Genomic DNA, 55,372 nt, shown 5'->3' with positions numbered 1-55,372 from the left:
AAGGGGATCATCCAATCAGCCATCCAGTCAGGCCACGTTCCCGTCGCCGGCTGCCGCCACGCCGCCTCCATCATCTCGTAGGTCACCCGGCCGAAGAGAAGGGCATCGGCTCGTTCCAGGTTGGCGGCCCAATAGCGATCCGACTCCTCGTCCGCGGGGATCACCCGGTGATCGCAGCAGCCGTCGAGGACAGGGCAACCGTTGCCTGACGCGGCACCAGCCGGCGTCGAGGCGTGGCTATGACGTTCCCCGGAGACTGTCCCGGAGGAGATCGAGGTGACCTGCGTGGCGGGCGGTCTCGTCGATCATGTGGACGAGGATCCAGCGCACGTTGACCGATCCGATCCCGAACGACGGCACCGCCGCGACCACGCTGAGCGAATCACACCGATCGAGCGCCGATCGGCTGCGTTCGCACGCCGACAGGTAGAGCCCGAGGATGCGCTCGACGGTGTCGTCGGCGGCCAGTCGCATGGCATGGTCGGGGTCGTCGGCGCCGGGCACGTTCCACGGAGCGGGCATCTCGACGCCGAGCAGTCGGCCTTGGAACCAGCGGTCCTCGGCCCATGCCAGGTGCTTGACGATGCCGGCGATCGTCAGATCCGTCGCCGGCAGCAAGCGTGTGGATGCGTCCTTCCAGGAAAGGTCAGCCAGCGCCGCTGCGACCGTCCCCCGGTACTGGTCGAGGCGCTGCACCAGCGCGGTGCGCTCATCCTCAGGCCGAAGATCAGGATGCACGAACCCGGCCCACGTCACCAACCCATCCTGCCGCCGAACACCCCAGATGGCCCCGGTGGTCTGTTCTCCACTCCCACGCGCACACACGTCGCGGTTACCGGCGGGGCGTGTTCGGAAGTGACCGGGCGATCGGTGGCATCGGCTTCCTGCTGGCCGACCCCGGGACACCTTCTTCAGCCGGATCTCCGCCGACTACCTCGCCGGGGCCCACCAGCGCGTCGTCGACGCCTGTCACCGGGTTGGCTGGCCGACCGACGCGATCGAAGCCGGTGAGCTGAACGAGTGGCTCTGCACCCTGGCCGAGGAGGCCGATCCGGATCACCCGGCGGCCGTGGGCGGCGACCTCCGCAACGTCCCCCCGCATCGTCATCCGACGGCGACACCTCGTCATGGTGGGTGCACACCGACCCCCGGCAAGCGTGCTGTCCCGAGCCCGGCGCCGAGGACCGGCCATGGTGGCGGGCACGACACGCCGCGGACCGCGCCCGAGCGGCAGTTCGGTCCTCGGCCCGTGAGGACGCTCGCACTCGCGAGGTGTCGTCGTCAAAGGGTTCGAAGGTCACCGACGGACAGCATCTGCCCGTGCAATCGCCCGTCCCGTCCAACGACATCGCCGTCCTGGTCAAGGACCTCGAGGCGGACGTGGATCTTCACGGCCCCGGCGCATCGTCGATCGCGTCGGCGGCTCGGACGCGATGAGTTCTGACGTCTCCATCGGTCGTAGACCTGTGGACATGACGAACACGAGGGGCTCGGTGGAGGAGCCCGAGCTGGTGGCTGCCGCCCGCGACGGGGACCAGGCTGCGTTCGAGCGGCTGGTGGAGGCCCACCGCCGCCCGTTGCACGCCCACTGCTACCGCATGCTGGGCTCTCTGCAGGATGCGGAGGATGCCCTGCAGGAGACGCTGCTCGCCGCGTGGCGGGGGCTGGGCGGCTTCGAGGGCCGCAGCTCGTTGCGGTCGTGGCTGTACCGGATCGCGACCCACGCCTGCCTCCGCCAGGCTGAGCGCCGACCGCCCCGCCAGCTGTCGGAGGAGCGCACGCAGGCCTGGACCGACGTCCACGACCTGGGCGACGTGGTCGAGGATCCCCTCTGGCTGGAGCCCTACCCCGATGCGAGCGACCCAGCCTCCCGGTACCAGGAGCAGGAGAACGTCGAGCTCGCGTTCGTGGCGGCGCTGCAGCATCTGCCGGCCAACCAGCGGGCGGTGCTGATCCTGCGGGAGGTGTTGCAGTTCTCCGCTGCGGAGGTCGGGGAGGCACTCGACACAACGATCCCGGCGGTCAACAGTGCGCTGCAGCGGGCGCGGAAGACGGTCGACGCGCGGATCGCCGGCAGCCAGCAGGCCGAGCTGCGTTCCCTGGGGAAGAAGGGTGTCGAGGACCTGGTCGCCAGATTCGTGGCGGCGTGGGAACGGGCCGATGTGCCAGCGCTCCTCGACATGCTCGCCGACGACGCCCGATTCGCGATGCCGCCGCTGCCGGCGTGGTTCGCGGGCAAGGCCGACATCGGCCGGTTCCTCACCGAGCGGACCTTCCAGAACCCGTGGAGGCTCCAGCCGATCACCGCCAGCGGCCAGGTCGCCTTCGCCTGCTACCGGCTCCATGCCGCCACCGGGCGGTTCGAGCTCGGCGCGCTCAACGTTCTCACACTGGGGGCAGGGCGCATCGTCGCGATGACCGGCTTCCTCGACCCCGAGCTGCACCGCCGGTTCCGGTTACCCGAGGTGCTGACCGAGATGTCTCCGCCGTAGCGATGAGTTCGGCGGTCGCCGCGTCTCTCAACAGGTGGACACTGATGAACGGAGATCGTGCAATGGACATACCCCCGATCGTGTCGCCGCAGGAGTGGGAGGCGGCGCGCCAGCAGCTGCTCGTGAAGGAGAAGGGGTTGACCCGCGCCCGTGATGCGCTGGCCGCCGAGCGTCGGCGGATGCCGTGGCAGGCCGTGGAGAAGGGCTACGAGTTCGACGGGCCGAAAGGCAAGGCGAGCCTCCTCGACCTGTTCGAGGGGCGCCGTCAGCTGATCGTCTACCGCGCGTTCTTCGAGCCCGGTGTGTACGGCTGGCCCGAGCACGCCTGCCGCGGCTGCTCCATGGTCGCCGACCAGGTCGCCCACGTCGCCCATCTGAACGCCCGCAACGCCACCCTCGCGTTCGCCTCGAGAGCGCCGCAGCCCGACATCGAGCGCGTGAAGGCGCGGATGGGCTGGGAGATGCCCTGGTACACGATGACCGACAGCTTCGACGCCGATTTCGGTGTCGACGAGTGGCACGGCACGAACGTCTACATCCGTGACGGTGACAGCGTGTTCCGCACCTACTTCGTCAACAACCGTGGCGACGAGGCGATGGGCGGCACCTGGAACTACCTCGACATCACCGCGCTCGGGCGCCAGGAGGGGTGGGAGGAGTCACCGGAGGGCTACCCCCAGACGCCGCCGTACGAGTGGTGGAACTGGCACGACGAATACGACGACGCCCCGGCGGCCGACGAGGAATGGCTCGGTCGCATCGAACGCTCAGGTCAATCCCGCCACCACGAAGCGGCTCAGGACGGCGACGCCACATGATCGCTCACGTCGCAGGCGCACCAGTCGAGGAGACCCTGCTGCCGTTGCTCGGTTTCGGCGGCGTGGGCGCGGGCCTGCTGCTGGCGCGCGCCTGGTTCGCGACCCACGTACGCCGCCCACGACGCCGAACACGTTCATGACCGACCTCGCACCCTTCACGGAACTGGTGTCCCTCGACCACGGCCTCTGTGTCGTCGTCGCTCTCCGCCCCGACCACACCCCGCACACCACCGTCGTCAACGCCGGTGTGGTTCCCCACCCGGCGACGGGTGCCGGCGCCGTCGCGTTCGTCTCCGCGGGTGGCACCCGCAAGCTCGCTCTTCTCCGCAGCAACCCGACGACCGCAGTCGTCGCCCGTGCAGGCTGGCGATGGGTCACCGTCGAAGGCCGCGCCCAGCTCATAGGACCCGACGACCCCCACCCGGAGGTGGACGACGAGCGGCTCCGACTCCTGCTGCGCGACATCTTCAGCGCAGCGGGCGGGACCCACGACGACTGGGCGACCTACGACCGCGTCATGCGCGACGAGCGCCGCACCGCTGTCCTCGTCTCTCCCACTCGCGTGTACACAAGCCCGGCATGACACCCCGTCAGCAGGGTCGTCCATAGCGTCGATCTGATGCACCCGCAGTCCCGCTGTTGGCGGGCGAGGCCGGGTCGGGTGTGCATCCCTCCATCGGCTCCGCTCCTCCAGGGGCACGGCGCCGCCGATCAACTGGGGCGGGCCGAGGTGACGCTGGTGGGCGAGGGGTCGGATGGGGCTGGGTCGGATGGTTCGGTTGGGCGGAGCGCCCGGAGGGCTCGCAGGGTGAAGGCGCCGACCAGGAACGAGGCGACGGCCCCCATCACCAGGGCCCATCGGGCGCCGAACTCCTCGGAGACGAAGCCGGCGATGGGGCTGCCGATCGGCGTCGACCCCAGGAAGACCACCGACATCAGCGCCAGCACCCGGCCCCGCATGGCCGGCGCCGACTTCAGCTGCAGCACGGCGTTCGATCCCGAGATGACCAGCACGCTCGTCACCCCGACGGGCAGCACCAGCAGGCAGGCCAGCAGCAGTCCCGGCGCCGCGGCGAGGCCCAGCATGGCTGCGCCCAGCGCCAGCGTCCCCAGGGCCAGGAACCGGGTGTTGGCTTCGGTGCGCCGGGCCACGGTGAGCGCCCCGAACACCGACCCGGCGCTCATGAGCGAGAAGAGCAGCGTGTAGGTGGTGGGGCTGCCGCCGAGGTCGCGGGTGGCGAACAGCGGTAGGACCACCGGGAAGTTGAAGGCCAGCGTGCTGACCGCGCACACCAGAAGGATGGGCAGCCGCAGCTCGGGGGCCGACCAGGCGTAGCGCAGGCCCTCCCGCAGCTGGCCCTTGGCCTTGGCCACCCGCCCCGACACCCGAAACCTCGAGCGGTCCATGCGGGCGAAGAGCCACAGCTGGGGGATGTACGACAGGGCGTTGACGGCGAAGCACCAGCCGATCCCCGGCCCGGCGATGAGAGCACCGGCCACGGCCGGCCCGAACACCCGCGACCCGGTCATGAGGGTGCTGTTGAGCCCCACCGCGTTGGGCACGTCGGGCTCGTCGACGATGTCGGTGACGAAGGCCCGCCGCGTGGGGTTCTCGATCGCGGTGACGACGCCCACGAGCAGGGTGAGCAGGTACACCGCCCACAGCGCGGTGGTGTCGGTGAGCACCAGCACGGCGAAGGCGACGGCCACGACCCCGCCGAACGCGTTGACCGCCATCAGCAGCCGCAGCCGTTCGCTGCGGTCGGCCAGCAACCCGGCCCAGGCCCCGAGGCCCAGGATGGGCACGAACTGCGCCGCGGTGACGAGGCCCACCGCCACGCCGCTGTCGGTCAGGTCGAGGACCAGCAGCCCGATGGCCACCATCTGCATCCACGTGCCGGTGTTGGAGATGAGCTGGCCGGCGGCGAAGAGGCGGAAGTTGGCATTGCGCAGCGACCGGAAGGTCACGGCCCCGAAGTCGCGCACCCCGCTCACGGCGTGGCCTCGATGTCCGGTTCCCGCACCCAGCCGCTACCTTTCGTATTTCGCAACTACATTGCGCACCATGGAATCCTAGGTCCATGAACGGGGAACCGCCATGAAGAGTGTGACCGAGCCCGCAACGCCCGCCGAGATGTCCGAGCGCGTCGTGGCCCTGCTCAGGAGCAAGGCGTTCGCCACCATCGCCACGCTCATGCCCGACGGCGCCCCCCACGCCACCGAGACCTGGATCGACACCGACGGAACGCACGTGCTGCTCAACACCGTCGTCGGATACCAGAAGCTGCGGAACATCGAGCGCGACGGCCGTGTGGCCCTCGTGGTGAGCAACCCCGACGACCCGGCCCGCCACGTGGCCATCCGTGGCCAGGTCACGTCCACGTCGGGGGAGGGGGCGAAGGAGCACATCGAGTCGCTGTCGGCGCGGTACTTCGGCACCCCCTACCCCTTCCACCACCTCGGGCAGCGCATCATCGTGCGCATCGCCCCCACACGGATCATCGACAGCTTGGAGCGGCGGTGAGGGGCACGGGCCTCGCGCCCCGCTGTCGGCCGGATAACTACTCTTGCGCCCAACGGAAGGGGATTGCGCTGGCCAATCACGAGGGTACCGAGGGCACGCACGACGGGCCCGCCGATCGGCCGGTCGGTCGCCGATGAGCGATGTCGAGACCCCGCCGGGCGAGCCCAAGCCGCGCGGCGAGACCCAGGCCAACCAGTCCGTCGCCAAGGCGTTCCGCATCCTCGACTACTTCCGGATCCACCCGGAGGGCCGGCTCTCCGACCTCGCCGAGTACGCGGGCCTCGGCGCATCCACCGCGCTGCGGCTCATCCTGTCGCTCGAGCGCGGCGGTGCGCTGGTGCGCGATCGCGAGACCCGCGAGTACTCCATCGGGCCCTGGCTCTTCGAGCTGGCCGCCACCACCGTGCGCCACCACCCCTACACGCGGTACGTCCACCAGATCCTCGTCGAGCTGCGCGAGACCACGGGCGAGACCGGCAGCTACTGGCTGGTCGACGGGCACGAGCGTCTGTGCATCGACCGCGTGCTCAGCCGCCACGCCCTGAGCAGCACCGTCGAGATCGGCGCCCGCCTGCCGCTGCACGTCGGGGCCGCGGGTCGGGCGCTCGTCGCCTTCCTCTCCGAGGAGAAGCGGGCCGAGGTGTTCGAGGCCCTGCGCGCCGAGTCGGTCGACGTCGAGGCCCTGGCGGCGTCGCTCGACAACGTGCGCAGCGACGGCTTCGCCTCCAGTTCGGAGGAGCGTGAGAAGGGCCTGGCCTCGGTGGCCGTGCCCGTGCTCGACCGCCGCGACGCCCTGGTCGGGGTCTTGTCGCTGTCCGCCCCGGTGTCGCGCCTCACGGCGAGCCGGCGCCGGGCCGCCGTCGACGTGCTCAAGGAAGCCGCCAACCGCCTCAGTGGCTACCGCGTCCTCGAGTCGTAGGCCCGCCGCTCTCGCGGCGGGTCACTCGCCGATGTAGCGGACGAGGTCGTCGCCGGGCGGGCACGGGCCCTTGATCTTCACGCCGGTCGAAGCTTCCTCGTAGGCGTGGGCCACGATGCCCGCACCCCGGCTGAGGCAGAACGCTCCCATGGCGAAGTCGGGTGGAAGGTCGAGCTCGCAGCAGACGATGGCCCACAGGCCGTCGATGTTGATCGTGACCGGGCGGCCGACGACCTCGTCGAGCGCCCGCTCGACAGCCATGGCCACCTCGACGTAGCGCCCGTCGATCGTGCCGTCGGCCGCCGCTGCCTCGCACAGCGCCAGCAGGGGAGCCCGGCGCGGGTCGAGGTCGTGGAGCTGGTGCCCGAACCCGGCCACCGCCTCCCCCCGGTCTCGGGAGTCCCGCACGTACGCCAGCGCGGCCGCGTCGAGGCCGGGCCCGGGCCCGCCGTCGCGGTCGGAGCGCTGGCCGTCGGCGCCGTCAGGACCGTCGCCGAGGGCCGACGACGCCCGCTCCTCGACCGCCAGCAGGGCGCGCATGGCGTTGCCCGCCGCGCCACCGTGGATCTCGCCGAGGAGGTTGATGCCCGTCGCCACCGACGAGTTGAAGCTGACCCCGCAGGTGGCCGCCATGCGGGCCGCGGCGATCGACGGCGCCCGGGGGCCGTGGTCGGCGCCGGCCACCATCACCGCCTCCAGCAGGGCGGCGGCCGGGGGCGAGATCATCCGCCCCGAGAAGAGCAGCACCAGGTGCTGCGCGAACGAGGTGGTGCCGATCAGGTCCTCGATGGGTCGACCCCGGGTCACGATCCGGCCGTTGGAGACGTCGGTGATGGCCGTCTCCCACCAGGCCCTGTCGCCCGATCGGTGGGCGGCGAGCGCGCTCCGTCCCGGAGCCGCGGGCTCCACCGGCCCGTCGCTCACGTGGGCGTCTCCTCGGCCCCGGTGAGCAGGTCGAGCTGGCCCTTGATCTCGTCGTTGTGGCGGCCGAGCTCGGGACCGGCCCAGCGGATCGAGCCCGGCGTCCGGTCGAGCCGGGGGACGATGCCCGGCATGAGGATGGTGCCCATCCTCTCGTCGGGCACTTCCACGATCATGTCCCGGGCCTGGTACTGGAGGTCGGACACGATGTCGGCGATGGAGTAGACGGGCCCTGCGGGCACGTCGACGCCGTCCAGCGCGGCCTTTGCCGACGCCAGCGGCAGGCCCCGCACCCAGGTGGCGATGAGCTCGTCCAGCTCGCGCACGTTGTCGCGCCGCGCCTGGTTGGAGCAGAACCGCACGTCGTCGGCCAGCTCGGGCCGCTCCATGGCGACGGCCAGCCGGCGGAAGATGCTGTCGCCGTTGGCCCCGATGGCCAGGTGGCCGTCGTCGGCGGTGATGTACACGTTCGACGGCGCCGCCCCGTTGAGGGTGTTGCCCGTGCGCTGCCGCGTGCGGCCGTCGAAGCCGTACTCGGGGAGGATGGCCTCGAGCAGCGAGAACACGCCCTCGGTGAGGGCCACGTCGACCACCTGGCCGAGGCCGCTGGCCCGCCGCTCGTGCAGGGCCATGAGCGTGCCGATGGTGCCGTAGAGGGCGGCGATGCTGTCGGCCAGGCTGAGCCCGATGCGCACCGGCGGCCGGTCGGGCCACCCGGTCACGAAGCGGATGCCGCCCATGGCCTCGGCGATGTTGCCGAACCCCGGCTTGTCCCGGGAGGGGCCGGTCTGCCCGAAGCCGGAGATGCGGACCATGATCAGCCCGGGGTTGGCCTCCTGGAGGTCGTCGTAGCCGAGTCCCCACTGCTCCATCCGGCCGGGCCGGAAGTTCTCGATGAGCACGTCGCAGTCGGCGGCCATGGCCTTGACCAGGGCCCGGCCCTCGTCGGTGCGCAGGTCGGCGGTGATCGACTGCTTGTTGCGGCTCTGCACCATCGACCACAGCGACCCGTGCTCGGTGACCAGGCTCCACGTGCGCAGCGCGTCGCCCTCGGGTGGCTCGATCTTGACGACGGTGGCGCCGAAGTCGGCGAGCAGTCGCCCGCAGAACGGCCCGGCGATCAGCGAGCCCAGCTCGAGCACCTTGAGGCCGGCGAGGGGCCCCGTCGCGGTCGCGTCCCCGGTGCCGCCCCTGCCCTCAGCGCCCCTGGTGTCCCCGTTGTCCGTCATGGCGTTGGCTCCCCGGCAGTCGGCGCGTCCTCGTCCGTCGGGCGCAGGGTCTCCTCCAGGCGCCGATGGCCCCAGACCTCGCGATCCCGGTAGCGGGGGACGAACCAGTCGTCCCCGACGAGCAGGCCGCCGTGGCCGCACTCGAAGCGGAAGCCCGAGGGCGTCCGTGCGTAGAACGAGAACATGCGGTCGTTGGTGTGGCGCCCGAGCGAGATGGCGATGGGGATGCCCCGGCTCAGGCAGAGGTCGTGGGCGGTGCCCACGTCGTCGACCTCGTCCATCTCCACCATGAAGTGGAGGAGGCGCTTGTCGGACACGACCTTGCCGGCCGGCCCGAAGGCGATCGAGTGGTGCCGCGGGTTGCAGCGCAGGAAGGTGAAGGGCCCGTTCCCGAAGTCGGTGAGCTCGAACCCGAGCGTGCGACGGTAGAAGGCGACGGTGGCGGCGACGTCGTCGACGGCCAGCACCACGTGCCCCACCCCGAGCGTCCCCGTCGTGAACCCGCTGATGGGGCGGCCGGGGACGAAGGGCTGCCCCGCGATCAGCTCCGGTCCCCAGTAGGCCTCGACGGCCAGGCCGGAGGGGTCGCGGAACCGCAGCACGCCACCGACGCGCCGCTCGGCGGCCAGGGGGCCGTCGCGCTGCTCGATCTCGATGCCGGCGTCGCCGAGGCGCTTCTCGAGCTCGTCGAGGTGCGCCGGCGTGGCCACCTGCCAGCCCACGGCGGCGACGTCGTCGTCACCGGTGGCCTCCAGCACGACGCGGTAGGCGTGGTCGTCCATCCGCAGCTCGACGGCACCGCTGTCCGACCGGCCGCCGACGGCCATGCCCAGAACCTCGGTGGCGAACGTGAGCCACTCGGCCTCGTCCGACACGCTGAGCACGAAGTAGCCCAGCTGGGTGACGAGGCGATCGGAGCCCAGGTCGTGGCGGTCGCGGTCGTGGTCGCGGCTGCTCACGGGAGTGCTTCCCCGTCGGGCCCGGCGGCGGTCCGAGCGACGACCGGGATCTCCATGACCCCGATCCGGTCGATCTCGGTGCGCATCACGTCGCCGGGAACGATCGGCCCGACGCCCGGAGGCGCTCCGGTGCAGAACACGTCGCCGGGCACCAGCGTCATGATCGACGAGGCGTAGGCGATGATCTCGCGCACCGACACGAGCATGTCCTTGGTGTCGACGTGCTGGCGGGTCTCGCCGCCGACGGACAGGTCGATGGTGAGGGCCTGGGGGTCGCCGATCTCGTCGCCGGTGACCAGATGGGGGCCGGTGGGACTGAAGGTGTCGTACGACTTGCGCCTCGACCGGTCGCCCGGGCCCCGCACGGTGATGTCGATCATCGTCGTGTAGCCGACCACGTGGTCGAGGGCATCGGCGGCGGCGATGTCGCGGCCGCCGGTGCCGACGACGAAGGCCAGCTCGCCCTCGTGGTGGATCTCGTTGTCGCCCACGTCGGGCAGCTCCACGGTGTCCTCGGGGCCGACGATCGAGCTGGGGGCCTTGAGGAACACGTCGAACTCCATCCGCCATCCGAGGTTCGAGCGGTCGGCGCGCCCCTCCATCTCGGCCCGGTGCGCCGCGTAGTTCATGGCGACGGCCACCACCTTGGAGGGGTTGAGCACGGGAGGGCCGAGTCGGACGGCCGTCAGCGGGATCTCCTCGCCGCGGCGCGCTTCGGCCTCCAGCTGGGCCTTCGCCGAGTCGAAGTCCCGGCAGAGGCGCACGAAGAAGTCCGACAGCGGGTCGTCACTCCACCCTGGTACAGCGGCCGTCACGTCGACGAGCCCGTGCTCGGACGTGACGACACCGACTCGGTGACCGTTGTAGAGACACAGCCTCATTTTCAGTATCCACAAGTCGATCTCATCTACTGCAAACTATCGGTGGCGGCGCGGAACCGTCAAGGTCCTGCCCTTGACGGCCGGCTCCGGCCACTCATACAGTTGCCAACAGCGCAATTCGATTTCACTATGTGGAGGCGCGGGGATGAGCGAGATGCCAGAGACGAAGAGGCGGTTCGACGTCGGTCTCTTCGACTGGATCGACGCCAGCGGAGCTGCCGACCTGAGCGAGGAGTACCGCCGCCGCTTCGAGCTGGTGGAGCTCGTCGAGGAGGCGGGCTTCTACGCCTACCAGGTGGCCGAGCACCACGGCACGCCACTCAGCGTGGCGCCTTCCGCCAACACGTTCCTGTCGGCCCTGACCCAGCGTACGAGCACGATCCGCCTGTGCCCTCTCGTCTACCTGTTGCCCATGCACGACCCGCTCCGCCTGGTCGAGGAGATCTGCATGCTCGACCACCTCAGCGGTGGTCGCCTGGAGGTCGGTGTCGGCCGCGGAGCGTCGCCCTACGAGCTGGGCGTCTTCGGCGTCGCCGCCGAGGACTCGCGGGCCGTGTTCGACGAGGCCCTCGACGTGCTGATCCAGGGCCTCACCACCGGCAAGGTCGACTTCCACGGGAAGTTCTTCTCCTACGACGACGTGCTGGTCCCCGTCCGGCCCCTCCAGAACCCCTACCCGCCGCTGTGGTACCCCACGATCAGCCCGAGCTCGGTGCCGTGGCTGGCCAAGGAGGGCTTCCACACCGTCTACGGGTTCGGCTTCCTCTCGCCGACCGTCGAGGACACCGCGGCCCAGAAGGTGGCGTTCGACGCCGCCCAGGCCGAGAACGCCGGTGTCGCCGGTCGCCTCAACGGCCACGTCGCCCGGCCCAAGTTCGGCCTCATGCGCCAGATCTTCGTGGCCGACACCGACGAGCTGGCCATGGACCAGGGGCGCGAGGCCTTCGCCGCCTTCTACAAGAGCTTCGACCACCTCTGGGCCAAGCACAACAACCAGCGCTTCCCCCGCACACCCGACTTCGACGCCTACGTGGCCGAGGGCCTCGTGTTCTGTGGCAGCCCAGGTACCGTCCGTGACGTGCTCGTGGGCAGCGTCGAGGCGACCGGTGCCGACTACTTCGCCGGGTCGTTCGCCTTCGGCGACATGCCCATGGAGCGCATCCGGCGGTCGCTGAGCCTCTTCGACGCAGAGATCCGCCCGGCGCTCGATGCCGTTGCCGCCAGCCGAGCGGTCGCCGGGTGAAGACCTACGACATGCTGATCGGTGGGGAGCTCGTGCCGAGCGCCTCGGGCCGGACGGTCGAGAGCACCAACCCCGCCACCGGTGAGGCGATCGCCGTCGTCCCCGACGGTGGCGCCGACGACGCCCGGCTGGCCGTGGACGCGGCCGAGGCCGCGTACGAGGGATGGCGGGCGATCGGCCCGATCGCCCGGGCCGAGAAGGTGCGGCAGTTGGCCACCGCCCTGCGCGGCGCCACCGACGAGCTGGCCAGGCTCGAGTCGGCCGACACCGGCAGCCCCATCACCCCGATGGCCAAGGACGTCGCCGCGGCGGCGAGGCGCCTCGACTTCTTCGCCGGCCTCGCCACCGAGATCAAGGGCACCACCGTGCCCGCCTCGGTCGAGGGCTTCCACTACACGGTGCGCGAGCCGTTCGGCGTGGTCGTGCGCATCGTGCCCTTCAACCACCCGATCATGTTCGCCGGGTCGCGCATCGCCGCCCCGCTGGTGGCCGGCAACACGGTGGTGCTCAAGGTGCCGCCCCAGGCGCCCGTCACCGGGCTGCGGCTCGGTGAGCTGGCCCGGGACATCTTCCCGCCCGGCGTGCTCAACATCGTCACCGGCGAGGGGGCGACCATGGGTCGCGCCCTGGTGCGGGACCGCCGGGTCAAGCGCATCGGCCTCACCGGCAGCCCGGAGACCGGCAAGTCGATCGTGCGCGACAGCGCCGAACAGCTGGCCGAGGTCTCCCTCGAGCTGGGCGGCAAGAACCCGCTGATCGTGTTCCCCGACGCCGACGTCGAGCAGAGCGCGGCCGGCGCGGTGAAGGCCATGAACTTCGGCTGGCAGGGCCAGTCGTGCGGCTCGGCCAGCCGGGTCTTCGTGCACGAGACGGTGTTCGACGAGTTCTGCGAGCGGGTGCAGGAGCAGATCGGCCGCATCCGCCAGGGCGACCCGTCGCAGCCCGACACGACGATGGGCGCCATGATCTCGCAGGCCCAGTACGAGCGGGTGCTGCGCTACATCGAGGTGGGCCGCAGCGAGGGCGGTCGGGTGATCGCCGGCGGCGGGCACCCCGAGGGCGAGGTCTTCGCCAAGGGGTTCTTCGTCGAGCCGACGGTGTTCGTCGACGTGAAGCCCGACATGCGCATCGCCCAGGAGGAGATCTTCGGGCCGGTCATGTCGATCATGACCTGGACCGACGAGGACGACGTCGTCGCCAAGGCCAACGACGTCGACTACGGCCTCACCGCCAACCTCTACACCAACGACCTGGCCCGGGCCATGCGCCTGATCCCCCGGCTCGAAGCCGGCTTCGTCTGGGTCAACGGCTCTGGCGAGCACTTCCAGGGGCTCCCGTTCGGTGGCTACAAGCAGAGCGGCCTCGGCCGCGAGGAGTCGCTCGAAGAGCTGCTCAGTTACACCCAGACCAAGAGCGTGAGCATCCTCCCGCCGAACCGCTGGCTGTGAAGGCCGAGGGGAACGAACCACCGATGACCATCCTCCGACCGTCCGACCTCCGCGGCGTCATCGCCATGATGCCGTCGTTCACCACCGACGACGGCGCCGACTTCGACGCCACCGAGACCGTCGACGTGGGCCGCCTGCGCGCCGGCGTCGACCGCATCATCGGCGACGGCGTCGACGCCATCGCCACCACCGGCAGCTTCGGCGAGGTCTACAACCTGCTGCCGTCCGAGGTGGCCACGCTCACCTCGGCCACCGTCGAGGCCGTCGCCGGCCGGGTGCCGCTGTTCGTCGGCTGCACCGAGGCCAACCCCCGGGCCACCCTCGAGCGGCTGCGCATGATCCGCGACGCGGGAGCGCCGGGCGCCTTCGTCGGCGCGCCCTACTACATGCCCCAGACCGTCGAGAACGCGGTGCGCTTCTTCGAGGAGATCGCGGAGCGCTTCCCCGACCTGGCGTTCATGCTCTACCACAACCCCGGGTTGCACCACGTCACGCTGCCCGTGCCCGCCGTGGTGCGGCTGGCGCAGCGGCCCAACATCGTGGCCATCAAGGACAGCCACCGCGACACCGTGCCCTTCTCGAAGCTCGTCGACGGCGTCGGCGACCAGCTGCAGATCTACGTGTACCAGGCGCAGCTGTTCCCCTACGCCCTGCTCGGGGCCGACGGCTGCTGGTCGATCAACGTGTGGATGGGCCCGTGGCCGATCCTGCAGCTGCGCGACGCCTGCGCGGCAGGCGACTGGCCGGCGGCGCGGGCCATCGCCGCCGAGGTCTTCGGCAGCGACGCCCCGGGCACCGACCCCCGCTACCGCGAGCTGCAGCTCAAGATCGCCGTCCAGGCCGCCGGCTACTGCGACCCCGGCCCGCTGCGCCCGCCCTTCTGGGAGCTGCCCGACGACGTCGTCGCCTCGGCCCGCACGCGCGGCGAGCGCTGGCGCGACCTCGCCGAGGACTTCCGCGACAAGCCCCGCTTCGGCTGATGCGCCGTCGCCCCTTCGAGAACCGCTGATCAGGAGAGCCCCATGTTCGTGTCCATCACCAACTTCACCGTCGACGCCGAGGTCGGCCTCAACGACGAGCAGATCGACAAGGTGATCGGGGTGACCAGCAAGCACCCGGGATGGCTGGGCGCCTACGTGTTCCGGTCGCCCGAGGACCCCACGAAGATGACCCGGTTCACCTACTGGGAGTCGTTGGAGGCCCGCGACGCCCTCTACGACTCGCCCGCCGCGCAGGCCGTCGGCCTCACCGAGCGCCCCCAGGGACGTGAGGTGCTCGAGCTCGTCCGCGCCGATCGCCCGGTCGACCCCGCCGCGGCGACGCCGGCCCCGCCCGCGTCCTGAACCGCATGCCCGACCGAACGTCCGACGGAGGGCTCGGGGGCTTCTACGAGGAGCTGCTCGGGTCCGAGATGGCCCCCCTGTGGGAGGTGCTCGACCGGAACCGGGCCCCCCGACCGGTGACGGTGCCGCACCGGTGGGCGTGGTCGGAGGTCGAGCCGCTGCTGCGCCGCGCCGGTGAGCTGGTCACGGCCGAGGAGGCCGAGCGCCGGGTCCTGATGCTGGTCAACCCGGCGACCAAGGGCGACAAGCGGGCGGTCGGCAACCTCTACGCCGGCATCCAGCTCATCCTCCCCGGGGAGACGGCGCGGGCCCACCGGCACACAGCGGCGGCCCTGCGCTTCGTCCTCCGGGGCGAAGGGGCCCTGACCGTGGTCGACGGCGTGGCCGTGCACCTCTCGCCCTTCGACCTGGTGCTCACCCCGAGCTGGGCCTGGCACGACCACGTCAACGGCACCGCGCACCCGATGGTGTGGCTCGACGCCCTCGACTCGCCGCTCACCCGGGCCCTCGACGCCTGGTTCTTCGACCCGCACCCGACCGGCCTGCAGGAGCCCGGTGACGACCCGGCCCGCGAGGCGGCGCTCACCTACCCGTGGGCGCCCGTGCACTCGGCGGCAGTCGCGGCCGCGGCGGCCTCCGACGAGGGCGCGGCGGCGATCGCCTACACGCATCCGGCGACGGGCGCCGACGTCCTGCCCACCACGAGGTGCCAGGTGGTGACGGTCGCCGCCGGCGGCCGGTGGGGGCCGCAGCGACGGGTCGGTGGCGCGGTCTTCTGCGTCGCCGAAGGCCGGGGCACGGCAGCCGTCGGCCCGGCCACCTTCCCGTTGGCGTTCGGCGACGTGTTCTGCGTTCCCAGCTGGTGCCCGCTGGAGATCAGCAACGACGGCGGCGACCCGCTGTCGCTGTTCACCTACGACGACGAGCCCGTGCTGCGGGCCTTCGGCCTCGAACGCAGCGAGCCGGCATGAGCGTCAGCGGCGGCGGCGACGGAAGCGACCGGGTCGTCGCCGAGCTGCGGGACAAGGTGGCCACGGCCTGCCGCATCCTCGGCCACACCGGCGTGGCCCGCGAGATCACCGGCCACGTCAGCGTGCGCGTCCCCGGCCGACCCCGCGAGATCCTGGTGCGCTGCCGCACCGAGTCGGAGGCCGGCCTCGAAGCCACCGACGTCGACGCCATCCGCACGGTCGACCTGTTCACCGGCACCGTCGACGACCCCGACGCCGCCGACGTCCCCCTCGAGCTGCCCATCCACACCGGTGTGCTGCGTGCCCGCGAGGACGTGGTCGCGGTCGTGCACGTCCATCCGCGGTTCTGCGTGCTGTGCGGCATCGCCGGCGTACCGCTGCGGCCCGTCTACGGGGCCTACGACCACCACGCCAGCCTGCTCGTCGAGGACGGGGTGCCCGTGTTCGAGAGCTCGGTGCTGGTCCGCGACGAGCCGACGGCCGCCGCCCTGGTGGCGGCCCTGGGCGCGGCGCCGGTCTGCCTCATGCGGGGCCACGGCATCACCGTGGTGGGGGCCAGCGTCGAGCAGGCCACTCTGCGCGCCCTGCGCCTGGAGCACCTGGCCGAGATGACCTGGGACCTGCACCGTGCCGGCTACGAGGGCCGGCTCCCCGCCGAGGAGATGGAGGCGTTCGTCTCCGCCCGCTCACAGCCGGTGCTGCCCAAGGGCGAGCGGTGGGCCTGGAACTACTACGCCCGCCAGGTAGGCGGGTCACCATGAATTGCATTATGAGAAATCTAATTGCGCTAGACGCAACGCCCGTTGTAACCTGCGGAAGCTGCGACGAGAAGGGGACGGCATGAAGAGCGAAGAGTTCAACCGGCGGATCAACGAGCTGGCCATGGAGACGAGCCAGCAGCTGCGCTGGTGGTCAGAGGTCGAAGAGAACATCACCAAGCCGATGGCGATCGAGTTCGTCAAGCAGTTCGGGCTCTTCCCGCGCCACAGCCGCCAGTGCTGGGCCAACGTCGTGGGCAACTGCCCCATCCTCGAGGTGCGCCGGTTCGTCGTGACCGAGAACCTCTGGGAGGAAGAGGCCAACGAGGAGACCTCGCACTACCAGCTGCTCGTCGACATGGGCGTCGCCCTGGGCATGACCGAGGACGAGATCACCAACGCCGAGCCGATCCCGTCGACCCAGACGGCGTTCCTGGCCTGGGAGACGCTCACCCGCACCCAGCCGTGGATCGAGGGTCTCGCCGCCAAGGGCTCGCTGGAGGCGCTGAACCAGGCCGAGACCGGCAACCTCTCGGGCCTTTCGGCCAAGCGCTGGATGGCCAACCTGGGCCTCTCGTCCGACGACGTCGCCTTCTGGGGCGTGCACTCCGAGCTCGACCAGGACCACGCCCACGACACGCTCGAGATCATCGGCAAGTACGCCACCGAGCAGGACCTCGACCGGGCCTACGTCTCGTCGCGCAAGTCGCACGGCGTCTGGCTGGTGCTGATGAACGGCATCGCCGACCACGTGCTCTCGCTGGCGGACTGACCCGTTGATGCCTGCTGAGCGGATCCTGCTCGACTCCGGCACGCCCGCGACGGTCGTGTCCGGCGGCGCCGCCGAGGGTGTCGGCGGGGGAGGTGCTCCCCGCCGAGGCGTGGTCGTCCTCCCCGACGTGTTCGGCCTGTCCCCGGTCTTCGTGGGCATCGCCGAGCGCCTCGCCGCCGACCTGTCGGCCACGGTGGGCGTCCTCGAGCCCTTCCCGGGCCTCGAGGACATGGCCTTCCCCGACAAGGTCACGATCGGCATACGTGAGCTGGGCGAGGAGCGCATCCTGTCCGACGCCCTGCTGCTGGCCGACCTGCTCGACGTCGAGCCCGTCGCCCTGCTGGGCGTGTGCATCGGCGGCATGTTCGCCCTGCGCAGCTCGGCCGGCGGGCGCTTCGACCGCGTCGTGTCGCTCTACGGCATGGTCCACGTGCCCGACCGCTGGAAGGGCGGCGGCAAGGGCGACCCCCTGGAATCCGTCCTGGCCGCGGCGTCGACCCCGATCCTGGCGATCGCCGGCACCGAGGACGAGTTCGTCCCGGTGGCCCACCTCGACGAGCTCGAGCGGGTCGGCGTCGACGTCCACCGGGTGGAGGGCGCGTCGCACGGCTTCGCCCACGATCCCTCCCGGCCGAACCACGACGCCGACGCCGCCAAACGGGTGTGGGAGACGATCGACGGCTTCCTCGCCGTCGACGCGCCGACGCCATGACCTCCAACGGCGCCGTCGACGTGGGCCAGCCGACCCGGCGGGCCGAGTCCCGCTGCTCCCCGACGGCGCAGCGGGTCGGCTCGACCCCGGCGGGGACGGCGGGATCGTTCCAGGGCCTGTTCGTCATCGAGCGCCCGCTGCCCTGGCCCGGCGACGCCACCGAGATCGACGAGCTGCGCAACCTGCGCCCCGCGCTGAAGCTGGCCGCGGCCGAGCGGCGGCCCCACCGGGTGCAGCTCGTCCTCGCCCCGCCGTCCGCCCGGACCGAGGTCCGCGTCACCTACCACCGGCGCACCACCGACCTGTTCGGCGGCTACGTGCGGGCCGGCTTCGACGTGCGCCCCGACGAGGTCGGCGACCTCTGCCTCGACCTGCTCCACGGGCGCGTCGCCGACGTGACCGGCCCCGACCGCATCGAGGTGCTGCTGTGCACCCACGGCCGGCGCGACGTCTGTTGCGGCGCCTCGGGAACGGCCCTCCACACCGAGCTGACCAGGTCGGGTCTGCCGCCGGGCGTGTCGCTGCGGCGCACCTCGCACACGGGCGGGCACCGGTTCGCGCCGACGGCGCTGATCCTGCCGACGGGCACCGCGTGGGCGTGGCTCGACCGCCGGGTCTTCACCGGCATCGTCACGCAGACGCTCGCGCCCGAGGAGGCGGCCGCCCACTACCGCGGCTGCATGGGCCTCGACGGTCCCGTGGTGCAGGTGGTCGACGCCGCCCTGTTCCGTGAGCGGGGCTGGGCGTGGCTCTCGACGCCCCGCGAGGGCGAGGTGCTCTCCCGGGACGACGACCACGCGGTGGTCAGGCTCCACCACCGGTCGCTGGACGACGGCGTGCTCCGTTCGGTCCGCGCCGTGGTGCGGGTGGCCCGGCGGACGCCGGTGCCCCGGTGCGGCGTCCCGCTCGACGGCTCGGAGGCGGAGCAGGACGACTGGGAGCTCGTGGAGATGGCGGAGGCGTGAGCCACACTCCGTGAGTTGCAACTAATGAAATCTAGTGGATGAATGTGAAACTTGATGGTACGTTACCGACGTCACACCGAGATCTGAGGGGAGGTCAGCAGTGGGGGGATCCTACGTCCTGCGGCGCTTGTACCACCTGGTCCCGACCCTGCTCGGCGTCATCACCCTGACCTTCCTCGTGGTCCGCCTCCTGCCCGGCGACCCCGCGCTGTACATCCTCGGCGAGAACTCCACGCAGGCGTCGGTGGACGCGCTCCGTGACCAGCTCAACCTGGGCGAGCCGTTGCCGTCGGCCTGGCTCAGCTACATGGGCTCGCTGCTCACGGGCGACCTGGGCGAGTCGATCGCCTACCGGGTGCCGGTCAGCGAGATCCTCTCCAGCGTCCTGCCGGTCACCGTGGCCATCGCCACCTCGGCGCTCATCCTGGGCACGATCCTGGGAGTCACGATCGGCGCCGTGGCCGCCCACCTGGCCTCCCGGGGTCGGGCCGGCCTCGACCACGCCCTCACCTCCACGTCGATCGTCCTGGAGGGCACCCCGCCGTTCGTGGTCGCCCTCATCGCCATGCTGTTCTTCGTGCTGCGCCTCGAGTGGTTCCCCGCGGTCGGCGTCATCGACTGGGGCGACGTCGGCGGGGTCGTCGAGCGGCTGGCCATGCCCGTGGGCGTGCTGGCCATCGGCGAGGTGGCGACCATCGGTCGCATCACCCGCACCTCCACGCTCGACTCCCTGGGCAACGACTACGTGCGCACCGCCCGCGCCCTCGGCGAGTCGTCGGTCTCGGCCCTGACCCATCACGGGCTGCGCAACTCGCTGCTGCCGGTCATCACCATGGTCGGCTTGAGCTTCGGCCGCCTGCTCGGCGGCACGATCGTGATCGAGGTCATCTTCTCGCTGCCCGGCATGGGCAGCACCCTGATCGACGGCATCGTCGGGCGCGACTACCCGGTGATCCAGGCGCTGGTGCTGGTCTACGCCCTGCTCTACGTCTTCGTGAACCTGCTCACCGACGTGCTCTACCGGCTGGCCGACCCCCGGGTGGAGTTGTGACGGCGACCGCGACGCCGCTCGACGTCGGGCAGGCCGACACCGCCACGGTCGAGGTGCCGCCCCGGTTCGACATGGCTCGCCGGCTGCTGCGCACCCGCCGCCTGCAGTTCGGCCTGGCCATGCTCGCCCCCATCGCCCTGCTGGCGCTGTTCGAGCCCCTCCTCCCGTTCGGCGACAGCAACGCCAGCAACCTGCAGGCCCGGTTCCTGTCGCCGTCGCTCGACCACCTGTTCGGCACCGACGCCCTGGGCCGCGACGTGCTGGCCCGCACCGTGGCCGGTGGGCGCATCTCGCTGGTGGTGGGCGTGGCCGCCGCCTTCGCCTCGGTGTCGATCGGCATCGTCCTGGGCACGGTCGCCGCCTACTTCGGCAAGTGGGTCGACAGCACCATCTCCGGCCTGGTCAACGTGCTGCTGGCCTTCCCCGGCCTGCTCATCGGTCTCACCGCGGTGGCAATGTTCGGCGCCGGTGTGGGTCAGGTGATCCTGGCCGTCTCGATCGCCTTCACCCCGCGGGCCATACGCCTCCAGCGGTCGCTGGTGCTGGGCATCAAGAGCAATCCCTACATGGACGCGGCCCGCATGGTCGCCGCCCCCACGCGGTGGATCCTCGTGCGGCACATCGTGCCCAACACCCTGTCGCCGATGCTGGTCGTGGCCAGCATCTACACGGCCAACGCCATCCTCATCGAGGCGACCATGAGCTTCATGGGCCTGGGCATCGTCCCTCCCACACCGTCGTGGGGGAACATCATCAAGGACGGCGAGCCCTACCTGCGAGAGTCCTGGTGGATCTCGCTGATGCCGGCACTGCTGCTCATCCTGGTCGCCATCGCCCTCCACCTGATCGCCGACGGCGCCCGCCAGGTCCTCGATCCGACCGAGCACGATCGAGGTGCCAAGTGAACAGCACGGATGCCCCGGTGGGCGTGGTCCGCGACCTGCACGTGTCGTTCGGCAGGGGCGAGCGGGCCGTGCGCGCCGTCAACGGCGTCGACCTCGAGCTGCGGCCCGGGGAGCGGCTGGCCATCGTGGGCGAGAGCGGGTCGGGCAAGAGCGTGCTGTCGCTCTCCCTGCTCAACCTGCTGCCCAAGTCGGCCACCGTCGGCGACACCTCGGTGGTCGAGGTGGCCGGCAACGACATGCTCCACATGTCCGAGTCCAGCCTGAACGGCGTGCGGGGCAGCCAGGTCAGCCTGGTCTTCCAGGACCCGATGACGTCGCTCGACCCCGTGCTGCGGGTGGGTCGCCAGCTGGAGGCACCGCTGCGCCGCCACCTGGGCATCTCCCGGGCCGAGGCCCGCCAGCGGGCGCTGAAGCTGCTGTCCGAGGTGCGCATCCCCGCCGCCGAGCGCGTGCTCGACTCGTTCCCCCACGAGCTGAGCGGCGGCATGCGCCAGCGGGTGCTCATCGCCATGGCGCTCAGCGGCGACCCCGAGCTGCTCGTGGCCGACGAGCCCACCACCGCCCTCGACGTCACCGTGCAGGCCCAGATCATCCGGCTCCTCACCGAGCTGTCCGAGGAGCGCCACACGGCGATGATCCTGGTCACCCACGACCTGGGGATCGTGGCCCGCTTCGCCCACCGCGTGGCCGTCATGTACGCCGGGCGCTTCGTCGAGGAAGGCCCGGTCGACCAGATCTTCCAGCGCCCCGTGCACCCCTACACGCAGGGGCTGCTGGCCTCGATCCCGCGGCCCGACCTGCGCTCGTCGGGTGCGCTGCTCCCGCAGATCGTGGGCACGCCGCCCGATCCGACGGCGCTGCCTCCCGGCTGCTCGTTCGAGCCCCGCTGCCCGGTGGCGCTCGAACGCTGCCGCACCGAGGCCCCGCCGCTGGTCGTTCTCGACTCGGGCCAGCAGGCCGAGTGCTGGCGGGCCGGCGACGCGGCCACCACCGAGACGGCGGTGGCCGTGTCGTGAGCGGCGGCAACGGCACCACGCCGACGCCGCCGTCGACGCCGGCCCCGCTGCTGATGGCCGAGGGCCTGACCAGGACCTTCCCCGTGCGGGTCCGACGGTCGGCCGGCGGGGGCGGTGGCAAGGCCGAGCTCAAGGCGGTCGACGGCGTCGGCTTCTCCATCGAGCGGGGCGAGACGCTCGCCCTGGTCGGCGAGAGCGGTTGCGGCAAGACGACGACCGGGCGGATCATCGCCATGCTCGACGACCCCACGACGGGGTCGGTGCAGCTCGACGGGCGCGACCTGCGCGCCGCTCGCCGGGACGAGTTACGGCGCCAGCGCCGTCGGGTGCAGGTCATCTTCCAGGACCCGCTGGCCTCGCTCGATCCCCGCATGCGGGTGCGCCACTCGATCGCCGAGCCCCTCGTGGTCTCCGGCGTGAAGCGCGACGAGCGGGAGCGGCGGGTCAACGAGCTGCTCCGGCGCGTCGGGCTCGACGAGCGCCACGGCTACCTCTACCCCCTGGCCCTGAGCGGCGGGCAGCGGCAGCGGGTGGGCATCGCCCGGGCCCTGGCGCTCAACCCCGACCTGCTCGTGGCCGACGAGCCGACCTCCGCGCTCGACCTGTCGGTGCGGGCCCAGGTGGTCAACCTGCTCAAGCAACTCCAGCAGGAGCTGTCGCTGGGCCTGCTGTTCATCTCCCACGACATGGCCACGGTCCGCTACATCGCGGACCGGGTGGCGGTCATGCACCTGGGTCGGATCGTCGAAGAGGGCCCCGTCGACCAGGTCTTCGAGAACCCTCTCCACCCCTACACGCGGGCGCTGCTCTCCGCGGTGCCGCAGCCCGATCCCGTGGCCGAACGGAGCCGCGCGTGGAAGGTGCCCGAAGGCGACCTCCCGAGCCCGCTCGACCCGCCGACGGGGTGCACGTTCCGGACCCGGTGCCCGCACGCGACCGCTCTCTGTGAGACCCGGCCCGCGACCGTCGAGCGGGCCACCGGCCACCTGGTCGCCTGTCACTTCGCTGATCAGTGGGTGGGAAGCAAGACGGCGTAGCCGGCGGAGCTACATCCCCGAGCGGTCGAGCCTGCGCGCCCAGAGCGCGTGGTTCGGCGCGCCCGGGCGTCTCCAACGCAATTGCACTTCCTGCAAAGTCCTTGCCAAGAAGGCAAACCATTGTTAATTTACGGCAAATCATGCGGACGGAGGTCCAGCCAAAAATGCGGACAACACCACACATCCGGAGGCTCGCCTCCCTGGGTATGTGTGCTTCGGTCCTCATCTCCATAGCGGCGTGCGGTGGGGACGACGAAGAAGCAGACGACTCGGGGGCGACGGAGTCGGAAGGAACGCCGACGGCCGATCAGATCGTCCGCGTCGCGCTGCACACCTTCCCCCCGGCCGGGCTCGATCCGATCGTCGTCGACGGCAGCGACGCCGAGAACATCGCGGCCAACCTCTACAACGGCCTCGTGAGCTACGACTCGGAGGCCGAGGAGTTCGTCCCCGAGCTGGCCGAATCGTGGGAGGTCTCCGACGACTCCACGGTGTGGACCTTCACGCTGCAGTCGGGTGTGCAGTTCCACGGTGGCTACGGCGAGCTGACGGCCGACGACGTCGTCTTCTCCTACGAGCGGGCCACCGGCGACGAGTCGATCTGGTCGTCCGCCTTCGAGAACGTGGCCTCGTTCGAGGCCCCCGACCCGCAGACGGTCGTGATCACGCTGGCCAACCCCGACGGCAACTTCCTGTTCAACGTCATGAACTTCCACCAGGGCCAGGTCGTCTCGAAGAAGGCCGTCGAAGAGCTCGGCGCCGACTTCTCCAACAACCCCGTCGGCACCGGCCCCTACGCCCTCGCCACGAACGACCCGTCGCGCAGCCGCATCGTGCTCGAGCGCTTCGACGACCACTTCCGGGGCACGCCGACGCTGAGCGAGATCGACTTCACCGAGATCGACCAGGAGTCGGCCTCGATCGCCCTCGAGAACGGTGAGCTGGAGATCATCCTCGACTACCACGGCGACCCCCGCCTGCAGGAGCTCGAGGACGCCGGCTTCGTCGTCCACCACCCGCCCAGCGAGGCGACCCTGGTGACGGTGCTCAACCCGAAGGCCAACCCGGCCCTGGCCGAGGTCAAGGTCCGCCAGGCCATGCTCCACGCCGTCGACCACGTCTCGATCTCCGAGACGTTCGCTCCCATCAGCGAGAAGGCACCGGTCAACATCGTGCCGACGTTCCTCCCCGAGTACACCGAGGACGTCCCCGCCTACGAGTACGACCCCGACAAGGCCAGGGACCTGCTCGACGAGGCCGGCTACCCGGACGGCTTCACCGTGCGGCGCCTCGTGCGCGGCGTCGACGGCATCGAGGACCGCGACCTGCTCGAGCAGGAGATGCTCGCCGAGGTCGGCATCACCGTCGAGTTCGACCCGGTCGACCCGGCCCAGTTCTCCGAGCGTCGGCTCACCGGCGACTTCGAGATGGCCACCAGGAACATCACCGAGTCGACCATCGACCGCACCCTGCGCAGCATCCTCGACCCCGGCCAGGCCCCGCCCAACGGGAACAACGGCGCCTACTACGACAACCCCGAGGTCACCGAGATGATGGACGAGGGCCGCGGCCTCACCGACGAGGACGAGCGCCAGGAGCTCTACCAGGAGCTGCAGGAGATCGTCATGACCGACCTGCCCTACCTGCCCGAGACGATCCTCGTCGAGTCGTGGCCGTCCTCGCCGAACCTCGAAGGCATGGTCTTCGACATCAACGGCAAGGCCGACCTCTTCAAGGCGCAGATCACCGAGTAGCCCTCGGTACCGACCCTCACGACCCGTCGATCTGTAGAGATCTGTAGAGAGGAACCCAAACCCGGTGGAACCCTTCGACATCAAGAACGTCGCCAGTGCCGAGCCCGTCCCGTGGGACGAGCGCACGGCCTACGAGAAGTGGGCCGACGACCAGGGCGTCCCGATCGTCACGGGGTTCCACATCCCCGACCTCACGGCCGTCGAGCTGGCGCCATGGGAGTCGATGGGTGCGCTGGGAGCGATCCTGCAGATCGACGGGACCGAGGAGACCAACGGCGCCTACATCCTCAAGGTGCCGGCCGGCGAGTCGTGCACGTGGCAGAAGAGGATGTTCGAAGAGCTCCTCTACGTCGTCCAGGGTGAAGGCCTCACCGAGGTCAAGACCCCCACGGGCTCGATCACGACCTGCCGGTGGAAGAGCGGCTCGGTGTTCGCCGTGCCCCTCAACCACGAGTACCGCCACCTCGCCGTCGAGGACGCGCTCTTCTACTGCGTGAACTCCGCGCCGATGGTGATGAACCTGTTCCACAGCGACAGGTTCGTCTTCCAGAACCCGTTCACCGAGTTCGACCGCTTCGACGGCGCCGAGGACTTCTTCTCGCCCGACGGCACGTTCTGGGCCCGCAAGGACGGGGCCACCATCTGGGAGACCAACCTCATCGAGGACGTGCGCAACCTGGAGCTCCCGCTGCTTGAGCAGCGGGGGGCCGGGGGCACCAACCTGTGCTTCGAGCTGGCCGACGGCACCGTGGTGGCCCACACCTCCGAGTTCCCGCCGGGCTCGTACAAGAAGGCCCACCGGCACGGCCCCGGCGCCCACGTGGTGATGCTCAGCGGCGAGGGCTACACGCTGCTGTGGCAGGACGCGCTCGAGGACATGCTCGACATCACCTGGGGCGAGAACGCCATCATCGTCCCGCCCAGCAACTGGTACCACCAGCACTTCAACATCGGGGAGACCCGGGCCCGGTACCTGGCCATGCGCTGGGGCAGCTGGAAGCACCGGCTCAACCACCACAACGAGGGCGTCATCACCGACCGGCGCTCGGGCGGCGGGCAGATCGAGTACGACGACGAGGACCCGCGCATCCGCGAGATCTTCGAAGAGCGTCGCGTGGCCCTCGGCCGCTGATCGCTGATCGCTGATCGCTGATCGTCGACTGTCGATGCGCATCGGAGCGAGCCTCCCCACCAGCGGGCCCCTGGCGTCCTCGGCGTTCATCCGCGAGTTCGCCCGCACCTGCGAGGACTGGGGCTACGACACCGTCTGGATGTCCGACCACGTCACGTGGACGGCCGAGGACGCCGCCCACCACCTCCCCGTCGGGTCGCTCGACCTGTGGCGGGAGGGGATGGAGCCCCAGCACTACGACCCCATGGCCACCCTGTCGTACCTGGCCGGCATGACCAGCCGCGTGCGGCTGGGCACCGGCATCCTCGTGCTGCCGGTGCGCAACCCCGTCGTGCTGGCCAAGGAGGCGGCGAGCCTCGACGAGCTCAGCGGCGGGCGCCTCATGCTGGGCGTCGGTGTCGGCGGGACCGGGTTCGCCGACGCCGAGTTCGGCGCGGTGGGCGCTCGGTCGCTGCGCCGGCACCGCGGGCGGGTGATGGACGAGTGGATCGAGGTCATGCGCGGCGTGTGGTCGCAGCCCTCGTTCCGACACGACGGCGAGTTCATCCAGGTGGGCGACACCACCATCTACCCGAAGCCGCGGCAGCCCGGCGGGCCCCCGATCCTCGTCGGCGGCGACTCGCCGACCGCGCTGGAGCGGGTCGCCCGCCACGCCGACGGGTCGCTGGTCACCCGCCTGGCCCCGGCCCGGGTGGCCCAGCGGCGCGAGCAGCTGGCCGACCTGGCCAAGCCCCACGGGCGGTCGGGCATCGACTTCCACCTGGCTGTGGTGCGCTGGCTGTCGATCGCCGACCACCAGGGCGTCGCTGAAGCTGCCGCGGAGCCCACCCTGGCCGGGATGCGGCGGGGCGGCCGGGCCGTCACCGACGACGTGCTGCACTTCGTGGGCACCCCCGACCGGCTGCGGGAGATGGTCGCCGAGTTCCACTCGGCCGGGGTCGACGAGGTGATCCTCCAGGTCATCGGCGCCTCCGAGGCCGCGGTGATCGAGTCGCTCCAGCGGTTCCGTGAAGAGGTGCTCGACGAGGTCGACGGGGGCCCCGCGTGATCCGCCTCATCTACCGGTCGATCAGCATCCACGAGTTGCTGCTCCACGAGGTGTGCGAGCAGGCCGGGCTGTACGTGGCCGCGGGGCTCGAGGTCGAGCACGCGGACGGCACCGGCCCCAAGTGGAAGGTGGCGTCGGCCGACCCGGCCGCGGCGACCGTGGCCGTCGGCGGCGTCGTCGCCGAGTGGCTGCGGGGCGACGAGGGCTGGCGGGTCGACTTCGTCGCCACCGTGCGGCCGCTCATGTGGCTGGTCGGCAGCTCGGCAGTGCCCGTGACGTCGGTGGCCGACCTGCTCGGCCGGCGGGTCGCCATCCCCGGCCTGCGCGACATGCCCACCATGTTCCTGCGCCTCCTGCTGCAGCGGCACGGCCACGACATCGCCACCGACATCGAGCCCGTCGAGGTGGCGCACCGGCCCGACCGGCTGCGGTTGCTGCAGGAGGGGGAGGTCGACGTGTCGCTGCTGGGTCCGGAGGGGCTCTCACCGACGGCGTCGGGTGCGCTGCCGCCGGCCCTCTACGTGGGCGACCACGTCGAGTTCCCCACGGTGGGGCTGGCGTCGCGGCCGGGGCTCGATCGGGGCGAGGCGGCGACGCTGGCCGCGGTCTTCGCCTCGGCGGTGGCCCTCATGCGTGACGACGTGGCGCTCGGGGTGGCCGCCATGCAGGCCGTCGAGCCCCAGGTCTCCCCAGCCGTCGCCGAGCTGGTGCTCCGCGGCGTCGTGAGCGAGCAGTGGCAGCCCGCGACGTGGCCAGCATCCGGCAGCCTCGGCGACGTCCCCGCAGTGGCAGCGTTCCTCGGCGTCGCCATGCCCCCGCCCGACGCCGCCCGCCGGTTCCTCCACAACTGGGCCGCAGACGATGCTCTCGACTGACCGGCTGCCGGCGATGGCCGCATGACCCAGCTCGCCGACTACGCCGACCGCTTCGGCGACATCCGGATGGAGCGCACCCCCGACGGTGTCCTCCTGGTGACGTTCCACACCGACGGCGGATCGTTGAGGTTGAGCGAGCGCAGCCACCGCGAGCTGGGCGACGCCTTCGCCGCCATCGCCGCCGACCGCGACAACCGGGTGGTCGTCCTCACCGGGACGGGGCCCGACTTCCTCACCGAGTTCGACTTCGCCAAGCGCACCGAGACCGCCGCCGACTGGGACAAGGTGTCGTTCGAGGGCCGGCGCCTGATCTTCAACCTGATGGACATCGAGGTGCCGGTCATCGCCGCGGTCAACGGCCCTGCCACCCTCCACGCCGAGATCGCGCTGCTGTCCGACGTCGTGGTGGCCTCGGAGACCGCCACCTTCCAGGACAAGGCCCACGTCCTCCGGGGCACCGTCCCCGGCGACGGCGTCCACGTCCTGTGGCCGCTGCTGCTCGGCCCCAACCGTGGCCGCTACTTCCTGCTCACCGGACAGACCCTCACAGCGCACGATGCCCTGGAGCTGGGTGTCGTCGGCGAGGTGCTGCCGCCGGGCGAGGTGCTGCCCCGGGCGATGGCGCTGGCTGCGCAGCTCGCCGCCTCCACGCCCATGACCCTGCGCCACACCCGGATGTGCCTGACCATGGCGCTCAAGCGCCAGCTCCACGACATGCTCGGCTACGGGCTCGCCCTGGAGGGCCTCGCCATCGTCGACCGGCAGCAGGCCGCCCGCAAGGAGACAGTGCAGTCCTCCAAGAGTTGGAGATCGCGTTCGATCCCCTCACCGCCCGGGGAGTAGCCGGCACCGCCGCTGCCGTGCCGCAGGCGATGTCGCAAGACCAGCATCGGGAAGGCCCGCTCCTGTCGCTGCTCGGCGGCGACCGGTCGCCTACCGGCTGGGCCGGAGGGTGTGGCGGTCGCGCAGCCGGTTGGGCTCATTGCGACAGTCGCTCCCACGCCTCCCGCTGGGTCCACAGAGTCACCACCCCGGCCAGGACCAACGCCACCAGGTTCAACCCGAGCTGCACCGCCGCGCCCCAGGCGTCGTCCCAGCGGCCCAACGCGCCCGACACCCCCATCGCCGCCACCGCGGGGATGGTCGTCACCGAGATCAGCACGCCGATGAGCGCGCCCGCCTTCGCTTGGGTCAGCGACAACGTCCCCGCCACACCCGCCAGCAACGCCACCACGAACGACAGCGCCGACGGATCGACGATGAACCCGGTCAACGGCTGGACGCTCGGTGAGAACTCGGCCGGCACCAGCCCGAGCGCATCCGCCACCGCGGTCGCCAGAAAGCTCACCGCGGTCGCCACCACCAAGCCGACGACCAACGTCACCGACGAGGCGCGCACCTGAGGCACCCGCCGGTTGAAGAGCCCCACCGACAGCCCGGCCACCGGGCCGAACTCCGGTCCCACGACCATCGCCCCGACGATCAGGATCGGAGCGTCCTCCACCAGCCCCACCGCCGCGATCAGAGCGGCGATCACCATGAAGGCCAGGAAGCTCGCGGTGAGCGCCGACTCGCCCCGCACCCGCTCGTCGACCTCCTCCCACACCGCCGCGTCGCCGGCGTGCCCCGGGGCACGAGCCTCCGCCTCCACGCCCGCCGCGCTCACCAGGACATCGACACGCGACAGCGCCACCGTGCCGTCCTCATCGAGCCCCAACTCACGCAACGCCAGGACCAGGCCATTCGCACCCTCACGAGCGACATCACACATCACGACGTCACCGACAGGATCCAACGCCGCGCCACGGAACACGCTCACGTTGAACGTCGCCGGACTCACCCGCAACGCCTCCAGCACCGCGTTCGTGCGATGCGACGGCGACACCACCCGAAGCTGCAACATCGCAGCAGGATCCCACGGTGAACAACGACCACAGCGGACGATCCGGTACGGATCAGGTATCTCTTCGGGTGGCGAGGCTGGCGAGTCCGCCGGTGACCAGGTCGACGTAGAGGTCTTCGAGGAACTGGCGGCGTTCGGGGGTGGGGCGGGCGCGCCACTGGGCGCGGATGGATTCGATGCCGGTGAGCAGCATCGAGGTGGCCGCGGTGGCGTCGGCCTTGTCGAGCTGGTACTCGGCCATGGCGAGGCGGGCGAAGAACCGCACCGTGCGTTGGTCGCGGGAGCGTTGCTCCTTGCGGAAGCCGGCGTCGCGTGCACCCGCGCGCACCAGGGGATCGAAGATCGGGCCGTGGGTGCTCACCGCCTCGAGCGACGCTCGGATCACGGCTCGGATCTTGGCCTCGAAGCTCTGGGCCTGATCGACGGCGGCGACGATGGCCGTGTCGAGCTGGGTAGCGCTCTGGCGGTACACCTCGGCGAGGAGCTCGTGGCGGTTGGCGAAGTGCTTGTAGACGAGCGGCCGGCTGACGTCGGCCCGGGCGGCCACGGTCTCCATCGTGACCGCGTCGATGCCGTCCTCGGCCAGGAGGAGCGCGGCGGCGGCGACCAGCGCGGCTCGCCGGTCCTCACCGCGTAGACGCCGGTGGCCGGGGAGGGGGATCACATCGGAGCTCGATGTAGCGGTTGCTGTCCTGACCATGAGGTGACACTATGTCACCAACATAAGTGACAGAATGTCACCAGGTACAGGTTGAGCGCGCTTTGGAGGGGGGCCACATGGCGTACGCGGGCGACCGACGCATCCTCGATGCCGACAGCCATCTGATGGAGCTGCCCGGATTCCTGGACGAGCACATCGAGCCGGCGCTGCTGTCGCGGCTGCGGGGGCGGGAGATGGCGTCGTTCGCGCCGGTGGTGACGGAGGCCATGGACCGGGCCGCCGCCCGCCGATCGGACGAGGGCGAGGCGGCCCGGGCCGAGGAGCGCCTGCTGCTCGACAAGGGGTGGTCGGCCATGGGCGCGTTCGACCCCGGGGAGCGCAGCCGGGTCCTCGACCTGCTGGGCTTCCACGCCCAGCTGGTGTTCCCCACGTTCGCGGCGGCCATGTTCGTGGGTCGCGACCTCGACCGGCTCTACGGCGGGAGCCGGGCCATGAACCGGGCGGTCGCCGACTTCTGCTCGGCCGACGCGCGACTGCTGCCCGTTGCCTTCGTGCCGCTCGCCGATCCCGCTCGTGCCGTCGACCTGGCCGACGAGGCCGTGCGGCTCGGCTGCGCCACGATCCAGGTGCCATCGACGGCCGCCGGCGACCGGGCGCCGACGCACCCCGACCTCGACCCGTTCTGGGCGCGGCTCGAGGAGGCGGACGTCCCCTTCGTCCTGCACGTCGGGGGCGGTGGGCGGCTGCTCGACCCCGCCTTCCACGACAACGGGTCGCCGGTGACCGACCACCTCGGTGGGGGCGAGAACATCCGCTCGAAGGACTACCTGGCGATCCACCACTCACCGGAGGTGTTCCTGGGCGCGCTGATCCTCGACGGCATCTTCGACCGCTTCCCCGGTCTCCGGGGGGCCAGCATCGAGCAGGGCGCCGGTTGGGTGGTGTCCTGGATGCGCCACCTCGATCACGCGCAACGCGCCTTCCGCCGCACCGAGGAGCCCCTGCGACGGCTGGAGCTGCGGCCCTCCGAGTACGTGCACCGGCATCTCAAGTTCACGCCGTTCTGCGGCGAGCCGGTGGGTTGGATGATCGAGCAGGCCGGGGCCGACCTGTTCATGTTCTCGACCGACTACCCGCACCCCGAGGGTGGCCGCGACCCGTTGGCCAAGTTCGAGGCGGCGCTGACGACGGTCGGGGAGTCCGACAAGGATCGCTTCTACGCCGGGAACATGGCCGAGCTGCTCGGGAAGGTACCGGGGTGAGCGGTGGGTCGGCTGATCGCGTTGAAGGCGTTGTCGCTGGTGCCGGTGCTACTGGCGGTGTCGTGCCTGACGTTCCTGATGCTGAACCTGCTCCCCGGTTGCGTCGAGTGCCAGGTCCTGGGGCCCGACAACCTGGACAACCCCGAGGCCGTGGCCGCGGTCCGCGCCGATCTCCGCCTCGACGATCCGCTGCCGGTGCGCTACGGCGCCTGGCTCGGCGATGCGCTCACGGGTGACCTCGGGCGGTCGTACGTCACCCGGCAGGACGTGACCGACGCCATCCGCGAACGGCTGCCGGTGACGCTCGAGATCATGGCCCTCAGCATGGTGCTGGCCCTGGTCATCTCGATCCCGCTGGGGATGGCGACGGCCTACCGGGCCGGTGGGCTGCTCGACCGGTCGGTCACCGGTGCGACCTTCGGGATGCTCGCCGTCCCGAGCTTCATGATGGCGCTGCTGCTGATCTACCTCTTCGCCGTCGAGCTGGACTGGTTCCCCGCCACCGGTTGGACCTACCTGACCGACGACCCGGTGGAGAACCTGCGGTCGGCGTTCATGCCGGCCCTGTCCCTGGCGCTGGTCAACGTGGCGATCTTCACCCGGCTGCTCCGCACCGACATGATCGCGACGCTCCAGGACGACCACGTGCTGCTGGCGCGGTCCAAGGGCCTGCCCACCTGGCGGATCCTGACCCGGCACGCCCTGCGCCCCTCGTCGTTCTCGCTGCTCACGGTGTCGGGGTTGGCCATCGGCAACCTGCTGGGCGGGGCGGTGATCGTGGAGCAGCTCTTCGCGCTGCCGGGGATGGGCCGTCTGCTCTTCGATGCCATCTTCCGGCGGGACCTGATGGTGGTGCAGGGCGTGGTGCTGGTCATCACCGTCGGCTTCGTCATCGCCAACGGGGTCGTCGACGTCCTCTACTCGGTCCTGGATCCCCGGATCCGCCAGCGGAGCCCGTCGCATGCCTGACTCCCGAGCCACGACGCCGCCGGTGGTGACACCAGCGACGGTCGACGACAGCCTGCCCGTCGGTGCGCCGGAAGGGCCCGCTGCCGAGCACGCGGTGCGCGGCAACGGCCTGGATCCGACGCTCCCGGCCGTGCTGACCGTGACCGCGGGCTCCAAGCGACGCTCCCGCGGTCGCGGCGTCGTCTTCTGGCTGGCGCTGGTCTGGTTGGCGGTCGTCGTGCTCGTGGCGCTCACCGCGTCGTGGCTGCCGCTGAGCGACCCGGACAAGCAGGACCTCGTCAACCGGCTGGCCCCGCCGCTGAGCGACGGCCACGTCCTCGGGACCGACGGGCTCGGGCGGGACATCCTGGCCCGCCTGGCGTTCGGGGCGCGCGTGTCGCTCATCATCAGCGTCTCGGCGGTGTCGATCGGCATGCTCGTCGGCGGCACGATCGGGCTGGCGGTCGGCTTCTTCCGTGGCTGGTTCGAGAGCGTCACGATGTGGGCGCTCAACGTGGTCCTCGCCTTCCCGGGGCTGGTGCTGCTGCTCGGCCTGGTGGCGTTCGTCGGCCAGAGCCTGACGGCGATCACGCTCGTGGTCGGCTTCCTGTCGGTGCCCGTCTACGCGCGGGTGGCGCGGGCCACCACCCTGGCCGCCGCGCAGCGCGACTACGTGCTCGCCGCCCGCGCCCTCGGCGCCAGCAACCGCCGGATCATGTTCGGCGAGATCCTGCCCAACGTCGCCCTGCCGGTGGCCGCCTTCGGGCTGGTGGCGCTCGGGGTGGTGATCGTGTTGGAGGGGTCGCTGGCGTTCCTCGGCCTGTCCGTGAAGGCACCTGACCCCACCTGGGGCTCGATGATCGCCGAAGGTCGCCAGCACCTCTCGACCACCACGCATCTGGCGTTCATCCCCGCGTTGGTGATGTTCCTCACGGTGCTCGCCGTCAACTTCGTCGGCGACGTCCTCCGCAGCCGCTTCGACGTCCGGGAGTCACGGCTGTGAGAGTGCGGCACCCCTTCTCGTCCCGCTCGTCCCGCGCTCGGGCCCGGGACCGGGACCGGGTCGACGTGTCGGACCACGAGGGGCCGCTCCTCGACGTGAAGGACCTGCGCACCTGGTTCGACACGCCGGCGGGGACGGTCCGCGCCGTCGACGGCGTGTCGTTCGGCCTCGACCGGGGACGCACGCTCGGCGTCGTCGGCGAGTCGGGCTCGGGCAAGACCGTGCTGGCCCGCTCGATCATGAACCTGCTGCCCCGGCGGACCGTGATCCCGGCCGGCGGCGAGGTCGTCTTCGCCGGCCGGAACATCAGGGGCCTCGGCGTGCGGGCCATGGGTCGGCTGTGGGGACGCGAGCTGGCCATGGTGTTCCAGGACCCCATGACGTCGCTCAACCCGGTGGTGAAGATCGGCCGCCAGCTCACCGAGTCACTGCGCCACCACCTCCACATGCCGGCCGACGAGGCGCGGGAGACAGCGGTCGCGCTGCTCGCCTCGGTGGGCCTGCAGGCCCCCGAGCGGCGCCTGCAGGAGTACCCGCACCAGCTCTCCGGCGGCATGCGCCAACGGGTCACGGTGGCGATCGCCCTCGCCTGCGGGCCCAGCCTGCTCGTCGCCGACGAGCCGACCACCGCGCTGGACGTCACCGTGCAGCGCCAGATCCTCGACCTGCTCCAGGCCCAGCAGCGGGACCGCAACATGGCCATGATCCTGGTCACCCACGACCTCGCGGTGGTCGCCAACCGCACCGACGAGATCGTCGTGATGTACGCCGGGCAGGTCGTCGAACGGGCGCCGACGGCGACGCTGTTCGGGCAGATGCGCCACCCCTACACCGAGGCGCTGATGGGCTCGATCCCGCGCATCGAGAACCCCAGCCACACGGTGCTGCAGGTGATCCCCGGCCGTCCGCCGAGCCCGGTCGACCTGCCGCGGGGTTGCCGGTTCGCGCCGCGCTGCCGCTACGCGCAGGCCCGCTGCCGGGACGAGGACCCGCCGCTGGTCGAGGACGACGACGGGCACGCCTACCGCTGCTTCTTTCCCGTGGGCACCGCCGTCACGACCGGCAACGACAGGGTCGAGGAGGTGGGTGTGTGATGGCGGGCTCCGGCACGGCGCAGCTGCGCGACCGCGACGACATCGTGTTGCGCGTCGAGCACCTGACCGTCGAGTTCCCCGCCGGTCGACGCGCCCGTGTCCACGCCGTCTCCGACGTCAGCCTCGACATCGCCCGAGGCGAGACGCTCGGCCTGGTCGGCGAGTCGGGCTGCGGCAAGTCGACCGTGGCCCGAGCCATCATGCAGCTCCCTCCACCCACCGACGGCTCGGTGCGGTTCCGCGACACCGAGCTGACCCGGCTGCACGGTGAGGAGCTGCGCCGCACCCGCACCCAGGTCCAGATGATCTTCCAGGACCCGATCTCGTCGCTGAACCCGCGGCGCAAGGTGCGTGACATCGTCGCCGAAGGCCTGCGGATCTGGCAGCGCAACGGCGACACCGCGGCCCGCGTCGATCGTGTGCTCGAGGACGTGGGCCTGGACCCGGCCGTCGTCGCCGATCGCCGCCCACACGAGTTCTCCGGCGGGCAGTGCCAGCGGATCTGCCTGGCCCGCTCACTGGTCCTCGACCCCGAGATCGTGATCTGCGACGAGCCGGTGTCGTCGCTCGACGTCTCGGTCCAGGCCCAGATCCTGAACCTGCTCGAGGCGATGAAGTCCCGCTACGAGCTGACGATGCTGTTCATCTCCCACGACCTGGCGGTGGTCAAGAACATCAGCGACCGGGTGGCGGTGATGTACCTGGGCAAGCTGTGCGAGCTGGCCCCGGCGGACGATCTCTACGGTGCACCCGCCCACCCCTACACCCGGGCGCTGCTCTCCTCCATCCCCCGCCCCACACCCGGGCACGAGCCCGACGAGCCCGGCCTCAGCGGTGAGCTCCCGTCACCGCTGGACCCGCCGTCCGGCTGCCGCTTCCGCACCCGCTGCCCACGGGCCGAGCAGCGCTGCGCCGAGGAGGAGCCGCAGACCCGATCGATCGGCGCGGACCACTTCGTCGCCTGCCACTTTCCGTATCCGAGGGGGAAGACATGACACGACAGCACCGCAACCGCCGCGCCCGCCGGGGCGTCCGGCTGCTCGCCGTGCTCACCGCCACGACGCTGCTCAGTGCCGCAGCCGCGTGCGGTGGCGATGACGACGACGGGCCCAGCGGCGGAGCCGGAGGTGGCAGCGGGTTCGGCGAGAACATCGTCGACGGACCGGTGGCCGCCGACAGCGAGCCCGTCACCGGCGGGAGCGTCACCGTCGGCCTCGAGAGCGAGACCAACAGCTACCTGCCCAGCATCTGGGCGGGCAGCCAGGCCGGCTTCAACGTGGCCTACGCCGTCTTCGACCCGCTGATGACGCGCAACGAGGACAACGAGCTGGAGCCCTACCTGGCCGAGTCGTTCGAGCCCAACGACGACTTCACCGAGTGGACCCTGACGCTGCGCCCCGACGTGCTGTTCCACGACGCCACACCGCTCGACGCCGAGGCCCTCAAGACGATCTTCGACGAGTACCTCACCGTCGACGGCGCCAACACCCAGGGCGCGCTCCGCGACGTCGAGGAGATGGCCGTGGTCGACGACCTGACCGTGACCTACTCGCTGTCGCAGCCCAACGCCGCCTTCGGCGACATCCTCGTCGGCCCGTCCGGCTGGCCGTTCTCACCCACCGCTGCCGCGGAGCTCGGCGACGCCTTCGGCGACCAGCCCGTCGGCACCGGGCCGTTCGAGTTCGTGAGCTGGCAGCGCGACGGCGCGTTCGTGGTCGAGCGCAACGACGACTACTGGCAAGAGGGCATGCCGTACCTCGACGAGGTCACCTTCCGGCCCATCCCCGACGAGGAGACCCGCGCCACCTCGTTGTCCAGCGGCGACATCGACGCCGCCCAGAGCGTGCGACTCTCGTCGTTCCTGGCGCGCGTCCGCGACCTTCCCGACGTCGAGATCGCGCTCGGACTCAGCAGCGGCGGCGGCAACGTGATGTTCAACACGACCGCTCCGCCCACCGACGACGTCCGTGTGCGCCAGGCGCTGGCCCACGCCATCGACCAGCAGTCGGTCGTCGACGTCGTGGCCGGCGAGGCCGCCGAGGTGACCGAACTGCGCAGCGCCTTCTTCGCCACCCAGAGCCCCTACTACTCCGAAGCCGTCGCCGAGGCATGGCCCACCCAGGACCTCGAGCAGGCCCAGGAGCTCTACGACGAGTACGTCGACGACCCCGAGCGCTCCGACGGCCAGGCCCCGGGGTCGCCGGTCTCGTTCACCTACCACGCCACCAACGTCCCCAGCCTGGTGGAGCAGGCCACCGCCTACCAGGGCTTCTGGCAGGAGATCGGCTTCGACGTCACCATCGAGCCCATCGAGCAGTCGGTGCTCATCCAGAAGGCCCTCACCAGCGACTACCAGGCCATGAACTTCCGGGCGGGCACCGAGCAGGACCCGCTCACCGTGCTCGAAGCCGCTCTCGGCGACCCCGAGGTGTTCGTCACCAACTTCACCAACTACACGAACGAGACCGTCGAGGAGACCCTCCAGACGCTGCGCACCACCGACGACGTCGAACAGCGCGCCGCTGCGGTCGAGGAGCTCGGGTTGCTGCTCGCCGAGGACCTGCCCGTGTACTGGACAGGGAGCGACCTGGCCTTCTTCGCCTACAACCAGCGGGTCAAAGGCGTCCCGAGCTGGGTGCTCCCCAGCGGAACCCTCGGCGACGGCGCCATCCCCGGCATCACCTTCTGGAGCCAGGTCTGGCTCGAGGAGTGAGCCCGCCGCGCCCCTGACGGTGCACCATGAGCCATGACGGCACGAAGGAAGGGGACCGGTCCTATGTCCAGGTCAGATCACAGCGCTGGACTTGCGGCGAGGTCCTCGGTCGTAGGAGCCGACGGCACGGCTCTCCGCTTCGGCGTCTACCTCCCGCCGATGGGGCCGTTGGGGGACCCGGAGGTGCTCGTCGAGCTTGGCGTGCGGGCAGAGGCGGCAGGGTGGGACGGGGTGTTCCTCTGGGACCACGTCCTCACCGACCACCCGCCGATCGCCGATACGTGGACCACACTGGCTGCGATCGCGCAGGCCACGAGCACGATCCGCATGGGACCGATGGTGACGCCTCTGCCTCGTCGGCGGCCGTGGGTGGTCGCTCGACAGGCTGCGACCGTTGCCCAGCTGTCACGGGGCAGGCTCGTCCTCGGTGTCGGCCTTGGCGTCGACGAGACGGGTGACCTCTCGTCCTTCGGCGAGGCGACCGCGATGTCCGACCGGAAACAGCTCCTCACAGAAGGGCTCGACGTCATCCGGGCCATGTGGTCGGGCGCGCCTTACGTGCACAGCGGCTCGCACGTGGTGAACCTGCCAGCGTCGGAGGCGACGCCGTACCGGCCGCCGATCTGGATGGCGAGCTCGACCGGCGCTCCGAGCGTGCTCGCTCGCGCCGCGAGCTGCGACGGGATCTGTCACAACCCGCCAGATCACGAGGCAACGCCGGAGGAGGTGGCAGACCTCGTGCGCGAACTGCGTCGTGCCGGCGTGGACGATCAGCGCCGCTTCGACGTCGTGGTGCGCGGGAACGCCAGCGCCGCGTGGCCGGAGACCCCGTCCGTCGACCTTGCCGGCCTGGCCGAGGCGGGGGCCACGTGGTGGATGGAAGGGCTCATCTACTTCGACCCCCTCGAGATGTCGCTCGACGTCGTCGACGCGGGACCGCCGGGGTAGAGATCGACGTCGGCAGGCTCGTCCGAAGGGTGGCGTGACAAACCCCAAAGGTGCCATCACCTACCGAATACCCACGATGACCTCTCCGGACGTGCCGCTTACGATCGCATTCGTGTTCAGCGAGATGGAGATCAGCGCTCCCGTGGGGTTGCAGACCCGAGAGTTTGTCTTGAGGCCGCTGCTGGCTTCGGATGCCGAGCTCGACTACGACGCGGTGATGGAGAGCAGGGAGTTCCTGCGCAGGTGGGAGCAGTCGACGTGGCCCGAGGACGACTTCACGTTCGAGGCCAACAGACAAGACCTGCTGAAGGCCGAACGGCGACATGCCAACGGCGACGCCTTTACCTACACCGTGATGAACCTCGGTGAGACCGAGTGCCTCGGGTGTGTCTATGTACTGCCGCCAGACGCAAAGATGTTCACGGGTGCGCAGGTCGCCGCCATTGGTGCTGGCCAGTGGTCGGACTGCGACGCGACGGTCTTCTTCTGGGTGAGGAAGTCAAGATTGCCCGAGGGTCTAGACCGCACGTTGTTGGATTCGCTGATCACGTGGTTCGAGCGGGAGTGGAGTTTCAAAGCTCCGGTCATCGTGACGAGTGAGCAGTTCGATCAGCAAGTAGCGACGATCGAGGGCACCGACCTACGACGTCGATTCGAGGTGAAGGTGCCCGACGCCCCGGGCAAGTACCTGGCATACGCCTAGCAACCCGTTGCTGCGAAGACCTCAGCCCGCCGAAGGACGTCATCGCACGCGATCGATCGGCTTCAGGTTCCCCTGCTCCGCCTATCTCTGATCGCCGGAGGTCGGCCCTGTGGGCAATCGTGGGCTACGTCACGGGGCGTCACCGTCGTCCAAGAGAGCCGCGAGTTCCTGAGCTCGACGCCGGTCCTTGGGGCGGCCAGCGACTCGCCGCATTGCCACCAGATCGGCCTTCGCGACATAGCGGATCGTCAGACCGCCGTCGGCGTGCGCCACTTCTGCCCTGTCGATGATTCCCAGGATGTCCAGACCGCCCCATGGAAGCTGCGGCGTGCAGCAGTCGCCGCTGGCCGATGTGGTCCGGAACAGCACCTTCGGCAGAAGAAACGCGGCGGCTGTGCAAGGGACGCTCTTTCCGTCGCCGTCGGAGACCAGCGCCGCCAACGAGCCGAAGGCGTCGGCAAGAGCTCTCGAAAGCGCCGGGTCACCATTCCAAAGGAGATCAAGGTCACCGGTCAGCTCCTTCGAGCCGTGCATGATCCCAGCGACTTGCCCCATGACCACGACCGGCGCACCTCGGGTGTCGAGGGCGCGCAACACGGGGAGCGGGTCGAACCCGATGGCATCGTCAGTACGGAAGCTTCCAGCTGAGGCGTCGGCTTCGTCATGCGACAACCCGACCGGGGTCCGCCCCCGTGTCCGTCGGGCGATGTCGTCGACCGCCCGAATGAGCAAAGCGACAGGGTCACCGGCGTCAGGGCGCATCATCGTCCCAGTCTCCGGGACGTCCGAACTCGAGCCGACGACACCACACCAGCCTCACAGGAGCAGCCACCTGACCAAAGTCATTTCACGGCCACCAGTTCTGGGTGTCCCCGATCACCCGTATATAACAGCGGCTCGGGGGCGCAGAGCTCATCGGCACAGTTCCGCCCGCTGGAACGCCCGGACGGCGATCAAGCCCAGGCCCGCTCGACGACGGCATCCTGGAATTGGTGCCCTGAACGAGCTTGGCCGCCGGTCTGTCACTCCGAGCGGTCGCCGGCGGCGCTGCCAGCTGACCGGTACCAGCTTCTTTCGGGGCCTGTTTCACCGCTGTTGGGTGGTGAGATCAGCCGACGGCCGTGGCTCGGGGGCGGGCCTATGATCTGGCGTCGTGACAGAGCCTCGGGCGGGTGCTGAGTTCGCGGAGATCGACACCGGTGAGGCGCATGTGGCCCGGGTGTACGACTACCTGCTGGGTGGGACGACCAACTTCGCGGTCGACCGTGAAGCCGCGGTGCACGTCACCGCGGGAGCGGGTGGCGTCGAGACGTCCCGGCGCTACGTGCGCGCCAACCGTCGGTTCCTGGGCCGGGCTGTGCGCTACCTGGCCACCGAGGCGGGTGTCCGCCAGTTCCTGGACCTTGGCGCGGGCATCCCGACCGAGAACAACGTGCACGAGGTCGCCCAGCAGGTCGCGCCGGACTCGAGGATCGTCTACGTCGACGACGACCCGATCGTGTTGGCGCACGCCCACCAACTGCTGACCAGCACCCCCGAGGGTGCCGCCACGTTCTTCAAGCACGACATACGCGACCACGAGGCGGTTCTGGCCCAGACGGCGGCGACCTTGGATCTCAGCGAACCGATCGCCGTGATGCTGGTGTCGATGCTGCACCTCTTCCCCGACACCGCGAACCCTTACGGGATCGTGCCCCCGTACATGGCGGCTGTGCCCCCCGGCAGCTACCTGGTGATCTCGCATCTGGCCAGCGAGTCCGAGGAGATGACCAAGCTCGGTGAGGCCGTCGAGGACAACCCGACGACGAACTACACGCTCACCATGCGCAGCCACATCGACGTCGCCCCCTTCTTCGACGGCCTCGAACTGGTCGAACCCGGCCTGGTCCTCGTCGACGACTGGCGCCCAGACCCCGACGAACCCGGAGGCGACACCCCCTTCCACGGTGGCGTCGCCCGCAAGCCATAGCCACCCCATAGCACCGCGCCCACATTTCCTGCGGCTTCGGCCCACACCTCGCTGGCAGCTGCGTCTGATCGGCCGGATCGCGACCCCTCGGGATGGGAGTAGGTTCGACCTGTTCCGGCATCGGTGCGGGAGCAGGGGAGCCAGACGACATGGGACGGGTTCGGTTCGGGCGGGGCGCGCGGCGGTGCGGCGCGGTCCTGTCGATCGCAGCGCTGGTCGCGCTCGTGGGTTGCGACGACCTCGGGGCGGCGGCGCAGACCTACGACATGGCCGGCGACGGCATCTTCGGCGGCGACATCGACGGTGACGGCGACGTCGACCTGATGACCGGTGGCGGCGACAGCTACGGCTACGCGCCCAACGACCACACGGGCAACTTCGCCCCGGTCGCGGTCGAGGGCCACTACGACTTCAGCCACATGGTGCTGGCCGACGTCGACCGCGACGGCCGCCAGGACATGGTCAACCTCGTCTCCTTCGCCGGCGACCCGGAGAACGGGGTGCCGGAGGCCTACCGGCTGGAGACGATGCTCTCGAACGGCGACGGCACGTTCGGCGAGCCCAAGATCCACGCCTCGATGCCGCCGATGCCCGGCAGCAGCGGGGCCATCACGATCATGACGGCCGACGCCAACAAGGACGGGCGCGCCGACGTCGTCCTCTACAAGTCGGCGTCCGGGGCGGCCAGCTCGGCCGTGGTCTACCTGGGGACGGGCAACAACTCGTTCAGCGCCCCCGTCACCAGCGCCAGCACGGCGCCGGTGCTCACGTCCCAGCACCTCGCCCACACGGGCCTGGAGATGGCCGACATGAACGGCGACGGCAAGCTGGACCTGATCGTGGCCGGCTGGGGCTCCTGGCCGGGCGACCCCGACAGCCGCGGCCAGGTCGCCGTGCTGAACGGCAACGGCGCCGGCGGCTTCACGTCGTCCACGGGCTACGCCACGCCGGCCGGGGCCAGCAACCGCGCCATCGGCCCGGGTGTCGGCGACTTCAACGAGGACGGTCGCATGGACGTCGTCGTGGCCGACACCCGCGAGCGCGGCGGGCCCGAGACGCTCACCTTCTGGTTCGGCGTGGCCGGCGGCGGGCTCGGCACCGGCGTGACCCGGACGGGCCGGGGCCAGACCGACACCGACCTCGTCACCGGCGACTACGACGGCGACGGCAACCTCGACGTCGTCACGGTGGCCTACGAGTCCGCCGACGAGAGCAAGAGCTCGGCCTGGCTCATGGAGGGCGACGGTGCCGGCGGCATCAAGGCCACCGTCGCGCTGGCGGCTCCCACGGGCTGGAACGGACAGCACGGCGGCGTCATCCGCCGGGACTTCGACGGCGACGGCAAGCCCGACGTGGCGTTGTCCGACGGGCGCCACACCGTCACGGTCTTCATCAACCGCCTGGGCTGACGACTGCGGACGGACGTGGTTCCGTCAGCCGATTCAGACCGACATCGGACATGGGCCTCCGCCCCCTACGGCGCCTGGGATGGATCGGCAGCTAAGGTCGCAGTGGGCCCGATTGCCCACCCGTTCGTGCCGATGACGTCAGAGCGGGCCGCCGTGTGTGCACTGGCACTCGTTGCGACCAGCTCCGTCTCCCGATGGTGCGCGTCGCAACGATGTCTATGGGTTCGTGCCGGTCGCCGCGGATGACCAAGCGAAAGGCATCACGATGGAGACCACCGACACCGAAGCAGTTCTGGCCAAGACGAACTTCGACGACATCTACGACCAGGCCGACCCGCGGAGCTACTACCGATGGCTCGGGGCCTACGACTACGCCGTGCCTCACTACGGCCAGCAGGTCTTCCGTCAGGTGATCGCAGAGCTCGCGGTCGAGCAGCCCACGATCGTCGACCTCTGCTGTTCGTACGGAGTCAACGCCGCGCTGCTCAAACACGACCTCGAGCTCAGCGACCTCTACGAGCGCTACCGGTCGGACGAGGTCGCGGACCTGTCGCCCGGCGAGCTGGCCGAGCTCGACCGCGAGTTCTACGCCGGCGTGCGGTCGAACGACGCGCCCGAGGTGATCGGGCTCGACGCCGCCGCGAACGCGGTGGGCTATGCCGTGGAGGTGGGCCTGCTCGACCAGGGCGTCGTCGCGAACCTGGAGCTGACCGACCCGTCGCCGGACCTGGCCGCGGCGGTCGGGGCCGCCGATCTCGTCACGGTCACGGGCGGCATCGGCTACGTCACCGAACGGACCTTCGAGCGGGTGTTGAGCTGCGCGACCTCCGAACGCCTGCCCTGGGTGGCGTCCCTGTGCCTGCGCACCGTGCCGTTCGGGCCGATCGCCGACCGCCTCGCGGCCCAGGGCCTCGTCACCGAGCAGCTCGACGGGGTGACGTTCCCCCAGCGGCGCTTCACCGGCGACGACGAGCGCGACTATGCCCTGACGGAGCTCGAGGCGATGGGCATCGAGGCGGCTGGGCGTGAGGCCGAGGGTGCCTATCACGTGAACGTCTTCCTCTCGCGCCCGGCGGAGGACGTCGCCGAGCGGCCGATCGACGAGATCATCGATCTCTCGGAAGCGGCGAGCCACATCCCGCGTCTCGAGGAGTCCGGGGGGTAAGTTCGCTAACCACGTAGTGGCATGGACTTCTTCGACTACCTCCGCGAGGTGCCGTCGTACCTCAGCGACAACTGGTCCGACCTGCTCGACCTCACCCTCGAGCACGCTCAGGTCGTCCTGGTGGCAATGCTCGTGGCCACGGTGGTCGGCGTCGGCCTCGGCGTGGTGACCTACCGCGTTCGTTCGGCCGCCAGAGTCGCGCTCACGGTCACCGGGACGTTCGTGACGATCCCCTCGTTCGCGTTGTTCGGGCTGTTCATCCCCATCCTCGGCCTCGGTTACCGCCCGACCGTGGTCGCCTTGGTGATGTACGCGCTGTTGCCGATCGTGCGCAACACGATCACGGGCCTGCGGGGGGTCGACCCGGCGATCACGGAGTCGGCGCTCGGGATGGGGTTGTCTCGCTGGCAGCGCCTGCGACGCATCGAGCTGCCTCTGGCTTGGCCGGTCATCGTCACGGGTGTCCGGGTGTCGACGATGATCACGGTCGGGATCGCGGCGATCGCGGCGAAAGTCAACGGTCCCGGCCTCGGCGGCCCGATCTTCCAGGGGCTCGGGGCCACGGGCACCCAGCGGGGGTTCAACCTGGCGTTCAGCGGGACGCTCGGTGTCGTGATCCTCGCGCTCGCCTTGGACACCATGTTCCTGGTGATCGCCCGGCTGACGACCTCGAGGGGGTTGCGATGATCGACGAGACGGAGGCGACAGCAGCGGTGCCCGAACAGCAGGTGATGATCCGCCTGGAGTCGCTCACCAAGCGGTACCCCGGTCAGGCCGAACCTGCGGTGGACGCCATCAGCATGGACATCCCCACCGGCGAGGTGGTGGTCCTCGTCGGGCCGTCCGGCTGCGGGAAGACGACGACCCTCAAGATGATCAACCGCATCATCGAGCCGACATCGGGTCGCATCATCCTCGATGGCGACGACGTCACCCACGCCAACGCCGACCACCTCCGGCGGCGCATCGGGTACGTGATCCAGCAGATCGGCCTGTTCCCGCACATGACCATCGCCCAGAACGTCGGCCTGGTGCCGGGGCTGCTCGGCTGGGGCCGCGATCGGGTCGGCGAACGGGTCGACGAGCTGCTGGAGCTGGTCGGGCTGGAGCCCTCCGAGTACCGCTCGCGCTATCCGAAGGAGCTGTCGGGCGGTCAACGCCAACGGGTCGGCGTGGCGCGCGCCCTGGGCGGTGACCCGCCCGTGATGTTGATGGACGAGCCGTTCGGGGCGATCGATCCGATCACCCGCGACCGGCTCCAGAACGAGTTCCTGCGCATCCAGGCCGACACGCAGAAGACCGTCGTCTTCGTGACCCACGACATCGACGAGGCCATCAAGATGGGTGACCGCATCGCCATCCTCTCCCGGCAGTCCCACATCGCCCAGTACGACACGCCCGAGACGATCCTGACCGCGCCGGCCGACGGCTTCGTCGAGGACTTCATCGGCTCGGGCGCCGCCCTCAAGCGCCTCAACCTGAGTCGGGTCCGCGACGTCGAGCTCGGCCAGTGGGCCGTCGCCCCGGTCGACGAGGATCGGGCGACCCTCCGCCAGATGCTGGCCGACAGCAACCACGGGTCGGTGCTGCTGGTCGACGACCAGAACCGACCGCAGCGCTGGGTCACCGGACGCGACCTGGCGCGCGCGTCCGAACCGGTCGAGCGCATCGGCCTGCCGGCCACCGCTCAGGTCGAACCGCACGCCACGCTGCGGGACGCCCTCGACGAGATGGTCACGTCGACGGTGGGCTGCGTGATCGTCACCGACAGCCGCGGCGCCTACCAGGGTGTCGTCGACCTGGAAACGGTCATGAAGGCCGTCGACGAGATGCGCACCGCGGCGCGGACCCGCGACCGGGCCGCAGCCGGTGCAGGGACCGCTCGCGTCGACCCCGATGGCGAGGCGGGCTGAGTGGCCGACCCCACGACGACCGTCGACATCGCCGCCCCCGGTGTCGGACGGGGCGCGGACGAGTTGCTGGCCGAGTTGGGCGGACCGTCCCGGCTCTGGCGATGGATCGTCACTCCCGTGGTGCTCGGCGGGATCTGCGTCGCTCTCTACGTCTACGTGCAGGGCCAGGAGCTCGATCGCATCGAGGTGGCCAGCCTCAACGCCCCGATGATCCGGCAGCGGCTGATCGAGCACCTCCACCTCACGCTGGTGTCGACCTTCTTCGTCATCCTGATCGCGGTGCCGCTCGGCATCGTGTTGACCCGGCCCTGGGCGCGCCCTGTGACCCCCCTCTTCCTCGGGATCGCCAACATCGGCCAGGCCGTGCCGTCCATCGGCGTCCTCGTCCTGCTGGCGGTCACGGTCGGCATCGGCTTCGAGCAGGCCATCTACGCGCTCGTCCTCTATGCCACCCTTCCGGTCCTGCGCAACACCATGGTCGGTCTCGACCAGGTCGACCCGTCGCTGATCGAAGCCGCGCGAGGCATGGGGTTGACCTCGAGGGGGGTGCTGGCGCGCATCGAGCTGCCTCTGGCCGTGCCGGTGATGCTCGCCGGCATCCGCACCGCTCTCGTCATCAACGTCGGCACGGCGGCTCTGGCCACGTTCATCGGCGCCGGGGGCCTGGGTTGGATCATCAACCAAGGAAACGTCCAGAACCGCACGCCGGTGCTGCTCACGGGCAGCATCCTCACCGCGGTCGTTGCCCTGGCCCTCGACTGGATCGCAGGAATCGTCGAGGACGTCCTGCGACCGAAGGGTCTCTGAGCCAGGCTCCGACAGCCGCCAACAAGGAGAAGAAGCCTGATGTCCACGAAGACACGCAGCCTGAGGGGGCTTCTCGTCGTCATGTCCGCACTGGCGGTGTTCGCCGCTGCCTGCGGCGACGACGACGATGACGCCGCCTCCGACGGAGGCTCCGGCGGAGACACCCCCGACGCCTCGATCTGCGTCGGCGGCGAGTTCTCGACCCGCCCCGACGGCCTTCCCGGCCTCGAAGAGGCCTACGGCTTCGAGTTCCCCGCATCGGACGTGACCGCCCTCGACGAGGACAGCCTCGTCTACAACGAGGTCGACCAGGGCAACTGCACGTTCGGCTCGATCTTCGCCACCGACGGTCGGGTCGGCGCTCTCGGCCTCACCGTGCTGGAGGACGACGAGGCGTTCTTCCCGCCGTACAACGGCTCGCTGAACGTGCGCACCGAGGTGCTCGACGAGTTCCCCGGCATCGAGGAGCTGTTCGCGCCCGTCTCCGAGGCGCTCGACGACGCGACGATGATCGACCTCAACGCCCAGGTGGACGTCGACGGCGAGGACCCGGCCGACGTCGCCCAGGCGTGGCTCGACGACGCCGACATCCCCGAAGACGTCGACCTGTCGGGCGCGTCCCTGACGGTGAGCTCGAAGGAGTTCACCGAGCAGCTCATCCTCGGTCACATCACCAAGCTCGTCCTCGAAGGTGCCGGCGCCGACGTCGACGACCAGATCGGGCTGGTGGGCAGCACCTCGGTGCGCGACGCGCTCACCTCCGGCGAGGTCGACCTCTACTGGGAGTACCTCGGCACCGGCTGGGTGACCTACCTCGACAACACCGAGGCCATCGCCGATCCTGTCGAGCAGTACGAGGCGGTCCGGGATGCCGACGCCGCCAACGGGGTGACGTGGCTGGAACCGGCCCCGTTCAACAACACCTATGCCATCGCCGTCAGCGACGAGAACGCCGAGGCGCTGGGCATCACGTCGATCTCCGAGATCAAGGACCTGATCGGGAGCTGACCGACGCCGGCCGGGGAGTGGCGCCGAGGGCCGAGGGCCCAGGCGCTACCCCCGGTCGGCCCAGCGGGCGACGTTGCCCAGGACCGGCTCGGGGTCGGACAGCGATGCGCAGAGGAGCCGGTGGTAGAGGCACTCCTCGGCCGAGCGGAGATGTGTGCCGGGGAACGAGGCGCGGTACCGGTCGACGTCGATCCGGTCGCCGGCGGTCAGCCGTGGGAGCAGGTCGGCCGTGCCGCTGCCCTCGTCGAACTGCGCCTTGTCCCGCCAGACCACCGACGCCGGCAGCAGGCCGTCGACCGCCATGCGGAGCACCGCCTTCTCGGGCGCTCCCTCACCGGGCCGGCGGAGGGCGGCGGGGATCGACAGGGCCGTCTCGATCACGTCGAGGTCGAGGAACGGCACCCGCGCCTCCAGGCCGTGGACCATGGTGATGCGGTCGACGCGCTGCAGGTTGGCGTGGTGCAACTCCGCCAGCGAGCGGCGGGCGTCGGCCTGGAGCGCCGCGTCGCTGACCAGCTCCTTGTGGTAGCGGTAGCCGGCGAACAGCTCGTCGGCACCCTCGCCGGTCAGCACGACCTTGACGTGCTCGGCCGCGAGGCGCGCGGTGAAGTACGTCGGCACCGCGCTGCGCACGAGGTCCTGGTCGAACGACTCGAGCGCGGCGACGATCTCGGGGAGCGTGTCACGGATCTCGCGGGCGTCGAGCACGTACTCGTGGTGCACGGTGTCGAGGTGCTCGGCGACGAGCCGGGCCGCGGCCAGATCGGGGCTGCCGGCCATCCCGACGGAGAACGTGTGCAACTCGTCGACGTGCGGGCGCAGCAGCGCCACCAGCGCGCTGCTGTCGAGGCCGCCCGACAGGAAGGCGCCCACGGGCACGTCGCTCATGAGCTGCCGGACCACCGCCGTCTCGAGCGCGTCGCGCACCCGCTCGGCGTGGTCGGCCAGTCCGCCGTCGACGGGGGTGGGCTCGGGGATCTCGTAGAAGCGATGTCGGCCCGTGCGGCTCGACCAGACCGTCCCGGGTGGGAACGGCTCGACGTCGGTCGTGCCATCGGGGAGGGCCCGTAGCTCGCTGCTGAAGACGAGGCTGCCCTGGTGACGTCCCGTGTAGAGGGGCTTGATGCCGATCGGGTCCCGCCCGAGGATCAGCTCACCGTCTCTGGCCAGCGCGAACGCGAACATCCCGTTCAAGCGAACGATCGCCGACGGGTCGGCTTCGCCCAGGAGATGCAGGATGACCTCGCTGTCACTGCGGGTCGCGAAGGTCCGGTCGTCCTCCAGCTCGTGGCGGAGCGACGGCGCGTTGTAGATCTCGCCGTTCGCCACGAGGGCGCGAGCGTCGCGGACGAGCGGTTGGTCACCGCCGGCGACGTCGACGATGCTCAGGCGCCGGTGACCCAGGGTCCCCCGGTGATCGGGAGCGGAGAAGAGCCCCTGTGCGTCGGGCCCCCGGTGAGCGAGGCGATCCAGCATCGTCGCCACGATCTGCGGATCGTCCGCACCCCACGTACCCGCGATCCCGCACACTCGGCCTTGCCTCCAGTTGCACCACCGTCGATCACGCAGGCTACCGGCGGCCTCCCGTCAGGGTTCGGACTGATCCTCGACATCGAGCGTTCACGCGAGGGTCTCTCTCCCCGAAACGACGATGCCGGAAGCTGCCGCTCCGACGAATCGACCTAGAGCGAGGTGACATGCGTGGTGCTGGTCCGGGAGCAGAGATGGCAGCGGTCGGGAGCGGGGTCGAGCGCACACCGCTCGACGGAAGGCATCCGCAGGTCGTCGTCTGGGAGGCCGACGGAGCGCCGTACGGCCGCCGCGGCTACGGCGACGCCATCACCGCCGGCCTGACCGCGGCGGGCATCGCCGCGACGACCGTCCCGCTGACGCGCCGGCGTCCGACACCGGATGAGCTTGCGGCGCCGGTCCACGTGCTGAGCGGCGGCGCGACGCCCGCGACCTCACGCCGGCGTTGGGTGCGGTCGGCCCGCCTCGACCTCGAACCGGTCCTGGCCCGCGCGCTCGCCGGCGAAGCCACGGTCACGGGGATCTGCTTCGGGGCCCAGCTGATCGCCGCCACGTTGGCGGGTCCGAGCGCCGTCGGCCCCAACCCGCGGGGACTGGAGGTCGGCCTGGCGCTGGTGCGACCACCCGACTCCGATCCGGCCGCCGGGGACGCCGGGGCCATCGTGGTCTCCGAGCTCCACCACCACCTCGTCGAGCCGGCGGCCGTGGCGGCGCTCGGCGGCGAGATCGTCCTCTCCAACGACCACACGGCGGTGCAGGCCTTCACCATCGGACCGACGATCGTGGGCCTCCAGTTCCATCCCGAGCTCGACCCGGCGGCCACCCGAGCGACGGTCCTGGCTCACCGCCGCCTGATCCGAGCGCACGGGGTCACACCTGCCGCCGCCCTGGCATCGATCGACCGCCTGGGCGACAGCTGGCAGGCCGAGACCTTCGATCGTTTCGTGGTCCAGCCCACCCGGCGGCCCGCAGTCCCTCCCGCCGGGGCACGCGACGAGGCTCTCTCCGCGGCCTGAGGCGGCGCGCGTAGCCCTCGGCCCCTCGCCCGCGATCGCCGCCCGACACCCCTTATGCCTTCGGAGTCGATGCTGTCGATCGACTGGAACGGTGTCAGCCGGGCAGTTCGACGAGTCGTGCGCTGTCGGTCCACAGCGCGGTCGCGAGGTCGTCGTCGCGTGCGAGCGCGGAGGGGTCGGGCCAGGTGAGTCGTCCCCGGCGCAGGGCGGCGTAGGTCCGCCCTTCCGGGGGCGTGATGGTGCCGAGCGCGAGCTTCGCCAGCGTCTGTCCGGCGGCCTTGGGTGTGTTCAGGGTGGAGTTGAGCCTTCTCAGTGGGGCGCCCAGCGGCGTGCCGAACACCGACCAGGCGATGCGCAGGTGGATCGCGAGGTCGCGTGCCAGGCCGGTGCCGAACACCTGGCCTGGGTCGTAGGCGATCACCGTGATGTGGCGGTCGTGGATGTCCGGGTGCACGTGGAGCGAACGCGCGGTGAGGACGCTGCACAGCTTGGATGCGGTGTAGGCCTGCTCGCCCGCCTTCTTCGGTCGGGTGTGACGGTCCGGGTCGCTGTCGGGGTGCGCGAGTAGATCGGCGTCGGCGTGACGCGGGACTTCCAGGCCGGCGCCGGTGGCGGGGTCGTGGGTTCCGCTCGTGGTCAGCACGATTCGGGCGTCGTCGGCCAGGGCCGGCATCAGCAGGCGCACCAGGAGGTAGTGCGCGAGGTGGTTGACGGCGAAGGTCGTCTCGTAGCCGTCGGCGGTGCGTCCGGTGTCGTCGGGCAGGACCGTCCCGGCGTTCAGCAGCAACGCGTCGATGCGGGTGTCGCCGAGTCGCTCGCGCACGGATCCGGCGAAGGCGCGCACGGAGTCCAGCTGCGTCAGGTCGAGTCGGACGGAGTCGACCAGGGGTGAGCGCGCACCCAGGATCAGCCGGTTGCCGGACGACTTAGCGAGCTGCTGGACGGCGATCGCTCCGAACCCTGAACTGCCGCCGGTCATCACGATCGTTGTCACGACGTCCCCTCTTGGTGCGTCCACCTCGTTCCTGAAGCTCAGGACATCGGCGTAGAACGTCTGAGCCTACGGCTGATCTGACCTTCGGTCGGCTAGGCCTCCCAGCGCAGCAGGTCCCCTGGCTGGCACTGGAGCGCCTCGCAGAGCGCGGCGAGCGTGGTGAAGCGCACCGCCTTGGCGCGGCCGTTCTTGAGCACCGCCAGGTTGGCGGGCGTGATCCCGACACGGTCCGCGAGCTCGCCCACGGACATCTTCCGCGTGGCCAGCATCACGTCGATGTCGACGACGATCGGAATCAGATCACCTCGTTCAGCTCGTTCTGCATCTGCGTCGCCTCGACGTCGCGCTCGACGGCCTGGGCGAGCAGCAGCCGCAATACGAGCACGATGAGCGCGACCCCCAGGACAGCCACCGCAGCCCCGCACATCAGCAGGATCCCCCCGGGCGGGACGGCCTCACCCGGCACCAGGACGACCGCGAACGCGAACACCAGGAGGGCGGCCGCCACGATCGCGCCGATCACGACGTCCACATACCGGAAGGCGGCGTGGGAGAACACCGTTCCGCGCTCCACCATCGTCACCAGCCGCCACACGCAGACCAGGACGACCTGGACCGTCACGACACCCAGGACCGTGATCACGACGGCCCAGGCGCGCTGGTACGCAGCGAGGTCGCCCCCGTCCTCCGGGTCGATGAACAGCAGCGCCACCATCAACGTCTGCACGAACACCGAGCCGGCGAGCAGCACCACGAGCACAGCGCGCAGCCAACGGACCGTCAGCCTTGCCATCACGTCTCCCTCGATCGGACAACGATGTAAACCTATCGTTAATCGATAGGCCACGACAAGGGGTTCCGGTCAGCCGGCGGCGGCCGAGTCGCCGCGGTCGCGTGTCAGAGCTCGTAGGCGGTGATGTCGACGGCCTTGACGGTGGCCCAGACGGGGGTGTCGGGAGCGAGCTCGAGGTCGGCGACGGCGGCGGGGGTGATCTCGGCGGTGAGGGGGATGTCGCCGGTGAGGGTGACGCGGACGCGGTCGCGGTCGGCTTCGAGGTCGGTGATGGTGGCGGTCCAGGTGTTGCGGGGGCTGCCGTCGGGTTGGTGGGTGTGCAGGGCGATGGCCTGGGGGCGGATGGCGAGGGCGATGGCGACGCCCGGGCCGGGGAGGGCGTCGGCGACGGTGAGGTCGGCGCCGCTGTCGAGGCGGACGGTGTGGTCGCTGGTGGCGTGGCCGTGGAGGAGGTTGATGCCGACGAGTTGGGCGATGTAGCGGGAGGCGGGGCGGGCGGTGACGGTGGCGGGGGTGCCGGTCTGCGTGATGTGGCCGTTCTCGATGATGACGAGGCGGTTGGCGAGGACGAGGGCGTCGAGGGGGTCGTGGGTGACGAGGAGGCGGGCGCCGGCGAAGGTGGTGAGGTGGCGGCGCAGTTCGGTGCGGATCTGGAGGCGGGTGCTGGCGTCGAGGGCGGCGAGGGGTTCGTCGAGGAGGAGCATGCGGGGGTCGGTGGCCAGGGCGCGGGCGAGGGCGACGCGTTGGGCCTGGCCGCCGGAGAGCGTGCGGGGTTTGGCGTGGGCGTGGTCGGCGAGCCCGAAGCGCTCCAGCCAGTCGTGGGCGTCGGTGCGGGCGCTGGTCCTGGTGTGGCCGCGGGAGCGGAGCCCGAAGGCGACGTTGTCGAGGGCGGTCATGCGGGGGAAGAGCAGGTAGTCCTGGAAGACGACGCCGATGGGGCGTTCGGCGGTGGGGACGAAGGTGTCGGTTGCGGGGTCGTCGAGGACGATGTCGTCGAGCGTGATGCGGCCGGCGTCGAGGGGTTGGAGGCCGGCGAGGGCGCGCAGGGCGGTGGTCTTGCCGGCGCCGTTGGGCCCGAGCAGGGCGACGGTCTCGCCGTCGTCGACGGTCAGGGCGATGTCGAGGTGGAAGTCGCCGAGGCGGACGTCGATGGCAGCGTCGAGCACGGTGGGTCGCTCGGGGTTCAGGCGGTGAGCCAGCGGTCGCGGAGCGGGAGGAGCACGGCGAGCGACACGGCGATGAGGACGAGGGACAGGGCGATGGCGGCGTCGCGGTCGGATTCGAGAGCGAGGTAGACGGCGAGGGGCATGGTCTGGGTGCGGCCCTGGAGGTTGCCGGCGAAGGTGACGGTGGCGCCGAACTCGCCGAGGGCTCGGGCCCAGCACAGCACGGCGCCGGCGATGATCGAGGGTGCGGCGTGGGGGATGGTGACGCGCCGGAAGATCGTCCAGCGGCTGGCGCCGAGGGCGGCGGCGGCGTCTTCGTAGCGGGGGTCGGCGGCGCGCAGGCCGGCTTCGACGGTGAGCACGAGGAACGGCATGGCCACGAACGTGTTGGCGGCGACGACGCCCCAGGTGGAGAACGGGAGCAGGAACCCGGTGGAGTCGTAGACCGGGCCTCCGAGCAGGCCCCGCCGACCGAAGGCGAAGAGCAGGGCGGCGCCGCCCACGACGGGGGGCAGGACCATGGGCAGGGTGACGAGGGCCCGGGCGGCGGATCGTCCGGGGAACTGCGTGCGGGCGAGCGCCCAGGCGAGCGGGATGCCGAAGAGCAGGGCGATGGCGGTGGCGGCGAAGGCGGTGGTGATGCTGAGGCGCAGCGCGTCGGTGACGACAGGGCGGCCGACCAGCTCGCCGAGGTTGGTCCACGGTGCCCGCTGGAGCAGGGCCGCGAACGGCACCGCGACGTAGGCGAGGGCGACGGCCGCGAGGGGAGCGATCAGCCAGGGAGAGCGCTGTTGCCGCGCCCGTCTTCGCCTGGCGCCTGTCCTCGCGGCCGGTCGCCGCTCGGTCACGGGCTGTCGAACCCGTAGGAGGCGAGGATCTCCTGGCCTTCGTCGGAGAGCACGAACTCGACGAACGCGTCGGCCACTTCGGTGTTGCCGGCGTCGGTCAGCGTCGACAAGGGATAGGTGGCGGTCACGTTGTCGTCCGCGGGGATCTCGATGCCCTCGACGGCGTCACCGGCCGAGAGGACGTCGGTGACGTACACGATGCCGGCGTCGAGCTCGCCGGCCTCGATCTTGGTGAGCAGGGCCCGGACGTCGGGCTCGTTGGAGTCGATCGACGGGGTGACCTCCGCGTTGGCCAGCGCTTCGCGACCGAAGTCGCCGCAGGGCACCTCTTCGGCGCACAGCCCGATCAACAGGTCCGCGTTGGCGAAGTCGGCCAGACCGGTGACCCCCGCGGAGTTGCCGGCGGGCACGACGATCTCGAGCAGGTTGGTGGCGAAGTCCTGCGGGGCGTCCGCGGCGCCGGCCTCGACGATCTGGTCCATGTTGGAGGTGTTGGCCGAAGCGAACACGTCGGCCGGGGCACCGGCCACGATCTGCTCCCGCAGCCCCGAGGACGGGCCGTAGTTGAAGTCGACGCTCGCGTCGGGGTTGGCGTCCTCGAACGCTGCGCCGACCTCGTCGAACGCGTCGGTCAGCGATGCGGCGGCGAACACCGTGATGTCGCCCTCCAACGTCGAGGCGGGGGCTTCGGTGGTCGACGAGCTGTCCTCGTCACTGCTGGCGTCGTCATCGTCGTCACCGCAGGCGGCGAACAACAACACCGGGACGCAGGCCGCGGCCACGAGACGCATTGCACGGAACTTCATCGGGGTCCTCCAGATGGGGTCGTCGCCGGCATCGAGCTCCATCGTCCTTAGTCACACTGACCCTAGCAGCGCGGCGACAGGCGATCAGCCGTGACAACCTCATGCGGTGGAACGTCGCCCCACGCTGTCGCTCAACGAGTGGGCCGTGCTCGGCGTGCTGGTCGACGACGCCCACCACGGCTACGACATCGCCGCCGCCCTCCAGCCGGGAACCCCCATCGGTGACGCCTGGCGACTCACCCGCCAGCTCGTCTACCGGGCACTCGAACGCCTCGAAGCCCTCGGCCTCGTCCAGCCGTGCCGCACCGAACCCAGCGTGGCCGGCCCACCGCGCACCATCTACGAGCCAACACCGAGGGGCCGAGCCACGCTCGAGGCATGGCTCGACACACCCGTCGCCCACCTGCGCGACGTCCGCAACGCGTTCCTGCTCAAGTTGCTGATCGCCGACCTCCTGCACGTCGACACCCGCAGGCTGATCCGAGCGCAGCGCGATGCCTTCGCCGAGCTCTTCGACCGCCTGGCAGTCCCCCCACCGACGGCCGACGTCGTCGCGACCTGGCGCCACCACTCAGCTGTCGCGGTCGCCGGCTTCCTCGACGCCCTCGATCACCCCGACCCGGGCGACACGTCAGTCGGGCGCGGCCCCGCAGCCGTCGAGGGCGGAAGGCCAGGAGCCGACCGTCGGCCGCGTTGACCAGGACGGTGGGCGCCCCCGGCGCGGGGATCGCGGGCCAGCAGAGGCGGACGCCCGCGGCTATTCGGTGGAGCGGGAACGTGTGTCGGCGCGGCCCCGAGATCGGGGTGGAGGCTGGCCGGGTGTGACGAGCCGGGATTCGTAGGCGGCGACGACGAGCTGGGCGCGGTCGCGGGCGTGGAGCTTGGTCATCGCCCGGCTCACGTGGGTGCGCGCGGTGGCGACGCTGATGAACAGCTCGGC

57 protein-coding genes are annotated in these 55,372 nt (G+C 70.6%); 40 read left to right on the top strand and 17 right to left on the bottom strand.

Annotated elements, in window-relative coordinates; all coding sequences use genetic code 11:
* Positions 1-237 precede the first annotated feature (237 nt).
* Entirely contained in the window at positions 238-756 is a 519-nt protein-coding gene (locus tag VK611_10175; GenBank protein HMG41687.1) for a DinB family protein, read from the bottom strand.
* A 716-nt stretch (positions 757-1,472) separates the two neighbouring features.
* Here VK611_10175 and VK611_10170 point away from each other — a divergent pair.
* From VK611_10170 to VK611_10160, 3 genes are all read left to right on the top strand, one after another.
* A complete protein-coding gene (locus VK611_10170; GenBank protein ID HMG41686.1) occupies positions 1,473-2,492 on the top strand; it encodes a sigma-70 family RNA polymerase sigma factor in 1,020 nt (339 codons plus the stop codon).
* A gap of 62 nt (positions 2,493-2,554) precedes the next feature.
* Positions 2,555-3,310: a DUF899 domain-containing protein gene (locus VK611_10165; protein ID HMG41685.1), complete on the top strand. Its 756-nt coding sequence runs from the start codon at positions 2,555-2,557 to the stop codon at positions 3,308-3,310.
* A gap of 136 nt (positions 3,311-3,446) precedes the next feature.
* Positions 3,447-3,893, top strand: a complete 447-nt coding sequence (locus VK611_10160) for a pyridoxamine 5'-phosphate oxidase family protein (protein ID HMG41684.1) — start codon at positions 3,447-3,449, stop codon at positions 3,891-3,893.
* 128 nt (positions 3,894-4,021) lie between these two features.
* Here the strand turns inward: VK611_10160 and VK611_10155 are convergent, their stop codons facing one another.
* Positions 4,022-5,305: an MFS transporter gene (locus tag VK611_10155; protein ID HMG41683.1), complete on the bottom strand. Its 1,284-nt coding sequence runs from the start codon at positions 5,303-5,305 to the stop codon at positions 4,022-4,024.
* A 103-nt stretch (positions 5,306-5,408) separates the two neighbouring features.
* Between VK611_10155 and VK611_10150 the strand changes: the two genes are divergently transcribed.
* Positions 5,409-5,834, top strand: coding sequence for a PPOX class F420-dependent oxidoreductase (locus VK611_10150; GenBank protein ID HMG41682.1), 426 nt, complete (start codon positions 5,409-5,411; stop codon positions 5,832-5,834).
* 133 nt (positions 5,835-5,967) lie between these two features.
* Entirely contained in the window at positions 5,968-6,753 is a 786-nt protein-coding gene (locus VK611_10145) for an IclR family transcriptional regulator (protein ID HMG41681.1), read from the top strand.
* A 21-nt stretch (positions 6,754-6,774) separates the two neighbouring features.
* On the opposite strand, the gene VK611_10140 is transcribed toward VK611_10145, so the two are convergent.
* Genes VK611_10140 through VK611_10125 form a run of 4 tightly spaced genes read right to left on the bottom strand, consistent with a single transcriptional unit; the run spans position 6,775 to position 10,743 of the window.
* The gene (locus VK611_10140; protein HMG41680.1) at positions 6,775-7,677 is read right to left on the bottom strand and encodes a citryl-CoA lyase; all 903 of its coding nucleotides are present in this window, start codon (positions 7,675-7,677) and stop codon (positions 6,775-6,777) included.
* On the bottom strand, positions 7,674-8,903 hold the full coding sequence (locus VK611_10135; protein HMG41679.1) for a CoA transferase: 1,230 nt from the start codon (positions 8,901-8,903) through the stop codon (positions 7,674-7,676). Before VK611_10135 ends, VK611_10140 begins: the two co-directional genes overlap by 4 nt.
* A complete protein-coding gene (locus tag VK611_10130) occupies positions 8,900-9,862 on the bottom strand; it encodes a VOC family protein (GenBank protein ID HMG41678.1) in 963 nt (320 codons plus the stop codon). Before VK611_10130 ends, VK611_10135 begins: the two co-directional genes overlap by 4 nt.
* A complete protein-coding gene (locus VK611_10125) occupies positions 9,859-10,743 on the bottom strand; it encodes a fumarylacetoacetate hydrolase family protein (GenBank protein HMG41677.1) in 885 nt (294 codons plus the stop codon). The genes VK611_10130 and VK611_10125 overlap by 4 nt, the downstream gene beginning before the upstream one ends.
* A 154-nt stretch (positions 10,744-10,897) precedes the next feature.
* Here VK611_10125 and VK611_10120 point away from each other — a divergent pair, with 154 nt between their 5' ends.
* The 18 genes from VK611_10120 (at position 10,898) to VK611_10035 (ending at position 28,616) form a co-directional block, all read left to right on the top strand.
* Positions 10,898-11,986, top strand: coding sequence for an LLM class flavin-dependent oxidoreductase (locus tag VK611_10120; protein HMG41676.1), 1,089 nt, complete (start codon positions 10,898-10,900; stop codon positions 11,984-11,986).
* Positions 11,983-13,434, top strand: coding sequence for an aldehyde dehydrogenase family protein (locus VK611_10115; GenBank protein HMG41675.1), 1,452 nt, complete (start codon positions 11,983-11,985; stop codon positions 13,432-13,434). The genes VK611_10120 and VK611_10115 overlap by 4 nt, the downstream gene beginning before the upstream one ends.
* A 23-nt stretch (positions 13,435-13,457) precedes the next feature.
* Complete coding sequence (locus tag VK611_10110; GenBank protein HMG41674.1) at positions 13,458-14,414, top strand: dihydrodipicolinate synthase family protein; 957 nt, start codon at positions 13,458-13,460, stop codon at positions 14,412-14,414.
* Positions 14,415-14,456: 42 nt separating this feature from the next.
* On the top strand, positions 14,457-14,777 hold the full coding sequence (locus VK611_10105) for an antibiotic biosynthesis monooxygenase (GenBank protein HMG41673.1): 321 nt from the start codon (positions 14,457-14,459) through the stop codon (positions 14,775-14,777).
* Between the two features lie 5 nt (positions 14,778-14,782).
* A complete protein-coding gene (locus VK611_10100) occupies positions 14,783-15,748 on the top strand; it encodes a cupin domain-containing protein (protein ID HMG41672.1) in 966 nt (321 codons plus the stop codon).
* Positions 15,745-16,509 (top strand): class II aldolase/adducin family protein, encoded by a 765-nt coding sequence (locus VK611_10095; protein ID HMG41671.1) that lies wholly within the window; start codon positions 15,745-15,747, stop codon positions 16,507-16,509. Before VK611_10100 ends, VK611_10095 begins: the two co-directional genes overlap by 4 nt.
* A gap of 79 nt (positions 16,510-16,588) precedes the next feature.
* A complete protein-coding gene (locus VK611_10090; GenBank protein HMG41670.1) occupies positions 16,589-17,278 on the top strand; it encodes an iron-containing redox enzyme family protein in 690 nt (229 codons plus the stop codon).
* 7 nt (positions 17,279-17,285) lie between these two features.
* Entirely contained in the window at positions 17,286-17,990 is a 705-nt protein-coding gene (locus VK611_10085; GenBank protein HMG41669.1) for a dienelactone hydrolase family protein, read from the top strand.
* Positions 17,987-18,955: a sucrase ferredoxin gene (locus VK611_10080; protein HMG41668.1), complete on the top strand. Its 969-nt coding sequence runs from the start codon at positions 17,987-17,989 to the stop codon at positions 18,953-18,955. Before VK611_10085 ends, VK611_10080 begins: the two co-directional genes overlap by 4 nt.
* 100 nt (positions 18,956-19,055) lie before the next feature.
* Entirely contained in the window at positions 19,056-20,006 is a 951-nt protein-coding gene (locus VK611_10075; protein HMG41667.1) for an ABC transporter permease, read from the top strand.
* The gene (locus tag VK611_10070; protein ID HMG41666.1) at positions 20,003-20,911 is read left to right on the top strand and encodes an ABC transporter permease; all 909 of its coding nucleotides are present in this window, start codon (positions 20,003-20,005) and stop codon (positions 20,909-20,911) included. Before VK611_10075 ends, VK611_10070 begins: the two co-directional genes overlap by 4 nt.
* Positions 20,908-21,927: an ABC transporter ATP-binding protein gene (locus tag VK611_10065; GenBank protein HMG41665.1), complete on the top strand. Its 1,020-nt coding sequence runs from the start codon at positions 20,908-20,910 to the stop codon at positions 21,925-21,927. Before VK611_10070 ends, VK611_10065 begins: the two co-directional genes overlap by 4 nt.
* Complete coding sequence (locus tag VK611_10060) at positions 21,924-22,964, top strand: ABC transporter ATP-binding protein (protein ID HMG41664.1); 1,041 nt, start codon at positions 21,924-21,926, stop codon at positions 22,962-22,964. Before VK611_10065 ends, VK611_10060 begins: the two co-directional genes overlap by 4 nt.
* A gap of 206 nt (positions 22,965-23,170) precedes the next feature.
* A complete protein-coding gene (locus tag VK611_10055; GenBank protein HMG41663.1) occupies positions 23,171-24,718 on the top strand; it encodes an ABC transporter substrate-binding protein in 1,548 nt (515 codons plus the stop codon).
* A gap of 64 nt (positions 24,719-24,782) precedes the next feature.
* Positions 24,783-25,850, top strand: coding sequence for a hypothetical protein (locus VK611_10050; protein ID HMG41662.1), 1,068 nt, complete (start codon positions 24,783-24,785; stop codon positions 25,848-25,850).
* 34 nt (positions 25,851-25,884) lie between these two features.
* Positions 25,885-26,898, top strand: coding sequence for a TIGR03619 family F420-dependent LLM class oxidoreductase (locus tag VK611_10045; GenBank protein HMG41661.1), 1,014 nt, complete (start codon positions 25,885-25,887; stop codon positions 26,896-26,898).
* Positions 26,895-27,773, top strand: coding sequence for an ABC transporter substrate-binding protein (locus tag VK611_10040; GenBank protein ID HMG41660.1), 879 nt, complete (start codon positions 26,895-26,897; stop codon positions 27,771-27,773). Before VK611_10045 ends, VK611_10040 begins: the two co-directional genes overlap by 4 nt.
* A 21-nt stretch (positions 27,774-27,794) precedes the next feature.
* On the top strand, positions 27,795-28,616 hold the full coding sequence (locus VK611_10035; protein ID HMG41659.1) for an enoyl-CoA hydratase/isomerase family protein: 822 nt from the start codon (positions 27,795-27,797) through the stop codon (positions 28,614-28,616).
* A gap of 136 nt (positions 28,617-28,752) precedes the next feature.
* Here the strand turns inward: VK611_10035 and VK611_10030 are convergent, their stop codons facing one another.
* Complete coding sequence (locus VK611_10030; protein ID HMG41658.1) at positions 28,753-29,676, bottom strand: DUF389 domain-containing protein; 924 nt, start codon at positions 29,674-29,676, stop codon at positions 28,753-28,755.
* A gap of 52 nt (positions 29,677-29,728) precedes the next feature.
* On the bottom strand, positions 29,729-30,376 hold the full coding sequence (locus VK611_10025) for a TetR/AcrR family transcriptional regulator (protein ID HMG41657.1): 648 nt from the start codon (positions 30,374-30,376) through the stop codon (positions 29,729-29,731).
* Positions 30,377-30,453: 77 nt separating this feature from the next.
* On the opposite strand from VK611_10025, the gene VK611_10020 reads away from it, so the two are divergent.
* The 8 genes from VK611_10020 (at position 30,454) to VK611_09985 (ending at position 39,008) form a co-directional block, all read left to right on the top strand.
* Complete coding sequence (locus VK611_10020) at positions 30,454-31,599, top strand: amidohydrolase family protein (GenBank protein ID HMG41656.1); 1,146 nt, start codon at positions 30,454-30,456, stop codon at positions 31,597-31,599.
* A gap of 3 nt (positions 31,600-31,602) precedes the next feature.
* The gene (locus tag VK611_10015; protein ID HMG41655.1) at positions 31,603-32,568 is read left to right on the top strand and encodes an ABC transporter permease; all 966 of its coding nucleotides are present in this window, start codon (positions 31,603-31,605) and stop codon (positions 32,566-32,568) included.
* Positions 32,561-33,550, top strand: coding sequence for an ABC transporter permease (locus tag VK611_10010; GenBank protein ID HMG41654.1), 990 nt, complete (start codon positions 32,561-32,563; stop codon positions 33,548-33,550). The genes VK611_10015 and VK611_10010 overlap by 8 nt, the downstream gene beginning before the upstream one ends.
* A 65-nt stretch (positions 33,551-33,615) precedes the next feature.
* Positions 33,616-34,644: an ABC transporter ATP-binding protein gene (locus tag VK611_10005; protein ID HMG41653.1), complete on the top strand. Its 1,029-nt coding sequence runs from the start codon at positions 33,616-33,618 to the stop codon at positions 34,642-34,644.
* Positions 34,644-35,639 (top strand): oligopeptide/dipeptide ABC transporter ATP-binding protein, encoded by a 996-nt coding sequence (locus tag VK611_10000; GenBank protein HMG41652.1) that lies wholly within the window; start codon positions 34,644-34,646, stop codon positions 35,637-35,639. Before VK611_10005 ends, VK611_10000 begins: the two co-directional genes overlap by 1 nt.
* Entirely contained in the window at positions 35,636-37,357 is a 1,722-nt protein-coding gene (locus VK611_09995) for an ABC transporter substrate-binding protein (GenBank protein HMG41651.1), read from the top strand. Before VK611_10000 ends, VK611_09995 begins: the two co-directional genes overlap by 4 nt.
* Positions 37,358-37,540: 183 nt before the next feature.
* On the top strand, positions 37,541-38,305 hold the full coding sequence (locus VK611_09990; GenBank protein ID HMG41650.1) for an LLM class flavin-dependent oxidoreductase: 765 nt from the start codon (positions 37,541-37,543) through the stop codon (positions 38,303-38,305).
* Positions 38,306-38,417: 112 nt separating this feature from the next.
* Positions 38,418-39,008: a hypothetical protein gene (locus VK611_09985; protein ID HMG41649.1), complete on the top strand. Its 591-nt coding sequence runs from the start codon at positions 38,418-38,420 to the stop codon at positions 39,006-39,008.
* A 129-nt stretch (positions 39,009-39,137) separates the two neighbouring features.
* On the opposite strand, the gene VK611_09980 is transcribed toward VK611_09985, so the two are convergent.
* Positions 39,138-39,773 (bottom strand): hypothetical protein, encoded by a 636-nt coding sequence (locus VK611_09980; GenBank protein HMG41648.1) that lies wholly within the window; start codon positions 39,771-39,773, stop codon positions 39,138-39,140.
* Between the two features lie 388 nt (positions 39,774-40,161).
* Here VK611_09980 and VK611_09975 point away from each other — a divergent pair, with 388 nt between their 5' ends.
* The 7 genes from VK611_09975 (at position 40,162) to VK611_09945 (ending at position 47,279) form a co-directional block, all read left to right on the top strand.
* A complete protein-coding gene (locus VK611_09975) occupies positions 40,162-40,977 on the top strand; it encodes an SAM-dependent methyltransferase (GenBank protein HMG41647.1) in 816 nt (271 codons plus the stop codon).
* 149 nt (positions 40,978-41,126) lie between these two features.
* The gene (locus VK611_09970; protein HMG41646.1) at positions 41,127-42,386 is read left to right on the top strand and encodes a VCBS repeat-containing protein; all 1,260 of its coding nucleotides are present in this window, start codon (positions 41,127-41,129) and stop codon (positions 42,384-42,386) included.
* A gap of 265 nt (positions 42,387-42,651) precedes the next feature.
* The gene (locus tag VK611_09965) at positions 42,652-43,551 is read left to right on the top strand and encodes a hypothetical protein (protein ID HMG41645.1); all 900 of its coding nucleotides are present in this window, start codon (positions 42,652-42,654) and stop codon (positions 43,549-43,551) included.
* Positions 43,552-43,572: 21 nt separating this feature from the next.
* Complete coding sequence (locus VK611_09960) at positions 43,573-44,238, top strand: ABC transporter permease (GenBank protein ID HMG41644.1); 666 nt, start codon at positions 43,573-43,575, stop codon at positions 44,236-44,238.
* Positions 44,235-45,464, top strand: a complete 1,230-nt coding sequence (locus VK611_09955; protein HMG41643.1) for a betaine/proline/choline family ABC transporter ATP-binding protein — start codon at positions 44,235-44,237, stop codon at positions 45,462-45,464. The genes VK611_09960 and VK611_09955 overlap by 4 nt, the downstream gene beginning before the upstream one ends.
* Positions 45,465-46,271 (top strand): ABC transporter permease, encoded by an 807-nt coding sequence (locus VK611_09950; GenBank protein ID HMG41642.1) that lies wholly within the window; start codon positions 45,465-45,467, stop codon positions 46,269-46,271.
* A gap of 39 nt (positions 46,272-46,310) precedes the next feature.
* Positions 46,311-47,279, top strand: coding sequence for a glycine betaine ABC transporter substrate-binding protein (locus tag VK611_09945; GenBank protein ID HMG41641.1), 969 nt, complete (start codon positions 46,311-46,313; stop codon positions 47,277-47,279).
* Between the two features lie 45 nt (positions 47,280-47,324).
* Here the strand turns inward: VK611_09945 and asnB are convergent, their stop codons facing one another.
* A complete protein-coding gene (asnB, locus tag VK611_09940; GenBank protein ID HMG41640.1) occupies positions 47,325-48,755 on the bottom strand; it encodes an asparagine synthase (glutamine-hydrolyzing) in 1,431 nt (476 codons plus the stop codon).
* A gap of 248 nt (positions 48,756-49,003) precedes the next feature.
* Between asnB and VK611_09935 the strand changes: the two genes are divergently transcribed.
* Positions 49,004-49,825 (top strand): hypothetical protein, encoded by an 822-nt coding sequence (locus VK611_09935; GenBank protein ID HMG41639.1) that lies wholly within the window; start codon positions 49,004-49,006, stop codon positions 49,823-49,825.
* Between the two features lie 94 nt (positions 49,826-49,919).
* Here VK611_09935 and VK611_09930 read toward each other — a convergent pair whose 3' ends face one another.
* The 6 genes from VK611_09930 to modA form a co-directional block, all read right to left on the bottom strand.
* Positions 49,920-50,819: an SDR family NAD(P)-dependent oxidoreductase gene (locus VK611_09930; GenBank protein ID HMG41638.1), complete on the bottom strand. Its 900-nt coding sequence runs from the start codon at positions 50,817-50,819 to the stop codon at positions 49,920-49,922.
* Between the two features lie 92 nt (positions 50,820-50,911).
* On the bottom strand, positions 50,912-51,088 hold the full coding sequence (locus VK611_09925) for a helix-turn-helix transcriptional regulator (protein HMG41637.1): 177 nt from the start codon (positions 51,086-51,088) through the stop codon (positions 50,912-50,914).
* Positions 51,089-51,114: 26 nt separating this feature from the next.
* Positions 51,115-51,612 carry a DUF2975 domain-containing protein gene (locus tag VK611_09920; protein HMG41636.1) on the bottom strand — a complete coding sequence of 166 codons (498 nt, stop codon included), beginning with the start codon at positions 51,610-51,612 and terminating at the stop codon, positions 51,115-51,117.
* Positions 51,613-51,716: 104 nt separating this feature from the next.
* Positions 51,717-52,778 carry an ABC transporter ATP-binding protein gene (locus tag VK611_09915; GenBank protein HMG41635.1) on the bottom strand — a complete coding sequence of 354 codons (1,062 nt, stop codon included), beginning with the start codon at positions 52,776-52,778 and terminating at the stop codon, positions 51,717-51,719.
* A gap of 17 nt (positions 52,779-52,795) precedes the next feature.
* Positions 52,796-53,512: an ABC transporter permease gene (locus tag VK611_09910; GenBank protein HMG41634.1), complete on the bottom strand. Its 717-nt coding sequence runs from the start codon at positions 53,510-53,512 to the stop codon at positions 52,796-52,798.
* Positions 53,513-53,622: 110 nt separating this feature from the next.
* Complete coding sequence (gene modA, locus VK611_09905; protein HMG41633.1) at positions 53,623-54,432, bottom strand: molybdate ABC transporter substrate-binding protein; 810 nt, start codon at positions 54,430-54,432, stop codon at positions 53,623-53,625.
* Positions 54,433-54,538: 106 nt separating this feature from the next.
* On the opposite strand from modA, the gene VK611_09900 reads away from it, so the two are divergent.
* Positions 54,539-55,129 carry a PadR family transcriptional regulator gene (locus VK611_09900; GenBank protein HMG41632.1) on the top strand — a complete coding sequence of 197 codons (591 nt, stop codon included), beginning with the start codon at positions 54,539-54,541 and terminating at the stop codon, positions 55,127-55,129.
* Positions 55,130-55,189: 60 nt separating this feature from the next.
* Here the strand turns inward: VK611_09900 and VK611_09895 are convergent.
* Positions 55,190-55,372: LuxR C-terminal-related transcriptional regulator (locus VK611_09895; GenBank protein HMG41631.1), on the bottom strand; the 183-nt coding region annotated here is incomplete at its 5' end.

The sequence above is a fragment of the Acidimicrobiales bacterium genome (assembly GCA_035316325.1).
Classification (GTDB): Bacteria; Actinomycetota; Acidimicrobiia; order Acidimicrobiales; family VFJN01; genus DASXTK01.
Note: the sequence above shows the minus strand (reverse complement) of the source record. Positions and strands in the feature narration are given on the sequence as shown.

Bases quoted from the DNA above. Each gene is read 5' to 3' on its own strand.
- VK611_10170 (HMG41686.1), top strand. From the start codon at position 1,473: ATGACGAACACGAGGGGCTCGGTGGAGGAGCCCGAGCTGGTGGCTGCC.
- VK611_10165 (HMG41685.1), top strand. From the start codon at position 2,555: ATGGACATACCCCCGATCGTGTCGCCGCAGGAGTGGGAGGCGGCGCGC.
- VK611_10160 (HMG41684.1), top strand. From the start codon at position 3,447: ATGACCGACCTCGCACCCTTCACGGAACTGGTGTCCCTCGACCACGGC.
- VK611_10150 (HMG41682.1), top strand. From the start codon at position 5,409: ATGAAGAGTGTGACCGAGCCCGCAACGCCCGCCGAGATGTCCGAGCGC.
- VK611_10145 (HMG41681.1), top strand. From the start codon at position 5,968: ATGAGCGATGTCGAGACCCCGCCGGGCGAGCCCAAGCCGCGCGGCGAG.
- VK611_10135 (HMG41679.1), bottom strand. From the start codon at position 8,903: ATGACGGACAACGGGGACACCAGGGGCGCTGAGGGCAGGGGCGGCACC.
- VK611_10125 (HMG41677.1), bottom strand. From the start codon at position 10,743: ATGAGGCTGTGTCTCTACAACGGTCACCGAGTCGGTGTCGTCACGTCC.
- VK611_10120 (HMG41676.1), top strand. From the start codon at position 10,898: ATGCCAGAGACGAAGAGGCGGTTCGACGTCGGTCTCTTCGACTGGATC.
- VK611_10110 (HMG41674.1), top strand. From the start codon at position 13,458: ATGACCATCCTCCGACCGTCCGACCTCCGCGGCGTCATCGCCATGATG.
- VK611_10105 (HMG41673.1), top strand. From the start codon at position 14,457: ATGTTCGTGTCCATCACCAACTTCACCGTCGACGCCGAGGTCGGCCTC.
- VK611_10100 (HMG41672.1), top strand. From the start codon at position 14,783: ATGCCCGACCGAACGTCCGACGGAGGGCTCGGGGGCTTCTACGAGGAG.
- VK611_10095 (HMG41671.1), top strand. From the start codon at position 15,745: ATGAGCGTCAGCGGCGGCGGCGACGGAAGCGACCGGGTCGTCGCCGAG.
- VK611_10090 (HMG41670.1), top strand. From the start codon at position 16,589: ATGAAGAGCGAAGAGTTCAACCGGCGGATCAACGAGCTGGCCATGGAG.
- VK611_10085 (HMG41669.1), top strand. From the start codon at position 17,286: ATGCCTGCTGAGCGGATCCTGCTCGACTCCGGCACGCCCGCGACGGTC.
- VK611_10080 (HMG41668.1), top strand. From the start codon at position 17,987: ATGACCTCCAACGGCGCCGTCGACGTGGGCCAGCCGACCCGGCGGGCC.
- VK611_10055 (HMG41663.1), top strand. From the start codon at position 23,171: ATGTGTGCTTCGGTCCTCATCTCCATAGCGGCGTGCGGTGGGGACGAC.
- VK611_10045 (HMG41661.1), top strand. From the start codon at position 25,885: ATGCGCATCGGAGCGAGCCTCCCCACCAGCGGGCCCCTGGCGTCCTCG.
- VK611_10035 (HMG41659.1), top strand. From the start codon at position 27,795: ATGACCCAGCTCGCCGACTACGCCGACCGCTTCGGCGACATCCGGATG.
- VK611_10030 (HMG41658.1), bottom strand. From the start codon at position 29,676: ATGTTGCAGCTTCGGGTGGTGTCGCCGTCGCATCGCACGAACGCGGTG.
- VK611_10025 (HMG41657.1), bottom strand. From the start codon at position 30,376: ATGGTCAGGACAGCAACCGCTACATCGAGCTCCGATGTGATCCCCCTC.
- VK611_10020 (HMG41656.1), top strand. From the start codon at position 30,454: ATGGCGTACGCGGGCGACCGACGCATCCTCGATGCCGACAGCCATCTG.
- VK611_10010 (HMG41654.1), top strand. From the start codon at position 32,561: ATGCCTGACTCCCGAGCCACGACGCCGCCGGTGGTGACACCAGCGACG.
- VK611_10000 (HMG41652.1), top strand. From the start codon at position 34,644: ATGGCGGGCTCCGGCACGGCGCAGCTGCGCGACCGCGACGACATCGTG.
- VK611_09995 (HMG41651.1), top strand. From the start codon at position 35,636: ATGACACGACAGCACCGCAACCGCCGCGCCCGCCGGGGCGTCCGGCTG.
- VK611_09980 (HMG41648.1), bottom strand. From the start codon at position 39,773: ATGATGCGCCCTGACGCCGGTGACCCTGTCGCTTTGCTCATTCGGGCG.
- VK611_09970 (HMG41646.1), top strand. From the start codon at position 41,127: ATGGGACGGGTTCGGTTCGGGCGGGGCGCGCGGCGGTGCGGCGCGGTC.
- VK611_09965 (HMG41645.1), top strand. From the start codon at position 42,652: ATGGAGACCACCGACACCGAAGCAGTTCTGGCCAAGACGAACTTCGAC.
- VK611_09960 (HMG41644.1), top strand. From the start codon at position 43,573: ATGGACTTCTTCGACTACCTCCGCGAGGTGCCGTCGTACCTCAGCGAC.
- VK611_09955 (HMG41643.1), top strand. From the start codon at position 44,235: ATGATCGACGAGACGGAGGCGACAGCAGCGGTGCCCGAACAGCAGGTG.
- VK611_09945 (HMG41641.1), top strand. From the start codon at position 46,311: ATGTCCACGAAGACACGCAGCCTGAGGGGGCTTCTCGTCGTCATGTCC.
- asnB (HMG41640.1), bottom strand. From the start codon at position 48,755: ATGCTGGATCGCCTCGCTCACCGGGGGCCCGACGCACAGGGGCTCTTC.
- VK611_09935 (HMG41639.1), top strand. From the start codon at position 49,004: ATGGCAGCGGTCGGGAGCGGGGTCGAGCGCACACCGCTCGACGGAAGG.
- VK611_09925 (HMG41637.1), bottom strand. From the start codon at position 51,088: ATGCTGGCCACGCGGAAGATGTCCGTGGGCGAGCTCGCGGACCGTGTC.
- VK611_09920 (HMG41636.1), bottom strand. From the start codon at position 51,612: ATGGCAAGGCTGACGGTCCGTTGGCTGCGCGCTGTGCTCGTGGTGCTG.
- modA (HMG41633.1), bottom strand. From the start codon at position 54,432: ATGAAGTTCCGTGCAATGCGTCTCGTGGCCGCGGCCTGCGTCCCGGTG.